Source organism: Candidatus Methylomirabilota bacterium (genome assembly GCA_035764725.1).
Taxonomy (GTDB): Bacteria; Methylomirabilota; Methylomirabilia; order Rokubacteriales; family CSP1-6; genus DASRWT01.
Map to the genome: position 1 here is coordinate 1 of DASTYT010000130.1, position 55,259 is coordinate 55,259.

58 protein-coding genes and 1 pseudogene (1 of these 59 running past the window's edge) are annotated in these 55,259 nt (G+C 70.8%); 32 read left to right on the forward strand and 27 right to left on the reverse strand.

The annotated features are described in order from the left end of the window. From VFX14_21490 to VFX14_21505, 4 genes and pseudogenes are all read right to left on the reverse strand, one after another. The coding region (locus VFX14_21490; GenBank protein HEU5192273.1) for a nucleotidyltransferase family protein at positions 1 to 713 on the reverse strand (713 nt) is incomplete at its 3' end. A gap of 43 nt (positions 714 to 756) precedes the next feature. Continuing rightward, positions 757 to 1,686 carry an HprK-related kinase A gene (locus VFX14_21495; GenBank protein ID HEU5192274.1) on the reverse strand — a complete coding sequence of 310 codons (930 nt, stop codon included), beginning with the start codon at positions 1,684 to 1,686 and terminating at the stop codon, positions 757 to 759. Beyond that, positions 1,683 to 1,904, reverse strand: a pseudogene (locus VFX14_21500) (HPr-rel-A system PqqD family peptide chaperone). The gene VFX14_21495 and the pseudogene VFX14_21500 overlap by 4 nt, the downstream one beginning before the upstream one ends. A gap of 96 nt (positions 1,905 to 2,000) precedes the next feature. Further along, positions 2,001 to 2,219 carry a hypothetical protein gene (locus VFX14_21505; GenBank protein HEU5192275.1) on the reverse strand — a complete coding sequence of 73 codons (219 nt, stop codon included), beginning with the start codon at positions 2,217 to 2,219 and terminating at the stop codon, positions 2,001 to 2,003. A gap of 319 nt (positions 2,220 to 2,538) precedes the next feature. Between VFX14_21505 and VFX14_21510 the strand changes: the two genes are divergently transcribed. Both VFX14_21510 and VFX14_21515 read left to right on the forward strand, forming a co-directional pair. Continuing rightward, a complete protein-coding gene (locus VFX14_21510; GenBank protein HEU5192276.1) occupies positions 2,539 to 3,531 on the forward strand; it encodes a TAXI family TRAP transporter solute-binding subunit in 993 nt (330 codons plus the stop codon). A gap of 127 nt (positions 3,532 to 3,658) precedes the next feature. Further along, positions 3,659 to 5,125 (forward strand): serine/threonine-protein kinase, encoded by a 1,467-nt coding sequence (locus VFX14_21515; GenBank protein ID HEU5192277.1) that lies wholly within the window; start codon positions 3,659 to 3,661, stop codon positions 5,123 to 5,125. A gap of 18 nt (positions 5,126 to 5,143) precedes the next feature. Here the strand turns inward: VFX14_21515 and VFX14_21520 are convergent, their stop codons facing one another. Then, the gene (locus tag VFX14_21520; GenBank protein ID HEU5192278.1) at positions 5,144 to 6,208 is read right to left on the reverse strand and encodes a hypothetical protein; all 1,065 of its coding nucleotides are present in this window, start codon (positions 6,206 to 6,208) and stop codon (positions 5,144 to 5,146) included. Positions 6,209 to 6,280: 72 nt separating this feature from the next. Here VFX14_21520 and VFX14_21525 point away from each other — a divergent pair, with 72 nt between their 5' ends. Then, positions 6,281 to 6,754, forward strand: coding sequence for a GatB/YqeY domain-containing protein (locus VFX14_21525; protein HEU5192279.1), 474 nt, complete (start codon positions 6,281 to 6,283; stop codon positions 6,752 to 6,754). Then, positions 6,754 to 8,043: a hydroxyacid-oxoacid transhydrogenase gene (locus tag VFX14_21530; GenBank protein HEU5192280.1), complete on the forward strand. Its 1,290-nt coding sequence runs from the start codon at positions 6,754 to 6,756 to the stop codon at positions 8,041 to 8,043. Before VFX14_21525 ends, VFX14_21530 begins: the two co-directional genes overlap by 1 nt. Positions 8,044 to 8,090: 47 nt before the next feature. Here the strand turns inward: VFX14_21530 and VFX14_21535 are convergent, their stop codons facing one another. The 5 genes from VFX14_21535 to VFX14_21555 all read right to left on the reverse strand — a co-directional run bounded on the left by VFX14_21535 (position 8,091) and on the right by VFX14_21555 (position 11,739). Continuing rightward, entirely contained in the window at positions 8,091 to 8,273 is a 183-nt protein-coding gene (locus VFX14_21535) for a hypothetical protein (GenBank protein HEU5192281.1), read from the reverse strand. Between the two features lie 13 nt (positions 8,274 to 8,286). Further along, positions 8,287 to 8,667: a hypothetical protein gene (locus tag VFX14_21540; GenBank protein ID HEU5192282.1), complete on the reverse strand. Its 381-nt coding sequence runs from the start codon at positions 8,665 to 8,667 to the stop codon at positions 8,287 to 8,289. A gap of 102 nt (positions 8,668 to 8,769) precedes the next feature. Further along, positions 8,770 to 9,732, reverse strand: a complete 963-nt coding sequence (locus tag VFX14_21545) for a methylated-DNA--[protein]-cysteine S-methyltransferase (GenBank protein HEU5192283.1) — start codon at positions 9,730 to 9,732, stop codon at positions 8,770 to 8,772. Continuing rightward, the gene (locus VFX14_21550; GenBank protein HEU5192284.1) at positions 9,729 to 10,265 is read right to left on the reverse strand and encodes an RNA polymerase sigma factor; all 537 of its coding nucleotides are present in this window, start codon (positions 10,263 to 10,265) and stop codon (positions 9,729 to 9,731) included. The genes VFX14_21545 and VFX14_21550 overlap by 4 nt, the downstream gene beginning before the upstream one ends. Positions 10,266 to 10,362: 97 nt before the next feature. Further along, the gene (locus VFX14_21555; protein ID HEU5192285.1) at positions 10,363 to 11,739 is read right to left on the reverse strand and encodes an FAD-dependent oxidoreductase; all 1,377 of its coding nucleotides are present in this window, start codon (positions 11,737 to 11,739) and stop codon (positions 10,363 to 10,365) included. A 72-nt stretch (positions 11,740 to 11,811) separates the two neighbouring features. On the opposite strand from VFX14_21555, the gene VFX14_21560 reads away from it, so the two are divergent. Then, the gene (locus tag VFX14_21560) at positions 11,812 to 12,690 is read left to right on the forward strand and encodes a neutral zinc metallopeptidase (protein ID HEU5192286.1); all 879 of its coding nucleotides are present in this window, start codon (positions 11,812 to 11,814) and stop codon (positions 12,688 to 12,690) included. Positions 12,691 to 12,730: 40 nt separating this feature from the next. Then, positions 12,731 to 13,657, forward strand: coding sequence for a TauD/TfdA family dioxygenase (locus tag VFX14_21565; protein ID HEU5192287.1), 927 nt, complete (start codon positions 12,731 to 12,733; stop codon positions 13,655 to 13,657). Here the strand turns inward: VFX14_21565 and VFX14_21570 are convergent. Further along, entirely contained in the window at positions 13,654 to 14,835 is a 1,182-nt protein-coding gene (locus VFX14_21570) for an FAD-dependent oxidoreductase (protein ID HEU5192288.1), read from the reverse strand. The genes VFX14_21565 and VFX14_21570 overlap by 4 nt on opposite strands. Positions 14,836 to 14,877: 42 nt before the next feature. Next, complete coding sequence (locus VFX14_21575) at positions 14,878 to 15,195, reverse strand: hypothetical protein (GenBank protein ID HEU5192289.1); 318 nt, start codon at positions 15,193 to 15,195, stop codon at positions 14,878 to 14,880. Positions 15,196 to 15,246: 51 nt separating this feature from the next. Here VFX14_21575 and VFX14_21580 point away from each other — a divergent pair, with 51 nt between their 5' ends. Beyond that, entirely contained in the window at positions 15,247 to 16,389 is a 1,143-nt protein-coding gene (locus VFX14_21580; protein HEU5192290.1) for an amidohydrolase family protein, read from the forward strand. A gap of 85 nt (positions 16,390 to 16,474) precedes the next feature. Here VFX14_21580 and VFX14_21585 read toward each other — a convergent pair whose 3' ends face one another. The 4 genes from VFX14_21585 to VFX14_21600 all read right to left on the reverse strand — a co-directional run bounded on the left by VFX14_21585 (position 16,475) and on the right by VFX14_21600 (position 20,489). Then, positions 16,475 to 16,912, reverse strand: a complete 438-nt coding sequence (locus VFX14_21585) for a CBS domain-containing protein (protein ID HEU5192291.1) — start codon at positions 16,910 to 16,912, stop codon at positions 16,475 to 16,477. A gap of 106 nt (positions 16,913 to 17,018) precedes the next feature. Further along, on the reverse strand, positions 17,019 to 18,116 hold the full coding sequence (locus VFX14_21590; protein ID HEU5192292.1) for a DUF5009 domain-containing protein: 1,098 nt from the start codon (positions 18,114 to 18,116) through the stop codon (positions 17,019 to 17,021). A 9-nt stretch (positions 18,117 to 18,125) separates the two neighbouring features. Further along, positions 18,126 to 19,145: a zinc-binding dehydrogenase gene (locus VFX14_21595; GenBank protein ID HEU5192293.1), complete on the reverse strand. Its 1,020-nt coding sequence runs from the start codon at positions 19,143 to 19,145 to the stop codon at positions 18,126 to 18,128. Between the two features lie 24 nt (positions 19,146 to 19,169). Then, a complete protein-coding gene (locus VFX14_21600) occupies positions 19,170 to 20,489 on the reverse strand; it encodes a Rieske 2Fe-2S domain-containing protein (protein ID HEU5192294.1) in 1,320 nt (439 codons plus the stop codon). A gap of 131 nt (positions 20,490 to 20,620) precedes the next feature. Between VFX14_21600 and VFX14_21605 the strand changes: the two genes are divergently transcribed. Next, entirely contained in the window at positions 20,621 to 20,803 is a 183-nt protein-coding gene (locus tag VFX14_21605; protein ID HEU5192295.1) for a hypothetical protein, read from the forward strand. Positions 20,804 to 20,855: 52 nt separating this feature from the next. Here the strand turns inward: VFX14_21605 and VFX14_21610 are convergent, their stop codons facing one another. Next, complete coding sequence (locus VFX14_21610) at positions 20,856 to 21,794, reverse strand: SDR family NAD(P)-dependent oxidoreductase (protein HEU5192296.1); 939 nt, start codon at positions 21,792 to 21,794, stop codon at positions 20,856 to 20,858. On the opposite strand from VFX14_21610, the gene VFX14_21615 reads away from it, so the two are divergent. Next, a complete protein-coding gene (locus tag VFX14_21615; protein ID HEU5192297.1) occupies positions 21,793 to 22,761 on the forward strand; it encodes a D-2-hydroxyacid dehydrogenase in 969 nt (322 codons plus the stop codon). The two genes, VFX14_21610 and VFX14_21615, sit on opposite strands and share 2 nt — an antisense overlap. Here the strand turns inward: VFX14_21615 and VFX14_21620 are convergent. Further along, positions 22,758 to 24,575, reverse strand: a complete 1,818-nt coding sequence (locus tag VFX14_21620; protein HEU5192298.1) for an ABC transporter ATP-binding protein/permease — start codon at positions 24,573 to 24,575, stop codon at positions 22,758 to 22,760. The genes VFX14_21615 and VFX14_21620 overlap by 4 nt on opposite strands. 161 nt (positions 24,576 to 24,736) lie before the next feature. On the opposite strand from VFX14_21620, the gene VFX14_21625 reads away from it, so the two are divergent. Next, on the forward strand, positions 24,737 to 25,537 hold the full coding sequence (locus tag VFX14_21625) for a hypothetical protein (GenBank protein ID HEU5192299.1): 801 nt from the start codon (positions 24,737 to 24,739) through the stop codon (positions 25,535 to 25,537). Beyond that, entirely contained in the window at positions 25,534 to 26,151 is a 618-nt protein-coding gene (locus tag VFX14_21630; GenBank protein ID HEU5192300.1) for a hypothetical protein, read from the forward strand. Before VFX14_21625 ends, VFX14_21630 begins: the two co-directional genes overlap by 4 nt. Before the next feature lie 22 nt (positions 26,152 to 26,173). Here the strand turns inward: VFX14_21630 and VFX14_21635 are convergent, their stop codons facing one another. From VFX14_21635 to VFX14_21645, 3 genes are all read right to left on the reverse strand, one after another. Then, positions 26,174 to 28,102 carry an ABC transporter ATP-binding protein gene (locus tag VFX14_21635; GenBank protein ID HEU5192301.1) on the reverse strand — a complete coding sequence of 643 codons (1,929 nt, stop codon included), beginning with the start codon at positions 28,100 to 28,102 and terminating at the stop codon, positions 26,174 to 26,176. A gap of 205 nt (positions 28,103 to 28,307) precedes the next feature. Next, positions 28,308 to 29,921: a DHA2 family efflux MFS transporter permease subunit gene (locus VFX14_21640; protein HEU5192302.1), complete on the reverse strand. Its 1,614-nt coding sequence runs from the start codon at positions 29,919 to 29,921 to the stop codon at positions 28,308 to 28,310. Continuing rightward, positions 29,918 to 31,033, reverse strand: a complete 1,116-nt coding sequence (locus tag VFX14_21645; protein ID HEU5192303.1) for a hypothetical protein — start codon at positions 31,031 to 31,033, stop codon at positions 29,918 to 29,920. The genes VFX14_21640 and VFX14_21645 overlap by 4 nt, the downstream gene beginning before the upstream one ends. 67 nt (positions 31,034 to 31,100) lie before the next feature. Between VFX14_21645 and VFX14_21650 the strand changes: the two genes are divergently transcribed. The 6 genes from VFX14_21650 to VFX14_21675 are packed head-to-tail and all read left to right on the forward strand — an operon-like array spanning position 31,101 to position 36,585. Then, the gene (locus VFX14_21650; GenBank protein HEU5192304.1) at positions 31,101 to 31,934 is read left to right on the forward strand and encodes a hypothetical protein; all 834 of its coding nucleotides are present in this window, start codon (positions 31,101 to 31,103) and stop codon (positions 31,932 to 31,934) included. After that, positions 31,931 to 32,146, forward strand: coding sequence for a hypothetical protein (locus VFX14_21655; protein ID HEU5192305.1), 216 nt, complete (start codon positions 31,931 to 31,933; stop codon positions 32,144 to 32,146). The genes VFX14_21650 and VFX14_21655 overlap by 4 nt, the downstream gene beginning before the upstream one ends. A gap of 3 nt (positions 32,147 to 32,149) precedes the next feature. Continuing rightward, a complete protein-coding gene (locus VFX14_21660) occupies positions 32,150 to 33,772 on the forward strand; it encodes an ABC transporter substrate-binding protein (protein HEU5192306.1) in 1,623 nt (540 codons plus the stop codon). 34 nt (positions 33,773 to 33,806) lie between these two features. Continuing rightward, positions 33,807 to 34,775, forward strand: coding sequence for an ABC transporter substrate-binding protein (locus tag VFX14_21665; protein ID HEU5192307.1), 969 nt, complete (start codon positions 33,807 to 33,809; stop codon positions 34,773 to 34,775). Next, positions 34,772 to 35,773 carry an alcohol dehydrogenase catalytic domain-containing protein gene (locus VFX14_21670; GenBank protein ID HEU5192308.1) on the forward strand — a complete coding sequence of 334 codons (1,002 nt, stop codon included), beginning with the start codon at positions 34,772 to 34,774 and terminating at the stop codon, positions 35,771 to 35,773. The genes VFX14_21665 and VFX14_21670 overlap by 4 nt, the downstream gene beginning before the upstream one ends. 29 nt (positions 35,774 to 35,802) lie before the next feature. Beyond that, on the forward strand, positions 35,803 to 36,585 hold the full coding sequence (locus VFX14_21675) for an SDR family NAD(P)-dependent oxidoreductase (GenBank protein HEU5192309.1): 783 nt from the start codon (positions 35,803 to 35,805) through the stop codon (positions 36,583 to 36,585). A 14-nt stretch (positions 36,586 to 36,599) separates the two neighbouring features. On the opposite strand, the gene VFX14_21680 is transcribed toward VFX14_21675, so the two are convergent. Beyond that, a complete protein-coding gene (locus VFX14_21680; protein HEU5192310.1) occupies positions 36,600 to 38,105 on the reverse strand; it encodes an amidohydrolase family protein in 1,506 nt (501 codons plus the stop codon). Between the two features lie 80 nt (positions 38,106 to 38,185). Between VFX14_21680 and VFX14_21685 the strand changes: the two genes are divergently transcribed. From VFX14_21685 to VFX14_21735, 11 genes are all read left to right on the forward strand, one after another. Continuing rightward, positions 38,186 to 38,998: an alpha/beta hydrolase gene (locus VFX14_21685; protein ID HEU5192311.1), complete on the forward strand. Its 813-nt coding sequence runs from the start codon at positions 38,186 to 38,188 to the stop codon at positions 38,996 to 38,998. An 11-nt stretch (positions 38,999 to 39,009) separates the two neighbouring features. After that, positions 39,010 to 39,897 carry an alpha/beta hydrolase gene (locus tag VFX14_21690; protein ID HEU5192312.1) on the forward strand — a complete coding sequence of 296 codons (888 nt, stop codon included), beginning with the start codon at positions 39,010 to 39,012 and terminating at the stop codon, positions 39,895 to 39,897. A gap of 119 nt (positions 39,898 to 40,016) precedes the next feature. Further along, a complete protein-coding gene (locus VFX14_21695) occupies positions 40,017 to 40,628 on the forward strand; it encodes a thioredoxin family protein (protein HEU5192313.1) in 612 nt (203 codons plus the stop codon). 10 nt (positions 40,629 to 40,638) lie between these two features. Further along, positions 40,639 to 41,703 carry a malate/lactate/ureidoglycolate dehydrogenase gene (locus VFX14_21700; GenBank protein ID HEU5192314.1) on the forward strand — a complete coding sequence of 355 codons (1,065 nt, stop codon included), beginning with the start codon at positions 40,639 to 40,641 and terminating at the stop codon, positions 41,701 to 41,703. 1 nt (position 41,704) lies between these two features. Continuing rightward, entirely contained in the window at positions 41,705 to 42,931 is a 1,227-nt protein-coding gene (locus tag VFX14_21705; GenBank protein ID HEU5192315.1) for a CoA transferase, read from the forward strand. Between the two features lie 113 nt (positions 42,932 to 43,044). Beyond that, positions 43,045 to 43,779, forward strand: a complete 735-nt coding sequence (locus VFX14_21710; GenBank protein ID HEU5192316.1) for a hypothetical protein — start codon at positions 43,045 to 43,047, stop codon at positions 43,777 to 43,779. A 3-nt stretch (positions 43,780 to 43,782) separates the two neighbouring features. After that, entirely contained in the window at positions 43,783 to 44,073 is a 291-nt protein-coding gene (locus VFX14_21715; protein HEU5192317.1) for a hypothetical protein, read from the forward strand. After that, entirely contained in the window at positions 44,073 to 44,837 is a 765-nt protein-coding gene (locus tag VFX14_21720; GenBank protein HEU5192318.1) for a hypothetical protein, read from the forward strand. The genes VFX14_21715 and VFX14_21720 overlap by 1 nt, the downstream gene beginning before the upstream one ends. Beyond that, a complete protein-coding gene (locus VFX14_21725) occupies positions 44,834 to 45,037 on the forward strand; it encodes a 4Fe-4S dicluster-binding protein (protein HEU5192319.1) in 204 nt (67 codons plus the stop codon). Before VFX14_21720 ends, VFX14_21725 begins: the two co-directional genes overlap by 4 nt. An 8-nt stretch (positions 45,038 to 45,045) precedes the next feature. After that, positions 45,046 to 47,727 carry an AMP-binding protein gene (locus VFX14_21730; protein HEU5192320.1) on the forward strand — a complete coding sequence of 894 codons (2,682 nt, stop codon included), beginning with the start codon at positions 45,046 to 45,048 and terminating at the stop codon, positions 47,725 to 47,727. Continuing rightward, positions 47,724 to 49,316 (forward strand): aromatic amino acid ammonia-lyase, encoded by a 1,593-nt coding sequence (locus VFX14_21735; GenBank protein HEU5192321.1) that lies wholly within the window; start codon positions 47,724 to 47,726, stop codon positions 49,314 to 49,316. The genes VFX14_21730 and VFX14_21735 overlap by 4 nt, the downstream gene beginning before the upstream one ends. Here the strand turns inward: VFX14_21735 and VFX14_21740 are convergent. Continuing rightward, positions 49,313 to 50,245 carry a fumarylacetoacetate hydrolase family protein gene (locus VFX14_21740; GenBank protein ID HEU5192322.1) on the reverse strand — a complete coding sequence of 311 codons (933 nt, stop codon included), beginning with the start codon at positions 50,243 to 50,245 and terminating at the stop codon, positions 49,313 to 49,315. The two genes, VFX14_21735 and VFX14_21740, sit on opposite strands and share 4 nt — an antisense overlap. Before the next feature lie 102 nt (positions 50,246 to 50,347). Between VFX14_21740 and VFX14_21745 the strand changes: the two genes are divergently transcribed. From VFX14_21745 to VFX14_21755, 3 genes are read left to right on the forward strand one after another with little or no spacing between them, the layout of a single operon-like run. Continuing rightward, positions 50,348 to 50,692, forward strand: a complete 345-nt coding sequence (locus tag VFX14_21745; GenBank protein ID HEU5192323.1) for a Lin0512 family protein — start codon at positions 50,348 to 50,350, stop codon at positions 50,690 to 50,692. Further along, positions 50,689 to 51,159 (forward strand): VOC family protein, encoded by a 471-nt coding sequence (locus VFX14_21750; protein HEU5192324.1) that lies wholly within the window; start codon positions 50,689 to 50,691, stop codon positions 51,157 to 51,159. The genes VFX14_21745 and VFX14_21750 overlap by 4 nt, the downstream gene beginning before the upstream one ends. A 52-nt stretch (positions 51,160 to 51,211) precedes the next feature. Next, on the forward strand, positions 51,212 to 51,772 hold the full coding sequence (locus VFX14_21755; GenBank protein ID HEU5192325.1) for a hypothetical protein: 561 nt from the start codon (positions 51,212 to 51,214) through the stop codon (positions 51,770 to 51,772). Between the two features lie 3 nt (positions 51,773 to 51,775). Here the strand turns inward: VFX14_21755 and VFX14_21760 are convergent, their stop codons facing one another. From VFX14_21760 to VFX14_21775, 4 genes are all read right to left on the reverse strand, one after another. Then, entirely contained in the window at positions 51,776 to 52,093 is a 318-nt protein-coding gene (locus tag VFX14_21760; protein ID HEU5192326.1) for a putative quinol monooxygenase, read from the reverse strand. 37 nt (positions 52,094 to 52,130) lie between these two features. Beyond that, positions 52,131 to 53,666, reverse strand: a complete 1,536-nt coding sequence (locus VFX14_21765) for an ABC transporter substrate-binding protein (protein ID HEU5192327.1) — start codon at positions 53,664 to 53,666, stop codon at positions 52,131 to 52,133. Beyond that, positions 53,663 to 54,724 carry a TauD/TfdA family dioxygenase gene (locus tag VFX14_21770; GenBank protein HEU5192328.1) on the reverse strand — a complete coding sequence of 354 codons (1,062 nt, stop codon included), beginning with the start codon at positions 54,722 to 54,724 and terminating at the stop codon, positions 53,663 to 53,665. Before VFX14_21770 ends, VFX14_21765 begins: the two co-directional genes overlap by 4 nt. 100 nt (positions 54,725 to 54,824) lie before the next feature. Continuing rightward, complete coding sequence (locus tag VFX14_21775; GenBank protein ID HEU5192329.1) at positions 54,825 to 55,079, reverse strand: hypothetical protein; 255 nt, start codon at positions 55,077 to 55,079, stop codon at positions 54,825 to 54,827. A 93-nt stretch (positions 55,080 to 55,172) separates the two neighbouring features. On the opposite strand from VFX14_21775, the gene VFX14_21780 reads away from it, so the two are divergent. After that, positions 55,173 to 55,259, forward strand: the start of a protein-coding gene (locus tag VFX14_21780) for a CoA transferase (GenBank protein ID HEU5192330.1). The gene runs 1,116 nt beyond the window's last position; only the first 87 of its 1,203 coding nucleotides appear in the window; the start codon lies at positions 55,173 to 55,175; the stop codon falls past the right edge of the window.

A 55,259-nucleotide genomic window follows, 5' to 3' on the forward strand; every position in this document is an offset into this window, starting at 1 on the left:
CGCACGAGCGCGTCGAGATCGCCGAGGTCGCGCAGCGACTTGTGGAGCTCTCCCGACATGAACAGGTGGCACGCGCAGTGGACCACCATGTCCTCGGGCGCGAGCACGCGGAGGGGCGAGCCCGGCAGCGGACGCGCGGCCGCCAGCAGCAGTCGCGCGTCTGGCCGAAGCCGGCCGGTGGGCGGCAGGATGTTGTGGTGCACATCGACCACGACCTGACGGTCCTTGTGCGCCATCGGCGGCAGCTCGTGCGACCACTCGCGATAGTAGCGGTCGTCGTACGCCGTGAGCAGGGTGGATCGCCAGCCCGCGCCCTGGAGCCTGGCCTCGACGTCGTCCAGCTGCTCCGCCGGAACCAGCAGGTCCACGTCGTTGAACTGGCGTCCGCGCGCCGCCGGCAGATCGGCGTGGAGATAGGCGGCCCCCTTGAGGAGCACGACGGGCAGCGGGGCGAGGACGCGGCGGAGCCGCGTGACCTCCCAGCGGATCAGGCGATGGTGCAGCTCGACATCGGTGCGCGCCGCTTCCAGCCGCGTGCGCACGCGTAACGGAGCTCCCGCCAGCACGCCGGCGTCGCGCGCGAGGGCCTCGAGCCGGGCCAGGAGACTGGCGTGGCGCGCCTGACGCAGGAGCACATCCCACTCCGCGGGGACGAGGCGCGCCATCGACGTGGGCTCGCGTAGCAGGCGCGCCAGGGAGGCGGCGTCCGTCACGGGAGCGGACGGGCTCGCGACCGGCTACGGCGACGCGGAAAGGTCAGGCGGTGGGCGTCGGAGGCGGCAGCGCGCCGAGGAGGCCCAGGGCATCGTCCAGGCTGGAGTACCTGAACTCGTAGGCGTCGCACTCGTCAATCATACGCGACAGCGCGCGGAAGCCCCGAATCCCCAGCGACGGGTAGTTGAACGAGCAGTCGGCGAGCCGAAAGAACGCGCGGGCCTTCGGGACGCGGGTGAGCGACGGCGCCGCCCCGGGGGCGAACACGGGGAACACGAGCCAGGCCGGCATCGCGGCCTCGTGCGCCTGCCGCACACTGTCCGCGGGCGGGCGGAGATGAGCCACCGTCCCTTTGTTGGTGTTCGGGACCGGCGTGCTCATGTGGGCATCGGGCGCCCATCGGCGTATCAGCTCGATGGAGGTGTTCTTCAGGCTGATCGGCCGGGGCCAGGGATCCAACGCGCCATCCCCGGGGCGGATCAGCGCGAACTCGTCCGAGAGGAGGCGCCACCCGCGCAGCGCCAGCCCCGCGCAGAGCGTGCTCTTCCCCGCGCCGGAGACACCGGGCAGCACGAGGGCACGGCCGTCCCGCTCCAGCACCGCGGCATGGATCATCACGTACTGGTTCGCGCGCGTCGCCGCACACCAGTTGATGCTCCACTCGAGCATCGGCACCGCCATGTCGAGGGGCAAGGGCTCGAAGGGGCGATCCTCGTCGAGGATCACCGTGGCCTGCCGGCGCCACCAGCGCCGCATCCCGAGCGGACCGGAAGGACTCAGCACCACCACGTGGAAGTCCGCCAGCCCGCCCCCTTCGTCCAGGGGATAGTCGCGGTACAGGCCGTGCACCTCGTCGACCAGGGCTGGGATGGGTGTCTCGATGCGCACGACGAAGGGGCCGGTGTCGAGGTCGAGCCCGCGACGCTCGAGGCGGGCGGCGAGGTCGCGGCGGTCGAGCTCCCCCAGCCTCACGCGGGAACCTCCTCGATCAGGCCGATCTCGCGGAATCGCTCGATCACCGCGCGCACATGCCCTTCGATTTCGGGGGCGGGGTCGGGCCCCAGGCGCGAGCCCACCCGTGCGACCAGGGAGGGCACGTCGGCGGGAAACTCCTCGAGCGCCTTCAGGATCTCGGCGGACAGGGCGTCGAGCAGATGCGTGTCGCCCGAGCCTTCATCGAAGACGACGAACTCATCGTCCCAGGACTTCCAGTGAAGGCGGGAGCCCTCGGAGAGCTCCCAGCGGACGGAGGCGGCGAGCGGCTCGGCTACGGCCCCTGGCTCCCGTTACTTTGTCCGGGCGGCAGCGGGCTGCTGCGACATGTTGTGGGACAGCGAGCTACTGTTGGTCTCGGGACCTGCGAAGGCGGCCCGCGCCTTGATCGACATGATGATGGGGGCGGCGGCAGCGGCTGCCTTCAGGACACGTCGCCGACTGGGCGACTGCGCGACGTCTTCCGCGCCTTTGCCCTGCGTCTCGTCCGGTCCTGGCTTGTTCTCGCTCATCGGTCGGGCTCCTCGGTCCTCATTGGGGATCGACCCCGGGATCGTGCCAGTTACACTACTCCCGCGGCATCCGGGATAAGTGCACGTTCCGTGCTCAGATTGGCTTTTGTTACTTTTCAACTACTTAAGGCCATGCACCGGCTGCACGCCCTACGAAAAGTCAAGCTTCCCGACACTTCCGCGTGGCAAATCTTCCCTAACGGCAGCGGGCCGGGGTAGGTCCTCAGGAGGCGCCAGCGAAGCTCTTCCCTTGCCCTCCCGATATCTGCTATTCCATACTCCTACTGCCCGGGTCAACTCCGCAGGGCTGGAGGACACCATGAACCGCCGCTGCACCATCGCACTGCTTGTTGCCCTTGTCCTGATCCTCACCGGGGTTGGCGTCGCGCGCGCGGCCGGCGAGCTCGGTCTGGCGACGGGAGGCGAGCGCGGCACGTACTACCAGTTCGGGCTCAATCTCCAGAAACTCGTCAAGGACAAGGGGATCGATCTCTCCGTCTACACGTCCAAGGGGTCGATCGAGAACGTCTACGCGGTCTACCAGAAGCCGAACACCCAGATGGGGATCGTGCAATCCGACGTCCTGGCCTTCGTGGCCCGCGTGCAGTCCGACCCAGTGCTCAAGCGGATCGCGAAGAAGACCAAGATGGTCTTCCCCCTCTACAACGAAGAAATCCACCTGCTCGGCCGGAAGGGGATCACGGACTTCGACGACCTGACGGACCGCCGGGTCGCTATCGGCCGCGAGGGTAGTGGCACCTATCTTACCGCGCGGCTGCTCTTCAAGGTGTCCGAGGTGCAGCCCAAGGAGATGGTGCTGATCGACACGGACGAGGCGCTCACCGCGCTCAAGGAAGGGCGCGTCGACGCGATGTTCTACGTGGCGGGCTACCCCGTGAAGCTGTTCAGCGAGGGCGTCAGCCAGGCCGACAACCTCGCGCTGGTCCCCATCACGAACAAGAGCATCACCGAGTTCTATCCGCGGTCCGAGATACCCGCCGGCACCTATCCCTGGCAGCCGCAGGCGCTCTCGACGGTCGCGGTCAAGGCGGTGCTCATCTCCTTCGACTTCCGCCGCCGCGACTGTGATCTGGTGGGGCAGTTCGCCCAGACGGTGTCCGCCAACCTGCCGTGGCTCGTGAAGAACGGCCATCCGAAGTGGAAGTCGGTGGATCTCGACGCGCCGCTGCGCGGCTGGGAGCAGTACGACTGCGTCGCGAAGTACCTCCGCAAGCCCGGGCAGCCCGCCGCCGCGAAGGCGACCGGCGGGAATCCGGTCATGGACGCCATCAAGGAGATGCTCAACGAGTGACAATGGCGACCTGACGCCGCGCCGGATCCGACTCGCGGATCTACGGTCGGCGGGCGCGCTCGGCCCCTTCCGGGCCGTCGCGACCCTGAACGCCTGGGGCACAGATTCATTGTTCCTGGCTGAGCGTATGACCGGGGGTGACCGCGTGGCCGTGCGCATGCTGGAAGGCGGCGGGAACGGCCGCGACGATTCCCTGCTCGAGTCGCTCCGCGAGCACGTGGTGCGGGTCGGCGCGCTGAGCGCGCGGTGCCCGGCGATCGCGTCCCTCCACGAATGTGGCCGCGCCGAGGGCGGCGGCATCTACCTGGCGCTCGAGCATCCCGAGGCGCCGACGCTGGCCGAGGTGCTCCAGCGCGAGGGGCAGCTCGATCCCAATCGTGCGGTGCGGCTCACTGTGCGCGTCGCCGAGGCGCTCGAGTCCGCGCACATGCTGGGGATCGCGCACGGCGGGCTCATGCCCCGGAACATCGTCCTGGGCGAGAACGAGTCGGTGAAGCTCACCGAGTTCGGCGTGGACTGGCTGCGTACGCGCGCCCGCGGCGCCGACGTCAACGGTGCGGGGGCCTCCCCTTATCTCGCCCCCGAGCAGCGGGCTTCGGGCGAGGCCTCCCCGCAGGCCGACGTCTACGCCGTCGGCGCCATCCTCTACGAGACCCTCGCCGGCCGGCCGCCGGAGCTGCAGTCGCCGTCGCGGCGCCGGGCCTCGATCCAGCCGCTCCGCAAGCTGCGTCCGGACGTCTCGCCCTCGCTCGAGCACGTCGTCACGCGCGCGCTCGAGCCCGATCCCGAACGCCGCTACCGAGACATGACCGATCTCTTCAACGAGCTCTGGAGCGAGATCAGCCCGTTCTCGGGCTCGAAGCCGGCCGGGCACGGTGCGCGAGTGCGTCGCGCGGACGGGAAGCGGACGCGTCTGATCGCGGTGGGAATCGTGGTCGGCGCCATCGCGGCCATCGCGCTCCTCAGCCGGCTGCTCGTGGCCGGGCCGCCCGCGCTCGTGTCGCCCGCGCGTCAGCCGGCGCCGCTGCCCGAGGTCGCCTCGCCCGCGCCGACGGCGCCGGCGCCTTCGATCGTGAGCGAGCCCGAACGTGTAGCCCCCGAGGCGCCGCCGCCCGCCGTGGCTACAACACCGCCCGCCATGGTCACGCCGCCGCCGCCCGTGGTCACGCCGCCGCCCGTGGTCACGCCGCCGCCCACCGTGGTCACGCCACCCCCCGTGGTCACGCCACCCCCCGTGGTCACGCCGCCGTCGCGCGTGGCTGCGCCAACGCCCGCGGTCACGCCGCCGCCCCCAGTGGTCGCGGCGCCGCGGCCCGAGGCGGTCCCGCCACCCCCGTCTTCACGCCCCGTGGCCCCGCGACCCACGCCGCCGGTGGCCCGCTCGGTCGTCGAGGCACCACGGCCGGCACCGCCTGCCTCTCAACAGGAGAAGCCGATCCGACCCGCGCCGCGCCCCGCGGAGACGCCGTCGCCCCCCGTCCCCGCCCCTGCCGTAGCGCTTCCCACCGCGCCTGCGGGTGCGCGTAACGCCGGCGAGGACGGTGGCGCCATCATCGACTGGCTCCTGAAGGAAAGCTCGAGCACGCGGCGCTAGCGCCCGCGCCCGCCGCGGTCAGCGCGCGCGGGTGTCCGCCTCGCGGATGAAGCGCTCGAAGGGGCCGGACACCCGCACCACCTCGTTCACCGGCCAGGCCCCGCGCGTCACCGTTACCATCAGCAGGTCGCCGGCGATGCCGGCGCGACGCGTCTCCGGGGTCACGGGAACGAAGGCGAGCGAGCGCGGAGCGTCGCCTTCGGCGAAGCGAGCGAAGTCGGCCTGCTGCCCGTCGGGCCCCAGCGCGAAGACGCGGCCGCCCTGGCGGTCGGCCACGAAGAGCCAGTCGCCGGGCCCGATGGTCATCCCGGCCGCCACCGGCCCCCGCAGGACCAGCACGCTCTGCCCGTCGGGCCGCATGCGCCAGAACTCACCCGGCCCTCGCTGCCACGGCGCTTCCGCCGAGCCGTCCGCCGCAATCCAGATGTCCTCGGCGCCTGCCGCGAGCAGTCGTGGGCGCGCCACCTGCACGACGCTCGTGTCGAGCACCGCGCCCTGGGCGTCGAGGCGCACCACCGTTCCCTGGACGCGATCGGCGACGAGAAGCGCCCCTCGCGCGTCCACCGCCACACCTTCCGGTTGCTTGAAGAGCGGCGCGGTGCCGCGTGGCGGGGTCCCCCCGGCCAGGAGCTCCGCGCGTCCGTCGACCAGGCGGTAGAGCACGCCCACCGCGCGATCGCGGTCGAACGTTGTCAGGAGGAGCTCGCGGCCCTCGCGGACGACACCGACCTGCGGGTTGGGAAGCGGAGGCCCGATCTGAAAGCGCGCCTCGCTCTGCGGCGTGAGGCGGGCGCCGCCGGGAGGAATGCGATACAGCCGCGTGAGGTCGTCGGTCTCGCCGCCGGAATACCGGCGGCCGCTGCGCGCCAGGTAGAGCACGCCATCCGCGTCGACCGTCAGCGTGGTGGTCGACGGAATGCCGGGCAACCCGCGCCACGTGTCGGTGGAGAAGCCCTCGCCGGTCACGTAGGTCTGCGCCGAAAAGCCGGGCGGCAGCGTGAACTCCGCGGCGGCGGCGGGAGCGACGAGCGCGAGCGCCGCGAGCAGGACGGACGTCAGAGCCGCGCGTGTGGGCGCTCGCATGGACGGATGAGACCATGTGGTCGCGGAGCACGCAAGACCCCGCCGCTCGGCGGGCCGGCGCAGGATGATAGGATGTCGCGCATGGGACTCGAGCAGCAGCTCACCGACACGCTGACCAAGGCCATCAAGGACAAGGACCTGCGCACCGCGGACGCCGTACGGATGCTCAAGACCAAGCTGCAGGAGCGGCGGACGGCCAAGGGCTTCTCGGGCACGGTGGACGACGCGCTCGTCCTGGACGTGATCGGGGCCTACCGCAAGCAGCTCCAGAAGGCGGTCGCGGAATACGACAAGCTCGGCGAGCGCGGAGCCGCCCAGGCCGCGCAGCTCCGCTTCGAGATCGAGCTCTGCGAGCGCTATCTGCCCCGCGGGATGGACGAAGGAGCCCTGCGCGCGCTGGTGGGGGAGCGCATCGCCGCCCTCGGCATCACCGATCCGAAGCAGGCGGGCCGCCTCGTCGGCGACGTGATGAAGAGCCACAAGGGCCAGGTCGAGGCCGGCGACGTGAAGCGGATCGCCGAGGAGCTCCTTGGAGGAGGCGCGTGATGAACGGAGTGACGCTGCCGACCGAGACCGTGTTCGTGATGGAGATGTCGCCGATCAAGTTCGGCCTGGGGGCGATGGACGAGATCGGTTTCGATGCCGCGCGCCTCGGACTCAGGAAGGCACTGGTCTTCACCGACCGCAACCTGGCCGCCGCGGGGCTCCCCGACCGCGTGCGCGCGCTCCTCGAGGAGCAGGGCATCAAAGCCGACGTCTACGACGGCGTCGAGGTGGAGCCGAGCGACCGGTCCATGGAGGACGCGGCGGAGTACGCGCGGACCAAGGAGTTCGACGGCCTCGTGGCGGTGGGCGGCGGTAGCACCATCGATACGTGCAAGGCCGCCAACCTCCTCACCTGCTACCCCGCGCCGCTGCTCGACTACATCAACAAGCCGGTCGGCAAGGGCGTGGCGGTGCCCGGCCCGCTCAAGCCGCTCATCGCGGTGCCGACCACCGCGGGCACGGGCAGCGAGACCACGGCGGTCGCGGTCACTCACGTCATCGACCAGAACGTGAAGGCGGGGGTGTCGCACCGGCTGCTCCGGCCCGCGCTGGGCGTGGTCGACCCCCTCAACACCGTGACCGCGCCCCCGGAGGTCACCGCGGCGGCGGGCGCGGACATCCTCACCCACGCCATCGAGTCCTACACGACGCGCCCGTACAACGCGCGCGCCAAGCATCATCCGCCCGACCGGCCCGCCTACATCGGCGCCAACCCGGCCAGCGACGTCTGGTGCGAGAAGGCGATCGATTACGTCGCCCGCTACCTGCGGCGCGCCGTGCTGAACGGGCTCGACCTGGAGGCGCGCGTCAACCTGGCGCTCGCCGCCAACTACGCGGGAATCGGCTTCGGGAACGCGGGCGTCCACATCCCGCACGCCCTCGCCTACCCGATCGCCGGGCTCGTGCGCGACTACGTGCCACCGGGCTATCGCACGCGTCACGCGATGGTGCCGCACGGTATGGCGGTGATCCTCACCGCGCCGTCCGCCTTCCGCTTCACGTACACGAGCGCGACGGAGCGCCATCTCCGCGCCGCCGAGCTGATGGGCGTGCCCGTGAGCGGGCTCTCCGAGGCCGAGCGGCGGGAGGCGCTGCCCCGGGCCCTGATCTCGCTCATGCGCGACACCGGCATCCCGAACGGGCTGAACGCGGTGGGCTACACCGAGCGCGACATCCCCGCGCTGGTGGAGGGCACGCTGAAGCAGCCGCGCCTGCTCGCGGGCGCGCCGCGCTCGGTAGGCTCGGCCGATCTGGAATGGATCCTGCGGGACTCGATGCGGCTCTGGTAGGGGAGAACGACCCCGGGCCGGCGCTGAGCGCCGACCCGGGACTGGCCCTAGCGGCCGAACTGGAGCTCGATCCAGCGCGGCGTCCGCGCCGGCTGGCTCGTCTTCGTGGCGCGCTCGTGCTCCGGCTCCGCCGTCGCCGCCTCGATCGCCGCGAGCCGCGCGGCCTCCGCGCGCCGCTCGCCCAGCCAGACCTCCACCAGTTTCTCGAGCACGTACGTGTTCACGTACATGGTCTCTCCTCGCTCAGCGCGCCGCCGCAGTGAGCGGCGTCACGAGCCGCGAACCGCGCGCCGACGTCGGCGCCGGCATGGGCGGCAGCAGGACGATCTCGAACGGCCGTGGACTCGCGTGCTCCATGGTGCGCTCCACGATCTGCACCAGCGGGCCAATCAGCGCCGGGCGTCCCGGCAACCGCAACCGCACGCACCAGCCTCCGCCCGGCCGGGCGGCGACCTCGGGCGCGGCCACCGCGCCCAGCTCGCGGTGGACGGCATCGGTCACCTGGATCTGCAGGGCCACGCGCCGCGCGCGGGCTCCGGCCCTCAGCTCCGCGAGCCACAGCAGCCCCACCACGAACCAGATCGGGCTCGTCGCGATCAACACCATCAACACCGTGGTCATCATGGCGCCCCCCTTTCCTCATTGGTGAGACACCGGGGGCCGCCAGGTGTGAAAGCGACGCGAATACGCGGGGCGGCTGCGGCGGGCGGCGACGGCGAAGAACGGTCAGGCGGGAAGCGGATGCAGATCCGGCCGGCACGACGTGCACGGGGCCAGGCCGGCGCCTTCCGCGCGGGCGCGGGAGGCGTACACGGTGAAGTTGCTGAGCGACTGCTGGCTGATCGTACCGCAGGTCGGGATGCAGTACTCGGTGTCGTCGAGGTGGCAGTAGTACACCGCGTCCCGATCCACGTGCGGACTCCGGCCGCCGCCCTTCAGGTGAATCCCCTCGAGCGAGAGGAGCTGCTGCTTGAGGCCGATCCGGTTTCCGGCATAGCCCACGAGGTCGCCGTCGCTTCCGACCACGCGATGGCAGGGCACCACGATGGGCAATGGATTGTGTCGCAACGCCTGGGCCACCGCCCGGCTCGCCTGCGGCGCGCCGAGCTCGTGCGCAATGCGCGCATATGACGCCACCGATCCAAACGGCAGGCGAAGCGTCACCTCGAGCACGCGACGCTGGAACTCGCTGCCGGCGAGGCGGAGATCCAGCGGCCAGTCGAGCCGCGTCCGCCGTCCCTGGAGATACTCCGTGAGGTCGCGGAACAGCCCCTCCGTGCGGGCGACATCCTCCACCGCCTCCGCGCCTCGCCGCGCGAGCTTGTTCCCCGCGCCACCGCGGCCCGAGATGTACTCGACCACCGACACGCCCTGCTCGGTGGCGCCGATGAGGATGGGACCCAGCGCCGACTCGAACACGCCGTAGCGCACGAGACGGGTCCGGAGATCGGCCAGTCGATGCTCCAGCTCCGCGCGCGCCAGTGTCGGCCCGGCTCCGGGCGCCGGCTCGCTGCGCAGCCCCGTCACCGCGCCCTCGATCTCCTGATAGCGCCCGAGCTCCTGCCGGCACTCCGAGCAGCCGGCGAGATGCGTGTCCACGCGCCGCGCCGCGGCGGGGCTCGCCTCCTCCATCGCCACCGCGATCAGGTCCGGCTCGACCTCACGGCACGTCAGGGTTTCGCGGCTCATGCGCTTGGCTCCCCTCTTCCCACCTGGGCGATGGCGAGGTCACCGAGCGCCCGGCGGACCTTGCGCAGCGCCTGGAACACGTGGGCGCGGGCACTCTCCGCGGAGCAATCGAGGCTCTGCCCGATCGCATCGTAGTCCAGCTCGTGGATCTTTCGCATGGTGAACGCCAGGCGCTGCTTCAATGGCAGCGCGATGACGATGGCGTCGATCTTCTTGCTTGCCTGCTCCAGCACCGCTTCTCCTTCCGGCCCCCCGCCGTCGCGCCGCTCGTCCCGCTGCCCGATGGCCTCGTGAGCCCGTCGGCGGCGCGCCTCCGACCTCCAGTGATTCCGGCAGAGATTGGTGGCGATGGCGAACAACCACGCGCGGACGTTCGCGTCCGGCGCGAGCCTTCCGTGCGCCCGATACGCGCGGAGGAACGTCTCCTGCGAGAGATCGTCCGCATCGCTCGGACGGCGGGTCACCCGCGCGAGGTACCGGTGTATCTCTCCGTGGTGGGCGGCCACCACGGCCTCGAACGCCTGATCTGCCATCACTCTACTCATGAGACCCCACGGGACCCGCGGCGTGAAATGGGCCTGCCGGGCCGTGAGCCATCGCCGTCAGATCAGCTGGTTATGTCCCGGTGGCTCAGAGCTGACCGGAGTCGCCCCAGGACGGCAGGAGGGCGCGGTAGGCGGGGTCCTGGTAGCGGTCCAGGTGAAACGCCTTCGCGTACGGGGGGAGCGGGCGGCCCACGATGTAGTCCGCGAGGAGGTCAGCGGCGCCGTTCGAGGCCATGAGACCGTAGCCCGAGAGGCCGCCGAGCACGTAGGCGCCGTCGAGCGCCAGGGGGCAGGCGAGGAAGCGGTTCTCCTCGGTCTTGGTGTAGTACCCACCGTCCACGAAGGTCCGGGGCAATCGGTCGGCGTAGCCCGCCATGGCCGGCAGCATGCGGGACAGGCCCCGGATCACGATCTCGGCGTAGGCCGGATCGAACTCGATGGGGAACTGCGGCTCGAGCGGCTCGATGTCGTACGTCCAGATGCCCAGCACGATGGGGCTGTCCGCCGGCCCCTCGGGCCGGCCATGCACGCCCGGGGGCAGCTCCTCGAGCAGCCGGCGGATGTCCGGCGCTTCCCCGAGCACTTCGCGCTCCTCGGCCGACCAGGGCAGGCGCACCGGATCCGTCCAGATCAGCATCGGCGCGTGTCGCGGCACCGCGCCCAGCGAGTCGGTGAACGCGACCTTGGCGTGCCGCTCGCAGAACACCGGCAGCTCCACGCCCACGAGGCGTCCGACCTCCCTCAGGAACGGCCCCGCGGCGACGACGAAGCGCGGCGTGGCGATGCCGACGGACCCGCCCGCGCTCGCGAGGCGCACCCCGCGCACCCGGCCCCCCGCCGTTTCCACCGACTCGACGCGCCCCTCGATCAGCCGGGCCCCCTTCTCCCGCGCGCGCTCCAGCAGGTACATGCCGAGCTGCTGTCCGCTGAACCAGCCGCAGCGGCGCGCGTGCAGCAGCGCCACCGTGTCCTCGGCGAGATACGGGAAGTGGCGCCGGATCGTGCCGGCGTCGGTGACGACGTCGGCGCCCACGGGCTCGCCCTCGAAGCCCTCCGCCGGAGCCGGCCGGTACTCCGCGCCCGGCGTGGCGTGCAGGCGCGCCACCCCCGCCCCGCGTCCGGCCGCCTCGCGGGCGGCGCGGACGAAGTCGGGCACGCGCGCGGGATCGGCGGTCGCGAAGAGATAGCCGCGCCGGTTCATGCGGAACACGTTGCCGCTCTCGCGCGCCAGCTCCTCGAGGAGATCGATGCTCCGGTTCATCAGCGCGACCATGTCGTCGCCGGGGCCGGGCCACCAGTTCCGGTAGGATTCGGTGGACTTATCGCTGGTGAGTGAGAGCGGGGGACGCTCGTCCACGATCACGACATTGGCCATCCCGCGGCGAACCGCCAGGTGATAGGCGGCCGCGATGCCCGCGATGCCGGCCCCGCAGATGACGACCTCGGCCGTGGATACGCCCATGACGGACCGATCCTACCGCACCGCGCCCCGGCGCGGGCGCCAGTGTATGCTCGTCCCGAGGGAGGGCTCCCGATGCGCTGGCGAGACATGCGGGGCAGCGGCAACATCGAGGACCGCGAGGGCCAGGGGCCGGCGCGCGGCGGTCTGGGCGGCGGCATGAAGCTCGGCGGCGCGGGCCTTCTCGCGGTGGTCGTCGTGAGCTTCCTGCTCGGGCTCAATCCGCTCGACGTCCTCACCGGGCTCCAGGGCGGCGGGCCGCCCCCGATGGACAGTCCCGCGCCGGGCCCGGCTCCGGGCGGCGCCCCGACGGGCGCGCCCGACCCGACCAAGGAGTTCGTGGCGCGCGTGCTGGGCGACACCGAGGACACCTGGCGCGCCATCTTCCAGAAGCAAGGCCGCGAGTACGAGGCGCCGCGCCTCGTCCTTTTCCGCGGCGCCGTCGAGTCCGCGTGCGGCCACGCCAGCGCCGCGGTCGGCCCCTTCTACTGCTCGGGCGATCAACGTGTTTATCTCGACCGCGCGTTCTTCGAGGAGCTGTCGCAGCGCTTCGGCGCGCCGGGCGAGTTCGCGCGCGCCTACGTGATCGCCCACGAGATCGGGCATCACGTCCAGAACCTCATCGGCGTCACCGAGAAGGTGGCGTCCCAGCGCGCGCGGGGGGGCCGCGGGAACGCGCTCTCGGTGGCGATGGAGCTCCAGGCCGACTGCCTTGCCGGGGTGTGGGGGCACTACGCCAAGCGGCGAAACCTGCTGGACCCGGGCGACGTGGAGGCCGGGCTCCAGGCGGCCGCCGCCATCGGCGACGACCGCATCCAGCAGCAGTCACGCGGCTACGTGTCCCCCGAGTCCTTCACCCACGGCAGCTCCGAGCAGCGGGTGCGCTGGTTTCGCACGGGGCTGGACTCGGGCGAGGTGCGCCAGTGCGACACCTTCGCGGCAGCCCGGCGCTGATGGGCGGGCGCTGGAGTATGATCCCGCCAGGGAGGAACCCATGGCGATCTCCGCCGCGCCCCTGACCATCACGCCCCTGCATCCCTGCCTCGGCGCTCGCGTCGAGGGGGTAGATCTCTCGCGGCCCCTCCCCTCGGAGACGTTCCGGCGTGTCGCCGACGCCTTCGACGAGCACTCGGTGCTGGTCTTCCACGACCAGCGGCTCACGGACGCGCAGCAGAAGGCCTTCAGCGAGCAGTGGGGACCGCTCGAGACGACGCTGGTGTCTCCGGGCAAGGAAGGCCGGCTGGATCCCAAGCTCGTGGATCTTTCCAACGTCGACCCGGACCACGGCAGCGCGCTCATGGACTGGAGCGACCGGCGGATGATGTATCAGTCCGGCAATCAGCTCTGGCACACGGACAGCTCCTTCAAGCCAATCCCCGCGCATTCGTCCGCATTGTCCGGCCGGGAGATTCCGCCGGTGGGCGGCGAGACCGAGTTCGCGAGCATGCGTGTCGCCTACACCGCGCTCTCCCCGGTGGAGCAGGCGCGGCTCGAGGGCAAGGTGGTCGTGCATAGCATCATCTACTCGCGGAGCCTCATCGCGAAGGACCTGTTCGACCCCGAGCAGGCCCGGGCGCTGCCCGCGGTGCGCCATGCTCTGGTGCGCGCCAATCCCGCCCACGGCCGCAAGGCCTTCTACATCGGCTCGCACGCCTGGTTCATCGAGGGCATGCCGTACGCGGAGAGCCGGCGGCTCCTGGACGATCTCCTCGCGCTGACCACGGCGCCCGAGCGTGTCTATCGGCACGTGTGGCGGCAGTGGGACCTCGTCATGTGGGACAACCGCTGCGTGCTCCATCGCGGTCGCCCCTGGGACTCGGCGCGCTACCCGCGGATCATGCGCCGCACGACCGTGGCCGGCGATGGTCCCACCGCCGACCCGCCGCTCGCCGATCCCGCGAGCCTGCCCGCCCTCGACTAGCCGTCGAGGTGGGGATCGCGGGCGCCCGCCTGCGCGCCAAAGCGCGTGATCGCAAACGCCGCCACGTCCGTCGTCACCGGCTTGCCGAGCATCTGATCGGCGACGATGCGCCCGCAGAGCGGCCCCAGAGTGAGGCCGGTGGGGCCATGGCCGGTATTGAGGAACACGCCGCGCACGTCCGGCACCGGGCCCAGCACGGGGAGCGTGTCCACCGTGAACGGACGGAGACCCACGCGGATCTCGCGGATCTCCGCGCGCGCCAGCCCCGGCGCCACGCGCAGGGCCTCGTCGAGGACTTCTCGAACTCCCGCGGCCGTCGTCCGCGGGACGAAGCCCGACCCGCTCTCGCGCGTGGCGCCGGCCACCACCCGGCTGTCAGGCCACGGGACGAGATAGTGATGGTGGAAGGCATTGACCATCGGCCACTCCGACGTGTCGGTGCCTCCCAGGCCGAGGTGGATGATCTGGCCACGCTGCGGCGCCACGGGGATGGCGACGCCGAGCTGCCGCGCGAAGGCGTCCGACCACGCGCCGCCCGCGATGGCCACCACGCCCGCGCCGATCGTCTGCCCGCTCACCGTCACGCCCGTCACCGCGTCGCCCTCGAGCACGAGCCCCTCGACGCTGCCCTCGCGCACCGCGAGGCCGCGCGATTCCGCGGCGGCGCGGAGCGCCCGGTTGAGCAGCCGCCCGTCCACCCGCGCGGCGTCGCGCGAGTAGATCGCGCCGTGGACCGTGGCGAGCGGGGGAAAGAGCTCGCGCGCCTCCGCGGGCGAGATCTCGCGGAGCGCGTCGGGCCGCGGCCGGCCGGCCCGGCGCTGGCGCTCGAACACGATGCGCCGCGCCTGCACAAAGGTCTCGACCTCGTCGTCCGACACTGCGACCACGAGCTTGCCGCACCGTGCGTAGCCCGGATCGCCTGACTGCTCGCTTCGCAGCCGCTCCACCAGCGTCGGGTAGTACTCGACCGACTCCATGGCGAGGAAGTACCAGGCTTCGGGATCGCGGCTGTTGGTCTCTGGCGAGAGGATCCCGGCGCCCGCGTCGGTGGCGCGCCCCACGTCGGCGCGGTCCACGAGCAGCGTGCGGGCGCCTCCCGTCACCAGGTGATACGCGGTGGCCGCGCCGAGGAGCCCGCCGCCCACGACCACCGCGTCGAACGTCTCGATCACTCGCATGACGGCAGCGTAGGAGCGGGAGCGCTCCGCGTCAAGCCGCGCTCAGCGACGCATCGGCTGGTCTTCGGGAGCGCGGCGCGCGCCGTCCCGCCGCGCCTCGTCCTCGCTCGTGTAGCAGCGCGTCGGGCTCGCCTCCTCATAGAAGCGTCCGCCGGGCCGGTAGTAGACGAGCCCCGACTCTTCGGTGAGATAGCCCTTGATGGGATGCGAGGCGGGACACGCCCACGGCGTGACGGGCAGCACGCCTGCCCGCTCGTCGCTCCGCGCGGGGTCTGCCGCCAGCGCCAGGGTCATGACGGCAAGGAGGGCCGCCGCCAATCCCCTGCCCTTCCGGCCGGTCGCGCGGTATAGTCCCGGCATGTGCAGTGCTCGCGACGTCATGCCGAGCTCGCGTGACCCTGAGGAGACCCTATGAACTACACGCGTATCTCCGCCGATTGCCACCTCGACCTCCCCTGGATGCCGCCGGACCTCTTCACCTCGAACGCCTCCGCGGCCCTCAAGGATCGCATGCCCTTCACGAAGGATGGACCGGACGGGCCCTTCTGGACCTGCCGGAACGGCCAGTCGTTCGGATTGGTGAATGGCGTGGGCCCGGCCGGCCAGAAGTTCGTCCCCGGCATGCACCACCGCGTGGACGTGATGGCGAAGACCGGCCTCTACGACGACGGCAAGAAGGGCATCCGGCGGGTGAGCGATCCCCAGCTCCGCATCAAGGACATGGATCGCGACGGCGTCGACGCCGAGGTGATGTACGGGATCCTGGGCGCCGCCACCCGGCTCAACGACCACGAGGCCGCCAACGAGATGTTCCGCATCTACAACGACTGGCTCGTGGACTTCTGCCGCCACTACCCGGCGCGCGAGATCGGACTGGCCTGCCTGCCCTACGGCGACATCCCGGCCGCAGTGCAGGAGATCCACCGGGTCGCCAAGCTGGGGCTGCGGGGGCTGGAGCTCTCGTGCTCCTGGGACATGGAGCCGATGTGGCATCCCGCGTGGGAGCCCATCTGGAAGGCCGTGAATGAGGTGAACCTCCCGCTCCACTTCCACACCTTCCCCTCGCTGCCGCCGGGCAAGCTCGACTCCCAGACCGGGCTCACCCGGCGCGCGGCCTTCTTCACGGTCGTCTCGGGCTTCCAGATGAACCTGGTGAACATCCTCGCCGCCGTCATCGGCGCCGCCGTGCTCGAGCGCTATCCCAACGTGCGCATCGCCTTCGGCGAGAGCGGTATCGGCTGGATCCCCTACGCCCTCGATCGCATGGACTTCGAGTGGGAGGACCGCTTCCACGACCTCGGCCTCACGATGCGCCCCAGCGACTACTGGAAGCGCCAGTGCAAGGCGACGTTCCAGTTCGACCGCATCGGCACCAAGCTGATCGAGGACATGGGCGTCGAGACCCTCATGTGGGGCTCGGACTATCCCCACGGTGACGGCGTCTGGCCCGAGTCCACCCGCTACATCGACGAGCAGTTCGGGCACCTGCCCCCGGACGTGACGCGCAAGATCACCTGCGAGAACGCGGGGAAGTTCTACGGCCTGATCCGGTAACCGATCCGCGCCCGGCGGGGCACGCGAACGTTTCTGGACGGGGCTCGGCGGGCTCCACGCGTTCACCTGGAGACACGCCCGACGCTCAATGACTCACGATCAGGTTCTCTCGCAGGATGTTCGCCTCCAGCTCGAGCTCGTCGAGTCGGCTCTTGACCAGGTCGCCGATGCTGACGAGGCCGCAGAGCCGGTCGCCGTCGACCACCGGAAGATGACGCACACGGTGGCGCGTCATGCGTGCCATCACCGCGGTCACCCGATCCTCCGGCGCGCACGTGAGTACCGGGCTCGTCATCACCCGGGACACCGGCATCGCGAGCAGGTGCTCGCCATGCTCGATCAGCCCTCTAACGATGTCGCGCTCCGAGACGATTCCGAGGATGCGCGTGCGGTCCTCGCTCAAAACCACCAAGGCTCCGATGCCCCGGCCCTTGAGGGTCCAGACGACGGAGTAGAGGGTCGTCTCGGGCGTGGTCGACTCGACATGGCTTCCCTTGGCGCTCAGGATGGCGGCGACGGTCATCGCGAGCCTCCCCTTCTTGCTCTCTCTTGAACCGTAGACCCGTGTCCGGAGATGGTCAAGGCCGAGCCGAACGGCGGCATGCGACACGAGCACGCGACGGCGCGAGCTAGACGCGAATTCTGACGCCAGCGCGGAGGAGCGCCCACATGATGGCCCACCAGAGGGCCAGATAGGTGAGCGCGTAGGCGAGCGAGGCGTTCACGGGCGAGGCCCACGGCGCGAACACGTGGGTGAAGAGCCATGCCTGCAGGAGCCGCGGCGGCTCCCCCACGTGGATCAGGACGAAGAGCTTCGCCATCAGCGTCGAGAGGAAGTAGAGCGCCAGCGCGTTGACGCCGAACACCACGAAGGGCGCGCCCCAGCGTCGGACGCCCCTGACATCGATCAGCCAGTAGCAGAACGCCAGCACGACCAGCGCCCAGCCCGCGGTGAAGACCACGTAGGAGCTGGTCCACAAGGACTTGTTGATGGGGAAGACGAGACCCGAGAGCCAACCGACGGCGAGCCCGACGACACCCGCCCACGCGAGCCCCCGCGCCAGCACCGCGGGGGCGCGACCGCTGAGGAGCCACTCGCCAGTGAGCACACCCGCGAGCGCCGTCGCCGCCGCGGGCACCGTGCTGAGTATGCCTTCCGGGTCGAACACCTTCGCCACGCGCCACATGTGCGCCGAGCCGAGCACGGCGCGGTCGAGATAGGCCGCGAGGTTCCACTCCTTGCCGAGGTCGCCCGCGCCGTGGCCCGGCACCGGCACCAGCATCATGAGGGCCCAGTAGCCGAGCAGCAGCGCGGCCGCCCAGACGGCCTGGCCCCGCCACCCCGTCGCCAGATAGATGAGCGCGGCGACGAGATAGCAGACCGCGATGCGCTGGAGCACGCCCGGGATGCGAAGCGTCGCCCACTGGAACCACGGGAAGCCGTTCAGCACGATGCCGAGGGCGAAGATCAGGAGCGCGCGGCGCAGCACGCGCGGTAGGGCGGCGTCGGCGCCACCACCGGCGCGGCCGGCCAGCGAGAACGGGATGGCCACGCCCACGATGAAGACGAAGAACGGGAAGATCAGGTCGGTAGGTGTCCAGCCGTGCCAGTCGGCGTGGCGAAGGGGGGCGTAGATCACGCTCCAGGTGCCGGGATTGTTCACCAGCACCATCCCCGCCACGGTGATCCCGCGAAACACGTCGAGGGAGACGAGGCGCCCCGTCACCCTCCTACGTTAACTCATGGCCAGCACAATCTTGCCGAACTGTCCCGCCTCCTCCATCCGGCGGTGGGCCTGGGGCGCCTCCGCGAGGGGGAACACGCGGTCGACCACCGGCCGGAGCCCTCCGGCGTCGTAGAGGCGCAGCATGGCCTCGAACTCGCGCGGGCTCCCCATGGTGGTGCCCAGCACCGTGATCTGCTTCCAGAACACCGCGCGCGGGGCGAAGTCCTTCACCACCCCGGCGGTGGCGCCATAGGTCGCGATGCGACCTCCCGGCTTCAGGATGTCGAGGGCCCGCGCGAAGGTCTCCCCGCCCACGCTATCGATGACGACATCGGGGCCCTGGCCGCCCGCCAGCGCCACGATCTCGCGGGCCCAGTCCTGCGTGCGGTAGTTGGCGCCGCCCGCCGCGCCCAGCTCGCGCGCGCGGGCGAGCTTGGCGTCGCTGCCCGACGTGACGAGCACCCGCGCCTTGAGCTGCGCGGCGATCTGGAGCGCGAAGGTCGACACCCCGCCGCCGATTCCCGTCACGAGCACGGTCTCGCCGGCCCGCACGCGCGCCCGGCTCACCACCGCGCGGTATGCGGTGAGCGCGGCGAGCGGAATCGCCGCCGCCTCATCGAACGAGAGCCGCGCGGGCTTGGCGAAGACGTTGGTGGCGGGAATGCGAATGGCCTCCGCGTAGGTTCCGTCGTCAGGCAGGCCGAGGATGCGGAAGCTCGGGCCCGGCGCCTCCTCGCCTTCGCCCCAGTCGAGGCTCGGATTGATGACGACCGCGCGCCCGATCAGGCCCCGGTCCAGCCCGCGCCCCACCGCCGTCACCTCGCCCGCGCCGTCCGAGCCCAGGATGACGGGCTTGGCGAAACCCCCCGCATAGGCGCCGGTACCGCTGCGGATCCACACGTCTCGGTGGTTCAGCGCGGCCGCCTTGAGGCGCACGATCACCTCACCGGCCCCCGGGGTGGGATCGGGCACGTCTTCGAGCTTCAGGCGGTCGGCGGATCCGGGCTCACGCAGGACAACGGCGCGCATGGCAGGCCTCCTCGCGTCCGGCGCTCAGGCGAGGAGCCGACGGCCCGGCCGCACCATCATCCGGGTCATGGCTCCGCCCATCCAGGAGACGCCGGGCGGCAGCACGATCGACGTCGAGCGGACGAGATAGGCCTCGGCGTCCCGTCCCGGCGCGGGAGCGTCGCGCTCGCGAAGCGCGCGGGCGGCGGTCATCAGGCGCTTGCGCACCTCAATGATCGCGGTGTCGCTGGTGCCGAGGCGCTCGCGCGAGCGGTCGACGATCGCCCCCTGGCTCTCCTGGATGGCCTGATCCTGCACGCCGAAGCCCGGGATGCCGCAGTACATGCGCGTGCGATGCGACTCCCAGTCCATGTGATAGTCATTGGCGCGGTTGGCCGCCGTGCGCACGTCGCCGTAGGGCTCGGACGTCGCCGGGGCGTAGTCGCACACGTGCGCGCCGCCTCCGGAGGCGTGTACGGCGATCTCCTCGGCGGTGAGCGGGCGCTCGGTGTGCCAGGTCACCATCCAGTTCACCACGCGCGTGTCGTCCATCGGCACCCAGATGTGCGACTGCACGATGGGGTCGTCGATGTCGGCGGGCGGCATGGTGTGGAACGGAAGAAGGTACTGGGTGATGCGCCAGTACCAGCCCTGGGGATGCGCGCGGCGCGCCCCGATCACCACCCCATAGTCGGTGTCGGCCACCTCGAAGCGCGGGGCGCGATCGCCCGTCTCCACCGCCGCGCCCACGCCGAAGCTCGCGCGATCCATCGCCTGCGTCACCGCCGCGTCGTCGTGGCGAACGGGGGCATGAAGAAAAGAGATGTGGCTGGAGTCGATGCCGCCCTCCATGGCCTGGAACCAGTTGCACTCCTGAACCCGCTTGGAGATGAACGTGTGGCTCTGCGGGAGAAGCGTCCACTCGAGCTCGGGCAGCGCGGGCCGCGTGTCCGCCGGCCCCATGTAGGCCCAGATCACGCCGCCCTTGTCCACGCACGGATAGGCGTCGTGGCAGACCTTGGCGGCGAAGGCCGACTCCGGCGGCTCGCTGGGCATGTCCACGCACTGGCCGTCGAGGCCGAACTTCCAGCCGTGGTAGGGGCAGCGCATGCCGCCCGGCTCGTTCCGGCCGAAGTAGAGTGAGGCGCCGCGGTGGGGACAGAACTCGCCGACCAGGCCGGGCATGCCCTCGGGAGTGCGGTGGACGATGAGGCGCTCCCCGAGGAGGGCCACCCGTTTCACCCGACCGCCCGCCTCGACCTCGTCGGACCGCACCACGGGAATCCAGTAGCGCCGGAGCAGCGCTCCCATCGCGGTGCCCGGCCCGACCCGCGTCAGCAGCTCGTTGTCTTCCCGGCTCAGCATGGTGGTCTCCTCCGGCGGGGCAAGGGTAGCACGCGCCTGCGGCGTCGGTTTCACTCCCGTGGTCGCGCCGAACTCCTGTATACTACGCTCACGTGCACCGGTCACCCTCGAAGCCGTTCCGCTGTGACGTCGTGTCTGAGGACGTGACGGTATCGCTCCGCCGCCGCCGGTCGCTCCTCGGCAAGGGCGACCTCTACGTGCAGTGCAGCGAGGTGGACTGCCAGTACGTCGACACCAACGAGCCGCCATGCCCGCTGAAGCTCGATCTCTTCGCTGCCGAGATCGCCGCGCGGGAGCGCGAGCGCCAGGAGTAGAGCGGGACGACGCGCCCCGCGGGGGCCACCCCGCGGACGGTCACCTGGGCCCTCAGTCGAGCGTCACCGCCCCGGCGGCGGCTGCCGCTTCCCAAGGCAGACGCGGGATCTGGGTGGCAAGCTTTCCGCCGCTCACGTCGATGAGGGTGCCGGTGATGTAGCCGGCCAGATCCGAGGCGAGGAAGCATACCAGGGTCGCCACCTCGCGCGCCTCCCCCCAGCGCCGGATCGTCAGCGTATCGAGGAGCCGCCGCTGATGCGCAGGAGGCGCCTCCGCGAAGTGATTCATCTCGGTGGGGATCATGCCCGGCGCGTAGCAGTTCACGGTGATGTTCCACGGCCCGAGCTCGCCCGCGAGCACCCGGGTGAAGTAGTGCACGCCCGCCTTGGACGCGGCGTAGGCGGCGCCGCCGGCGATGGGCAGGATGGCGGCGAACGACGCGGCATTGATGATGCGGCCGCTCCGCTGCCGCTTCATCACCGGGATGACGGCACGGCACGTGAGGAACGTGCCCTTGCAGTTGACGTCCTGGTTGAGATCCCAGGTCTCCTCGCTGAGCTCCTCGACCAACCCGCCCGGCGCCACGCCGGCATTGTTCACCAGCACGTCGAGGCGACCCTCCTCGGCGACCACCGCCGCCACCACCTCCGCGATCCGCGCGGCGTCGCGCACATCGCACCGATGCGCGCGACCGCGCCAGCCCGCCGCCATCCAGTCCGCGTCGACCGCCTCCAGATAGTCCGGGCGCAGGTCGGTGACATGCGTGATGGCGCCCTCGGCGGCGAGGGTGCCGGCGATCTCGCGACCGATGCCACGGCCCGCGCCGGTGACGAGGGCGACCTTGCCTCGAAGATCGATCTGCACGATGGAGTCCTCCCCCGCCGGCGATCCGGCGGCCCAGGCATGAGCTGCGGCGTCGCGCGCGGCGCGCCGCCCGCATCGTAGCATCCGGCGTCGCGACGGCTCGCCGGTGTAGAATGCCGCCGCCATGCCGCCCACCCTTCTGGTGCTCCCGCCCGTCTCGCCGACCGCGCGGGGCTGGGCCACGCGCCTCGCCGCCGCCCTGCCCGCCCTCCGCGTAGTGGTCGCGGAGGACGAGGCCGCCGCCGCCGCGGCCATGGGCGACGCCGAGGCGGCCTTCGGTACGATCTCTCCCACGCTCCTCCGCCGGGCCGCGCGGCTGCGCTGGCTGCAGGCGCCTCAGGCCGCGCCGCCTGCCGGCTACTACTTCGGCGAGCTCATCGCCCACCCGGTGGTCGTCACCAATTTCCGGGAGATCTACAACGATCACATCGCGGCGCACATCATGGCCTTCGTGCTCGCGTTCGCCCGCGGCCTCCATCACTATCTACCTCAGCAGCTGCGCCGCGAGTGGCGGCCTCACCCCCTCGACTCGGGCGTCGTGCACCTGCCCGAGGCCACCGCGCTCATCGTGGGCGTGGGCGGCATCGGGGCGGAGACGGCCCGGCTCGCCGCGGAATTCGGCATGCAGGTGATGGGGGTGGACGCGCGCCGCCGGGACGCCCCGCCGGGCGTGCGGAAGCTCGACGGCCCGGACGCGCTCGACTCGCTCCTGCCCCTCGCCGACTTCGTGATCCTGACCGTCCCGCACACGCCGGAGACCGAGGGGTTCATGCACCGCGCGCGCTTTCAGCGCATGAAGCGCAGCGGCTTCTTCATCAACATCGGGCGGGGCCTGACCACCCGGCTCGACGATCTGGTGGCGGCGCTCCGCGCGGGCGAGATCGCGGGGGCGGCGCTGGACGTGTTCGAGCAGGAGCCCCTGCCCGCCGATCACCCGCTGTGGACCATGCCGGGAGTGCTGATGACGCCGCACACCGCGGGCTACGGCCCCTATCTCGACGACCGGCGCTTCGAGATCCTGCTCGACAACAGCCGGCGATTCCTCGCCGGCCAGCCGCTCCGCAACGTCGTCGACAAGACGCGCTGGTTCTAGTGCCGGCTCCGGCGCGCCTCCGCGCGCTCGGGCGAGACCGGCGGGGCCGGCGCCTCCACGATGGCCGCGGTGCCGTCGGCACGGGGCTGCACCACGAGGCGGCGCGCGTGGAAGGCCCCCAGCGTTCCCCGGTGGCCGACGCTGAACATCATGGTGCCCGGCAGCCGCTCGCGCATCAGGGCGTAGAGGCGCGCCTCGTTGGCCTCGTCGAGCGCCGAGGTCGCCTCGTCGAGGAAGAGCCACTCCGGCCGCTGCACCAGCGCCCGCGCGAACGCGATGCGCTGCTGCTCACCGGGCGAGAGCTGCTGCGCCCAGTGCCCCTCCTCGTCGAGGCGGCTGGCGAGCCCGGGAAGCCCCACCGCCTCCAGCGCCTCGCGCAGGATCTTGTCGTCCATGCCGCCGCCCGCCCCCGGGTACGCGATCACCTCACGGAGCGACCCGATGGGGAGATAGGGCCGCTGGGGCAGGAACAGCACGCGCGCGTCCGGCGCAATTCGGATCTCCCCGTGGCCAAACGGCCAGATCCCGGCGATGGCGCGGATCAGCGTGCTCTTGCCCGACCCCGACGCGCCGCTCAGAAGCACCGACTCGCCCCGCGCGAGCGACAGGTTGATGTGCTCGATGAGGGGATGGCCGTCGGGCCGGTCGATCTTCACGCCCTCCACGGTCAGGCGCGCGGGGCGCCCTTCGGTGACGCGCACGCCGGTGTCGCCCGCGTGCCAGCGCACCGCCTCGAGCGTGCGGTCGAAGCCGGCGAGCCGCTCCACCACCGCGCACCAGGCCGCGATCTCCTTGTACGACTGCACGAAGAAGCTGAGCGCGTCCTGCACCTGCTGGAAGGCCTGGCTGGTCTGCATGAGCCCGCCCAGCCCCAGCTCCCCGCGGAAGTAGCGCGGGGCCGCCACGATCGACGGCACGATCCACGCGCCGAGGCCGTAGCCGGACGTGAAGTACGTCATGCGCTTTTGCCGCCGCATGATCCCCCACCAGTTCGACACCACGTCCTCGAAGCGCTGGCGGAAGGTCCGGAGCTCGTCCGACTCGCCGCGATAGAGGGCGACGCCCTCCGTGTTCTCGCGGAAGCGGACCAGGCTGAACCGGAAATTGGCCTCGTAGCGCTGCCGGTCGTAGTTCAGGCGGACGAGGGGACGGCCGAGCAGGTCGGTGAACCACGTGCCGCCAACCGCGTAGAGCACCGCGACCCACACCATGTAACCGGGCACGTGAATCGTGGACCCGCCCACGGACATGGCGAAGGTGCCGGAAAGGCCCCACAGGATCGCCACGAATGTCACCAGGGTCACGACGGCGCGCAGGCCGCCGGTGAAGAGCCCGAGGGTGTGGGCGGCGAGCAGCCCCACGTCCTCGGCGATCCGCTGATCGGGATTGTCGGTCCCGCGCGCCATGAGCTGCATCCGGTAGTAGGCGCGGTCGGCGAGATAGGCGTTCAAGTAGCGATTGGTCAGCCACCGGCGCCACCGGATCTCGAGCATCTGGTTCAGGTACGTCTGGTAGACGGCGAGGAAGATGAAGATGCAGATCAGCCAGGTGACCCGGAAGAGCTGGGCGCGGAACGCGACGATGTTCTTGTCCTGGAGCGCGCTGTAGAAGGCGTTGTTCCACTGGTTGAGCAGAACGGCGAGGTACACCATGCCGAGCGTCAGCAGGACGACGGCGAGGAGCAGGCCCCAGGCGGCCCAGCGGTCGTCGGAGAACCAGTACGGGCGGATCAAGGCCCACGCGCGGGGGAGGGTCCGGCGGAGGCTGACGCGCTGGGGCGGCGGGTCCGGGACGGGATTAGCCACGAAAGGCATGCGCTTGAAACCCTCCGTGGCAAGATCCATAGTGAGATGTCACGATGTGATCTTACAGGACTCGGCTCCGACAACGGCGATCGGACCGTCGCGGGGGCCGATTTCGCGGGGGACTTGTGGCATACCTATCGTTGCTGCGGATCCAGCGACGGAGGCTAGCGATGCGCACGCATAGCGTTCCCCTCCTGGCCCTCTTGCTCATGGTCGCCGGGTGCGCACCGTCGCTGATGCCGCCTTCCCAGGCGGCGGCGGTCAGGCATCGTGACCGCGCGCTCGCCGCCCGCGCCGACGCCATCCACGCGACCATCAAGGACTCGGGGCGGACGGGCGCGCTCGCCTACCTCGACGGCGGCGACGGACAGCTGGTCGTGCTGCCCGGAGACAGTCCCACCGACGCGTGGGCTCGCTTCACCGCCTCGCCCGATAGCGCGAAGTCCCGGGGCACGATGCCGGCCGTCCTCACCTACGTGCACCGGGCGGACATTCCTGCTCCGCCCGAGGCGATCAGCCTGAGCGCGCTCGAGCAACAGCAGGCGCTGCGGGTCTCGGTGGCCTCGCTGCAGACCGAGCTGGCGGGCACCCACCGGAACATCGAGGACCGCCTGGGCGCGGTGGGGCGCGAGCTGCGCGAGACCATCGAGACGAGCCGGCGCGAGGCCGACGCCGCCCAGGCCGCCGCGCGGGCCGACGTGCAGCGCGCCCTCGGCGCCTTCGCCGACGACCTGAACAGCGTGCGCCGGCTCCTGCTCCAGACCGCCCAGCTCGGGTGGCTCAATCACGAGCTCGCGGTGGAAAACGCCGGCGGCGTTCGCAAGGTGGCCACGGCCAGCCAGGAGCTCGCGGCGAGCTCGGCGCGGCTCGAGGACACGATGCGCCAGCTCTCGGACACCCTGGCCGGCCAGCTCAAGGAGCTGGCGGCCCGCCTCGACAACATCCAGGGCAAGGTCACGAGCCTGAAGTGAGGCGTCTGTCCCTCGCGTTCGCGCTGCTCCCCCTGCTTGCGGCCCGTCCCGCCCCCGCCGGCGAGTGGGAGACCCTGCGCGACAACTACGACGGGGCGCTGAAGACGTATGCCCGGCGGATCGCGGAGATCGAGGCGCGGGAGCGCGCGATCCAGGATCCCACCAAGCGGGCCGACAAGCTCACGCGCGACCGGATCGCGAGCCTCGACCCCTCGCTGAAGAGCGGTCCCCGTCCCCGCAGCCTCGCCGAGGCGACCGACCGGGCCGCGGCGGACCCGAGGGCCCTGCCCGAGGTCTCCCGCCTCCTCGGCGAATATCTCGACGGCGCGGGCGCGGAGTGGCAGGCCGACGGCGCGGAGCGGCGCAAGATGCGGGATGCCCTCGCGGCCCTGCAGAAGAGCCTTGACCGCGCGGGCGCCAGCCTCGACCGGGTCACCGAGGTCGCGGCCGCCACCAAGCGGCGCGTGCCCCAATCGGGAGTGCCCGCGAAGATCGCGCACATGGAGGCGGAGGCGAAGGCCCGGGCGACGTGGCAGCAGGAGCAAGCCACGCGCGATCGCGAGCGCAAGGAGCGGGAGCGTCAGGCGGGGGAGCGCGAGCGGGGCGTGCGCTGATCGCGCGCTCGCCGAGCGCGCCTTAGAGCTGCAGCTGGCCGCCGACGACCCGGGCGTAGTAACCCTGCTGCGCGAGCAGGTCGTCGGGCGATCCCATCTCGGTCAGCCGGCCGCCATCCACGACGAGCACCTTGTCCACCCGGCGAATCGTCGTCAGGCGGTGCGCCACCATCAGGGTGGTGCGACCCCGCATCAGCGCGAACAGGCTCGCCACCACCTGCGCCTCGCTCTCCACGTCGAGCGCGCTCGTGGGCTCGTCCATCAGGAGGATGGGGGCGTCCTTGAGGAAGGCGCGCGCGAGGTTGATGCGCTGCTTCTCGCCGACGGAGAGGCGCGCGCCGCCGTCCCCGACGACCGTCTGGTACTGCTGCGGGAGCTTTTCGATCATCACGTCGGCGCGGGCGGCGTGCGCGGCGGCCTCGATCTCCGTCATCGTCGCGTTCGGCTTCCCGTAGGAGATGTTCTCCGCCACCGTCGTGGGAAGGATGATCGGCTCCTGGAGCACCAGGGCGATCTGGGCGCGGAGGTCTTCCAGGCGGAGGTCGCGGAGATCCACGCCCTCGAGCTGCACGGCGCCGCCCACGGGATCGAAGAACCGCGGCAGCAGGTTCAGCAGGGTGGTCTTGCCCGCGCCGCTCGGACCGATGATGGCGACGGACGTGCCCGCCAGCAGCTTGAAACTCACGTGCTGCAGCACCGGCCGCTTGCTGTCGTAGGAGAACGACACGTCGTCGTAGGTGACGTTGCCGTACACGGGCAGCGGCCGGCGAAGCCCGCCCGCGGACGCGCCCCCGTCGGCGTGGAACGAGTGCTCCGTGAACATGTGCTCCGCGGACGGGGGCATCTCGTCGGCCCCGTCGGCGTCCCGCCCCAGCACCACCGGCCGCGCGTCCGCGCGGCTCTTCACTTCCTCCGGGGTGTCCAGGATCTCGAAGACCCGCCGCGTGCTCGCGCGCGCGCTCGACAGCGTGGCCCCCATCTGGGAGAGCTGATGGAGGGGCTCGAAGAGCTGCGCGACGTAGGCCAGGAAGACGAGCAGCTCGCCGACGGTCAACGACGAGCTCAGGACCTGCCGGGCCCCCACCCAGGTCACGCCCAGCGTGCACGCGCTCAGGATCACGGAGATCGAGCCCCAGTAGACGACCTCCAGGCCCTGCTGCGCCATCTTGTGCTGGCGCGCTTCCTCGGTCTGGGCGGTGAAGCGCTCGTGCTCGTGGTGCTCACGCGCATGGCTCTGGATGAGCGGCAGCGCGGTGATGCCCTGATGGATCAGCGAGTACACCTTGCCCTCCGCCTGCTGGGCGGCGGTGCCGCGCATCCGCATGGCGCGACCGAATACCTTGATGGAGAGGATCAACACGGGCACCGCGACCAGCGCCACCGCGGTGAGCTGCAGGTTCAGCCTTGCCATCGCCACCGCCATGAAGACGAGTGTGCCGGTGGCGCTGACGAAGATCAGCAGGCCCTGGAGGAACAGGGTCTGGAAGGCGCAGGTGTCCGTGCCCGCGCGGAAAATGATGTCGCCGGCCTCGGTGCCATGATGGTAGCGCAGGGACAGCCGCTGCAGCCAGCCGAAGACGTCGTCGCGCACGCGACGCAGCCCGCGGAGGCCCACGTTGATGGAGAGGTACACGTGGCCGGCGCACGCGGCGGCGTGCACCAGGTGCAGCCCCAGCGCCAGGCCGACCAGCGCGGTGATGAGGGCCGGCGCGCTCCAGTCGTGCATCGTCGAAGGCAGCCATGCCGGATAGGGCTTGCTGCCCAGGACGCTGTCGACCAGGATGGCGAGAGGCCAAGGCTTGAGCAGGTTGAGACCGATGCTCAGCAGCAGCAGGCCCAGCGTCAGGCCGACGCGGCCGGCATCGGGCCGGAAGTAGCCGAGCGCCCGGAGCAGTTGCCGGAAGCGCCCCGATGCGGTGGTTACGTCGCGGGATTGCCCTGGAGTGTCCATGTTCCTGAAATGCCCCAGGCAGCAAGGCACGTGCCATGGGGTCGACGGGAAGACAGGTCGGCCGGAATGCACCCGGAGCAACGGATTTCCGGGATCTGAAATCCGGCAGGGTCCGGTCGGGAGGGTCTCATCGAGTAAATCCTACACGAACCGGTATGTAGGGCCGCCGAAGATCCAAGACGGCTCTCCGCCCGACCTATCGAGCCTATTCCGCGTGCAGTGGCGCCGGCGCATCGTCCTCCCGGGGGCCTCCCTTCGGCGCGTCGATCCGCACGCGCCGAAGGAGCGGCAACAGCCCCAGCGTTCCGCAGAAGAGGAGGAAGAGCAACCAGAAATCGTCGGCGAAGGCCAGGAGCTCCGCCTGCCGTGTGACTTCCCGATAGAGGGTGCCCAGCGCCTGCCGCTCCGCCGTGAAGGCATCCGCGCCGCGGTCGGAGAAGTGGCGGGCCCAGGCGCGAAGGCGATCGGCGGTCTCGGGATCCCAGACGTTGACGTGGCCCACCAGGGTGGCTTGATGCTCCTGGCTTCGCCGGGCGAGGAGCGCGGTCATCACGGACACCCCGATGGCGCCCCCCAGGTTCCGCACCACGTTCAGCGCCGCAGTGGCGTTGCCCATTTTCTCGCGCGCGATGGTGGCGAGCGCGATGGTGTTGAGCGGCACGAAGATGAAGCCGACGCCCGCGCCCTGGACGAACCGCGGCCAGGCGAGCGCCCAGTAATCCATGCTGAGCGTCACCTCGGACATCACGTACACCGCGTAGGCGTTGAGCACGCAGCCGAGCGCGAGGAGCCAGCGCTGGTCTATTCTCGTGATCAAGCGGCCGGCGACGAGCAGCGAGACGAGGTTGCCGACGCCGCCGGGGGCAAGGACGAGGCCGGACGTCCACGCATCGTAGCCCAGCACCCGCTGCGTGAACAGGGCGAGCATCACCATGCTGGAGAAAAAGCCCATCATAACGACCAACATGATCAGACTCGACGCCGCGAAGTTGCGGTCGGCGTAGACGGTGAGGTCGAGGATGGGCTCGTCGGCGATCAGCTCGCGGATGAGGAAGCCGATCAGGGTGGCCGTGGCCAGCAGCGCGAGGAAGATGATCACCGACGACTCGAACCACTCGTTGCGCTCACCCTGGTCGAGGAAGAGCTGCAGGGACAGGAAGCCCACTGCCATCAGCACGAGCCCCCAGATGTCGATGCGGCCGGGCCGCCGGAGATAGGGCGGATCGAAGAGCACCGCGCTGGCGGCGAGGAAGCCCACGAGCCCGATGGGCACGTTGATGTAGAAGATCCAGCGCCAGGACCAGTTGTCGGAGATCCACCCGCCGAGCGTCGGCCCGAAGATCGGCGCCATCATGATCCCCACGCCCCACGCAGCCATGGCGGTGCCGCGCTGCCGGAGCGGGAAGATCTCCCACATGATGGCCTGCGACAGCGGCATGAGCGGGCCGCCGCCGATGCCCTGGATCATACGGGCGACCAGCAGCACCCAGATGTTGGGCGCAAGGCCGCACAGCACCGACGCCAGGGTGAAGGTGACCGTGCACGCGAGGAAGAAGCGCTTCCGCCCGATGACCCCGGCGAGCCATCCGGTGGCGGGCAGGATCACGGCGTTGGCGGCGAGGTACGAGGTGAGCACCCACGACACCTCGTCGACCCCCGCGGACAGCGAGCCCTGGATGTGCGGGAGGGCTACGTTCGTGACGGTGACGTCGAGCACCTGCATGACCGTCACCAGCATGACCGAGCCGGTGATGGCCCACTTCCGCGCCGAGCCGACGCCCGACTCGCCGATCGGCAGCGCGGCGGCGGCGGTGCTCACACGCGCTCGAGAATGTGCAGGCCCCGCCCCCGGTCGATGAGGTAGATCAGCCCGCGCTCGTCCACGCACACGTCGTTGCTCGATACCCGCGTAGAGCCCTCCGGGACCGGCGGGAGGAAGTGCGCCACCTCGCGGGGGGCGTGCGGGCGCGCGATGTCCACGATGCGCAGCCCGTGGGCGAACCACGCCACCGGGATCTCGGTGCCCGTCACGCGCTCGCTGGGCTGATGGCACCCGGTGAACTCGGGCTGCGGCTCACCGTCCACGCCCTCGACCTGGAAGCTCGCGAACGGCGTGGGACGCCGCTCGTCGGTGATGTCCACGAGCCAGAGGAACGACGGCGGGCCCGGCTCGAGCTTGGCCACATCCTCGTCGGCCACCACGAGCACGCGGCGGCCCTGGAGGGGAAAGGGCACCGGCAGGGCGGTGTGCGTCGGGGTGATGAAGGGCGGGCTCCAGTCGAGGCCGGAGACGAACCGCGGCTTCGCCATGTCCGCGATGTCGAGGATCACGAAGCCCCCGTGCCAGTAGCTCACGTACAGCCGATCGTCGAGGCGGATCGGATGATGGCAGCGGTGCTGGCGTCCCGACCACGTGGGCGTCTCGCCGCCGCCGGTCCACTGCCCCGGCATCCACCATCGCCCGACCTCCTGGGGTCGCCTCGGATCGGCGAGGTCGAGGATCATCACGATGTTCCCGACGTAACCCTCCAGCTCCGGGGAGATGTAGGCGTAGCGGCCGTCGAAGGTGAAGCGATGCACGCCGAGCCCGCCGCAGCGCCAGAACGCGAGCTCGCGCGGGCGCGCGGGATCGGAGAGGTCGAAGACGAGGAGGCCGCCCGCCTCCTTGCGCGCGTCGCCGCCGTGGCCCTCGCGATTCACCAGCATGAGGCGGTTCGCGGCGCGAACCTTGTGCGAATGCGTGCCCGGCGGCACCTCGAGGCTGGCGAGGAGGCGCGGCGAGGCCGGATCGCGCACGTCTACCACGGAGGTCCCATGGGGCGCTTTCATGTGCGCGATGCACGCGACGGCGCCGTCCACCACCACCTGCCCGCCGCCCGGGCAGTCGAAGTACGCGACCTGCCGCAGCCCCCGGGCGCTCGCGCCGCTCACGCCCGGCATTATATACGCGCCGCCACCTTGACACCCGCGCGTCGCGGTGCTGAAGTCGGACCCACGCATGGCCGAGATCGTCGCCGCCGCGCTCACCGCCCACGCGCCCCTGATCACCGGCCGCCCCGACGTGTCTCGGCCCGAGCAGCGCGACCGCCTCTACGCCGGCTTCCACGAGCTGCGCCGCCGCCTCGCCGCGGCCCGGCCCGAGCTGCTGGTCCTCTTTGTGAACGATCACCTGCAGAACTTCGCCTACAACAACCTCCCCGCCTTCTGTGTCGGGCTGGCCGAGCGATACGAGGCGCCGAGCCCGGGCGGGGCGGCCCTCATGCGCCTCACCCCGCGCACCTTGCGGGGCCGGCCCGACTGGGCGATGGCGCTGCTGGAAGCCGGCCTCGCCTCGGGGATCGATTTCGCATATTCGTACGATATCGAGAGCTGGGACGAGATGTCGGTGCCGCTGCACTTCCTCCTGCCCGACGGCGAGACGCCCGTGGTGACCATATATACGAACTGTGCGGCGCCGCCGCTGCCCGCGCCGCGGCGCTGCCGCGAGGTCGGCGCCTTCGTGGGCGACTTCATCCGCGCGCGGCCCGGCCGCGAGCGCATCGCGCTCATCGGCACCGGCGGGCTCTCGCACTGGGTGGGCACGCCCGAGACGGGACGGATCAATCCCGAGTGGGATCACTGGGTGCTGGACCAGATCACGCGCGGCGACCTCGATCCCCTGGCCCGCCTGACCTGGGACGGGATTGAACGTGACGGGGGCAACGGCGGCCAGGAGGTCCGCAACTGGATCGGGCTGCTCGGCGCCGTCCCCGGCTGGAAGGGCGAGGTCCTCGCCTACGAGCCGGTGGCCGAGTGGATCACCGGCTGCGCCACCGTCTGGGTCCACCCGTGATCAAGGTCTCGTACCCGCTCAACCGGCTCCTCACCGCGGTCGCCCGCCAGCACCAGATGAAGGAGAGCCTCACCGACGAGGAGATGGCCGGCCACGATCTTTCCGCCGACGAGCGCGCTGCCCTCCGGACCGGCGACATCCGGGCGCTCTACGAGCTGGGCGCCAACCCGTATCTCATCCGGCGCGTGTTCCGCCGCCGCTTCACCATCTGACCCATGACCCGATCCCGCTCCGCAGTGGCTGCCGTCACCGTGTGCCTGACCCTCGTCACCGCCGCCGTCCTCGGGAGCCTCCTCGCCGCCGAGGGCCAGACCCCCAAGCGGGGCGGCGTGCTCCAGTCCGTGCTGATCGAGGATCCGCCGGGGCTGCTCGTGCACGAGTCGGCCACCGTGTCCAATGTCTGGCCCATGTCGCCGTGCTACTCGAACCTGGTCTTCTTCCACCCGCAGAAGCCCCTCGAGAGTGCGGACACCGTGATCCCCGAGCTGGCGGAGAAGTGGTCCTGGCAGGACAATTACCGGAACCTCGTCTTCTTCCTCCGCAAGAACGTGCGCTGGCACGACGGCAAGCCCTTCACCTCGCGCGACGTCAAGTACACGTTCGACGTGGCGCGGGAGGCGCCGGACGCGCCCGCAAAGTTTCGCCTCAGCGCCAGGAAAGACTGGTGGGCCAACGTCGAGGCCGTCGAGGCCCCTGAGCCGCATACCGTGGTCTTCCGGCTCAAGCGGCCGCAGCCCTCGCTGCTGCTCATGCTGGCCTCCGGCTACTCGCCGGTGTATCCCGCTCACGTTCCGCTGGGCGAGCTCCGCCAGAAGTGCGTGGGCACGGGCCCGTTCAAGTTCAAGGAGTGGCAGCGCGGCCAGTCGGTGGAGCTCGAGCGGAACCCCGACTACTTCATTCCCGAGCGCCCCTATCTCGACGGCATCAAGTACACCGTCATCTCCGAGCGCGGGACGCGGCTCGCCGCGCTCCAGGCCGGGCGGCTCGATGCCTTCGTCCCCCTCGAGATGACCAAGGCCATGGCGGACGCCGCGAAGAAGAGCGCGCCCAATCTCGTGATCAGCGAGGTGGGGCAGAACGGCAGCGACAACGTGATCCTCAACGTCAAGCGCGCGCCCTTCGACAATCCGGCGGTCCGGCGCGCCGTCAGCCTCGCCATGGACCGGCAGGGCTACGTGCAGAGCGTGCGGCACGGGGGGGCGGTGGTCGGCGTGGGGCTCATGCCGAAGCCGCTGGGGATCTGGGGGCTCAGCGACCCCGAGCTGCGCACGCTGCCGGGCTATCGCGGCAGCGCGGTGGACAAGGTCGAGGCGAAGCGCTTGCTCGCCTCCGCGGGCTTCGGCCCCGGCGGCAAGCCGGTGAAGGTGGAGCTCTCCACGCGCACGCTCTCCATCTATCTGGACGTCGCGTCGTTCGTGGCCGATCAGCTCCATCAGATCGGGATCGAAGCCACCGTGAAGCAGATGGACTCCGCGGCGTGGTTCCCCGCCCTGGCCCGGCGCGACTATCAGATCGGCGGCAACCTCACCGCGGGCGGCTTCGACGATCCCGACGCGTACTTCTTCGAAAACTACAAGTGCGGGTCGTCGCGCAACTACAGCGACTACTGCAACGAGGAGGTCGATCGCCTGATCGACCAACAGTCGCAGGAGCTGGACCGGGCCAAGCGGCTCAAGCTCGTGCTGGAGATCCAGCGCCGCCTCGAGGCCGACGTCGCCCGCCCCATGCTCGGCTGGCGCAAGGAGTACTTCGCGCACTATCCCCACGTGAAGAACCTCGTCCCGCACAACGCCCTCTACAACTACGGGCGGATGCAGGACGTGTGGCTGGACCGGTGAGCGCGCTGAGTCCGGGCGCCGCGAGCGGGGCGCCGTGAAGCGCCGACACTTTCTCGTCGGCGCGGGGGCGGCGGTGGGGTGGCCGGCGGGGGCCGCGGCGCAATCGGCGCCCCCGCGGCCGCATGTCGGCGTGCTCGTCGCGGAGTCGGCGCCCCACCCCTTCACCGAGGCGTTCCGGGCAGGCATGCGCGAGCTCGGCTACGTGGAGGGGCGCACCGTGACCATCACGTGGCGATACGCCGACGGCCTGCTCGAGCGGGCCGTCGAGCAGGCGGCCGAGCTCGTGCGGCTCAAGGTCCGCGTGATCGCCGCGCACCACACGCCGGCGGTCAAGGCGTCGATGAGCGTCGGCGGCGGGGTCCCGATCGTGATGGCGCCGGCGGGAGCCCCCGTTCAAGCGGGTCTCGTGAAGAGCCTCGCTCAGCCCGGCGGCAACGTGACGGGGCTGTCGTCCATGGAAGCGGAGCTCGGGACCAAGCGTCTGCAGCTGCTCGTCGAGATCATTCCCGGCCTCAAGCGCGTGGCGCTGCTCGGCGCCCGCACCGACCCCTTCACGAAGCCTTTCGTCGGTGATTTCCGGGACGCGGCCAACCGCATGGGGCTTCAGCTCCAGCCCGTCCTGATCGACGGCGTCTCCGACTTCGACAACGCGTTCGCCGAGATGGCCAAGGCGGGCGCGCAGGCGGTGGTGATCCAGCCCTTGTTCCAGCCGCACAGCGCGCACGTCCTGGAGCTCGCCGGGCGGCACCGCCTCGCGGTGATGTCGAGCTACCGCGACATCACACAGGCCGGGGGCTTGCTTTCTTACTCCGCCGATCATGCCGCTTACTTCCGCCGAGCGGCCAACTTCGTCGACAAGATCCTCAAGGGCGCGAAGCCTGCGGACCTTCCCGTCGAGCAACCGGACAAGTTCGAGCTCGTGGTCAACCTCAAAGCCGCCAAGGTCCTCGGGCTGAACGTGCCTCCGTCCGTGCTCGCGGGGGCCGACGAGATCATTCAGTGAAGCTGGCGACGTGGCGCGGCGGCAGTCGCTTCACGCTGGACGAGGCGCCGGACCCGGTGGCCGGGCCGGGCGAGGTGCTGGTAGACGTGCAGGCCGCGGGTATCTGCGGCACCGACATCCACGCCACCCAGGGGCTCTTCCCGTGGCAGCCGCCCCTGGTGATGGGCCACGAGTACTCCGGGGTGATCCGCGCCGTGGGGCGCGGGGTGAGCGCGCGGCTGATCGGACGTCCCGTGGCCTGCGAGCCCTCGCAGGGTTGTGGCGCGTGCCCAGCCTGCGCGGCCGGCCGCGTCTCCCAGTGCCCGCGCGCCCGGCGCATCGGCGGCTTCGCGGAGCGGGTGGCGCTGCCCGTGATCTGCGTGCACCCACTGCCCCGCGGCCTCGATCCCGTCACCGCCGCGCTCACCGAGCCGGCGGCCTGCTGCCTGGCCGGGCTCGAGATGTTCCGGATGCCGCGAGGCGCCACCGTGGTCGTGATCGGCGGCGGCATCATGGGACTTCTCACGATGGCGCTCGCAAAGCGCCGCGGCGCCAGGCGTTTGATCCTCTCCGACCCGATCGAGGAGCGGCGAGCCATCGCACGCCGCCTGGGCGCGGGGATCGTCGTGGATCCGACTAGGGAGCGCCTCGCCGACCGCGTGAAAGCGGTCACCAAGGGCGTGGGCGCCGATGTCGTCTGCGAGGCGGTGGGCAAGCCCGAGCTGGTGGCCGAGGCCCTCACCCTGGTCAAGACCACCGGCATCCTCCAGCTGGTCGGCGTCAACCCGAAGGGCGCCAAGCTTCCCATCGACCTCTATGACGTCCACTACCGGGAAGTTCGTATCCACGGAGCCTACGGCCGCGGCACCGCCTTTCGCCGCGCGCTGGCCGCGCTGCCGCGGCTGCGCGCCCGCAGCCTGATCACCGCGCGCTTCCCGCTCGCTCGCATCGAGGAGGCGTTCGCCCATGCGGCGGCCGGGCGCGGCGCCAAGACCGTCATCACGCCGGGCGCGGGCTAGCGTCCGGACATCATCCAGGAGGGCTCGTCATGGAGCAGGAGCTGGCCTCTCGTGTCGCCATCGTCACCGGCGCGGGCCGCGGCATCGGCCGCGCGACCGCGCTCGAGCTGGCCCGCCTCGGGGCCGACATCGCCGTGGCGGAGCTGGACCGCGTCACGGCCGATCGCACTGCGAGCGAGTTGAAGGGGCTCGGCCGCCGCGCCCTCGTCCTGCCCACCGACGTGACCTCGCCTGCCGCGCTGGCCGGCATGGTCGAGCGCACCAAGGGCGAGCTGGGCCGCATCGACATCCTCGTCAACAACGCCGGCATCTACCGGGCGGCGGCCACGCTCGAGGTCACCGAGGAGCACTGGGACTCGGTGCTCGACATCAACGCCAAGGCGGTGTTCTTCGCGAGCCAGGCCGTGCTCCCAGTGATGATCGCGCAGAAGCGCGGCGTCATCGTGAACCTGGCCTCGCTGGCGGGCAAGATCGGGAGCAAGACCAATTTGCCCTACAACGCGAGCAAGGCCGCGGTGGTGAGCATGACCAAGAGCCTCGCCCTGGCGCACGCCGCCGACGGCATCCGGGTGAACTGTGTGTGCCCGGGCTTCGTCGAGACCGACATGTGGGCCAAGGTCGCCAAGGAGCAGGGCGCGCTCCTCGGGATGAGCGCCGAGGAGTTCACGCGCCAGCGCGCGGCGTCCGTGCCGCTGGGACGGATGGAGAAGCCCGAGGACGTGGCGAGCGTCATCGGCTTCCTCTGCTCCGACCGATCGGGCTACATGACCGGTCAGGCCCTCAACGTCACCGGCGGCGTCATCATGCACTGAGCCCCGGCGCGCGCTCACGCGCGCGAGGGCACGACGTAGCCGTAGCGGAGATTCGAGCGCCCTTCGCCGCGCGCCTCGTATTCGGCCTTGAGGCCGGTCAGGCGGTCGCGGGGGCCGCCAAGCTCGGCCGCCTTGTTGAAGCCGTAAAGCCGCGCCGCGTTCTCCCCGAGGATGGCCCGCTTCACGGGGCCGTCGGCGGGCCCCAGCGGCGCCCAGCCGTAGCGCGTCTGCATGTCCTCGGGAATCTCGAGCCGCCGCAACCCCTCGATCTGCCACTGCGGCGCGCCCGTCCACACCGCGTCGGTGCCCCAGATCACATGGTCCGCGCCCATGCCGCGCACGAGCATGCCCATGAGGGCCGCGGTGACGCGCGGCTGGGCCACGGTGGTCTGCGCGAAGAGCTGGCCGAGATCCGCGTAGACGTTCTTGACGCCGTACTTCGCCGGGATCTCCGCAAGGTCGGTGACCCAGTCCACGCGCCCCTCCCGCTCGAACTGGGCGAGTGCGTCCGCGGGATTGCCCCCGCCGGGAAAGCGGTAGCCGCCGTGATAGATGATGAAGTTGAGCCCCGGCCAGTCGCGCGCCGCCTTGCCCACGTCGCGCACGTCGCAGTAGGGCCGGAGATGGGGGAAGCGCATCTCCACCGACGGCGGGAACAGCCCCTTGTGCACGCACACGTTCACGAGCCCGGCCTTCTGCATCTTCTCGTAAGCCGGGTACACGAGCTTCTCGTCGTCCATGCGCCAAGGGTGCCTGCTGAGATCCTTGTTGGTGTTGTCGCCGATGGTATAGCCCTTGAAGGAGTCGGGCTTGAGGTCGGCGATGGCGCGGTCCATCTCCTCGAGCCAGCCCGGATAGCCCGGCGTGAAGATGGCGTGGCTCATCATCCGCCGCGCGCCGAGCCGGGCGTTGACCTTGTCGCGCGCGGCCGCCGCCATGTCATTGGTGAGGAACCAGTCCTGGGGCACTTCCGACGGCGCGCCCGAGAGCAGCGCGACCTTGGTGTCAGAGTCCAGGAAGATCTCCTTGAAGTAGTTGTCGGCCTTCAGATCCTCGAGCGTCTGGGGCTTGCCCGCGAGGGCCGGGTTCCACCCCGCGCGGCCCACCGCTTCCCGCTGGCGCACGAAGCCCTCGAGCCGCGTGTCGTCGCGGAGGAAGTGCGTGTGCGTGTCCATGACGAACTGACCGGCGAGCGCCTTCGCGCGGGCCACGGCGGCGTCCGAGTCGGCGGCCTCGGCACGGCTCGCGTCGAAGAGCCGCCCGTACACCTCGTTCATCGCGACGAACGCGGCAGCCATGCCGCTCGCCGTCTGGAAGAAGCGCCGCCGCGTGATCCCGCGTCGCCGCGCCTCGGTGTCGGCAATCTCCACGACGCGCGCCTCGACCTGCCGCTGCGCGGGGCTCTGCGGCGAGGGATAGTACTCGTCGCTCGAGACGACCTGGGTGGGCACGGGGCCGGGGAAGGCCGCGGTCTCGGCAGGGTGAAGGGACGCCAGCTCCTCGTCGCTCAGCAGTCGCATGGGCTCGTCCTCCTCCTCGCGCGCTGGCGAGTCTAGCACGGCGTCTTGAACTCATCCTCCCGGCCCGCTACTCTGCCTCCATGAATCCACTGCGGCCCGCCGATCGCTACGTCGTCGCCAACGGCCTCCGCCTCCACTGCCTCGACTGGGGCGGCGACGGCCCCCCGCTCCTCCTGCTCCACGGCTTCACGGGCCACGCGCATGCCTGGGACACGCTGTCGATCGCGCTCCAGCCGCACTTCCACGTGTATGCCCTCGATCAGCGGGGCCACGGGGAGAGCGACCCCGCGGAGGTGTACAACCCGGTCGTCGCCTTCGACGACATCAACGGCGTCCTCGCCGAGCTCGGCCTCACCACGCTCACCGTGATCGGCCTCTCCATGGGCGGGCGCAACGCGATGTACTTCGCCTCGAAGCGCCCGGAGGCGGTGCGGCGCCTCGTGATCGTGGACATCGGCCCCGAGATCAGCAAGAAGATGTCGCAGGCGCCGCCCGGACCGCCCGAGCCCGAGACCTGGGACTCGATCGAGCAGGCCGCGCAGCATCTCCTCCGCGGCAATGCCTATCCCGGCATCCACTACTACCGCTGGGTCGCCTCCCACAGTCTCAAGGCCCGGCCGGACGGGCGCCTGGTGTGGCAGTGGCATCCGAGCATCAAGGAGCGCCGCACCCAATCGGACATCGACTGGTGGGCCCTGCTCAAAACGATCTCGGCGCCCACCCTCGTGCTGCGCGGCGCCGAGAGCCCGATCCTGGACCGCGACGTGGCCGAGCGCATGGCCGCCACGCTGCCCGACGGCCGCTTCGCGGAGATTCCGCGTGCCGTCCACACGCTGCACGAGGACAATCCGGACGCCGTGCTCGCCGCCCTGCGCGCGTTCCTCGCGTTCTGAGCGCGCCCTCCGTGCACGCCGCGCGCGCGCCGGGCCCGACGTCGCACACGTATTTCTCCCAGCGGCTGCGCCTGCACTACGTGAACTGGGGCAATCCCGGCGGGCGGCCGCTGCTCCTCGTCCACGGCGGGCGCGATCACTGCCGGAACTGGGACTGGACCGCCGCGGCCTTCCGCGACGAGTGGCACGTGATCGCGCCCGATCTCCGCGGGCACGGCGATAGCCAGTGGTCGCCCGACGGCAGCTACACCATGGCCGGCTACGTCTACGATCTCGCCCAGCTCATCCATCAGCAGCGCCTGGCCCCCGTGACGATCATCGCCCACTCCCTCGGCGGCGCCATCGCGCTCCGCTACGCGGGCATCTATCCGGAGACGGTGGCGCGGCTGGTGGCCATCGAGGGCCTCGGGCCGCCGCCCGGCGCCATCGCCGCGCTGCGCGACGTGCCCATCGAGACGCGCATGGACAAGTGGATTCAGGAGCAGCGCGGCCTGGCCGGCCGCCTGCCCCGCCGCTATCCGTCCATCGAGGACGCCTTCCGCCGCATGCAGGAGGAGAACCCGCACCTCACCGCCGCGCAGGCGCGTCATCTCACCGAGCACGGCGTGAACCAGAACGAGGACGGGACCTATAGCTGGAAGTTCGACAACTACGTGCGCGCGTGGTTCCCCTACGACATGCGCGGCCAGGACATCCAGCGTCTGTGGAGCCGCATCACCTGCCCCACTCTGCTCCTCTACGGCAAGGAGAGCCGCTCCGGTGATCCGGCCGCGGACGGCCGCGCGCGCCACTTTCCCCACGCGCGGGTGGTCGGCATCGACGGCGCGGGCCACTGGCTCCATCACGACCGACTGGACGTCTTCCTCCAGACGGTGCGCGACTTCCTGAGCGAGCGCTGACGCGAGCCCCGACCGGGCGCGGCGGGCCCTCCCCTTCGCCCGCGACCTGCGGTATGCTGGGCGACGGTTTCCGGAGCCCTTCACTCAACCCCTCACCTCCGACTCAAGGAGATCCGGTCATGGCACAGCTCACTGTTCCCCTCGATGCCGCCCGCTTCGGGAAGGGTCTTCCCTGGAAGGACTACATGGCCCAGATGGGCGACACGCGGGCCCGCACCGAGGACAACTACGCGAAGGCGACGCTCACCGACGAGGAGCGCTCGTTCTTCAAGAACCCGGCGCTCGGCAAGGTGAAGTACGCCCTCATGCTCGCCGAGAACTGGTGCGGCGACGTGCACCGCAACTCGCCCCTTCTCGCTCACATCTGCGAGGCCATGCCGAACTGCGAGATGCGGGTGTTCTTCCGCGATCAGAACCTCGACATCACCGACCTCTACCTCAACAACGGCTACCGCTCGATCCCGGTCATCGTCTTCTTCGATCAGAACTGGAACGAGATCGGCCACTGGATCGAGCGTGCGAGCGCGGCCACCCAGAAGATGATGGCGCTCCGCGCCAAGACGGTGGACGTGGCGCCGGCCGATCAGCAGGAGGCGGCGACGGCGGAGTTCCGGAAGCAGTACCAGGCGTTGCACGAAGGTCCCAACAGCCCCTGGCGCGAGGCGGTGAAGGAAGTGCGCCAGGTGCTGGCGACCCGGCTCGGGCTCCTGCCCCCGGACGCCAAGAAGTAGGTCGCGCACGATGCGGGCGACGGCCGAGACACTGCGCCGGCTCACCAGCGCGATGCTGCGCGCCGGCGGCAGCGGCGGCGAGGAAGCGGAGCTGGTGGCGGATCATCTCGTGCAGGCCAATCTCGCCGGGCACGACAGCCACGGGGTCGGCATGATGCCGACCTACGTCCGCAACCTCAAGGCCGGTCTGGTCGTCCCGAACACGCGGGCCAAGGTCGTGAAGGACGACGGGCCCATCGTCATGCTGGATGGAGGACGCGGCTACGGGCGATGCGTGGGCGGGGAGCTGATGACCGCCGCCATCGCCCGGTGCCGTCAGACGGGCGTCGCGGTGGGGACGCTCGCCAACGCGCATCACGTGGGACGGGTCGGCGCCTACGGCGAGCTCGCCGTCGGCGCCGGCCTCGTCTCGCTGCACTTCGTCAACGTCAGTGACCACCGCGCCCTCGTGGCCCCGTTCCGGGGCAGCGACGGGCGCTTCTCGACCAATCCCATCTGCATCGCCCTCCCCGCCACCGAGCGGCAGCCCCCAGTGCTCCTCGACATGGCGACCAGCGAGATCGCGATGGGGAAGGTACGCGTCGCGAAGAACGAGGGAAAGCTCGTCGCCGAGGGCGCCCTCATCGACGCCGCCGGCCGCCCCACCCGCGACCCTAACGTCATGTACGGGGAGCCGTCGGGATCGCTCCGCCCCTTCGGCGAGCACAAGGGCTATGCGCTCGCCGTCGTCACCGAGCTCCTCGCCACCGCGCTCACCGGCGGGCCCAGTATCCAGCCCGACAACGCGCGGCTGGGCGGCATCGTCAACAACATGCTCTGCGTGCTTCTCGATCCGGCGCGCCTCGCGGGCCTCGAGTGGTTCCGCCGCGAGCTCGACGGCTTCGTGAGCTACGTGAAGGCGTCCCCGCCCGCGGCCGCCGCCGCCGTGCTCGTGCCCGGCGATCCCGAGCGCCAAGCCCGGGCCGAGCGCGGCCGCGACGGGATTGACGTCGACGCGACGACGTGGGAGGAGATCCTTGCCGCGGGCGAGGCGGTGGGCCTGCCCCGCGCGCAGGCCGAGGCGCTCGTCGCCTGAGGTGAGCGCCCCGCCCCGCCCGGCCGACGAGCTGCCCCTCACCGGCTACACCGTCCTCGACCTCACGCGCGTGCTCGCCGGGCCTTACTGCACGCGCATCCTCGCCGACATGGGCGCGCGGGTCATCAAGATCGAGCGGCCGGTCGAGGGCGACGACATGCGGCGCAACTACATGCAGCTCGAGCCCGGGCGCACCGACCAGTCGAGCTACTTCACGCGCGTCAACGCCGGGAAGGAGAGCGTGGCCGTGGACATGGCCAAGCCCGAGGGCCGGGCGGTGATCCACGACCTCGCGCGGCGCGCCGATGTCTTCGTGGAGAACTTCATGCCGGGCGTGTCGGCCAAGCTCGGCTGCGACGAGCCGACGCTGCGCGCGCTCCGGCCCGACCTCGTGTACTGCTCGATCTCCGGCTTCGGCCAGACCGGACCGTGGCGCGCGCGCCCGGCCTTCGCCCACATCATCAACGCCGCCTCGGGCCTCATGCACCTCGAGCAGGGCGACGAGCCAGCGCCCCGCGCCTCGAACCTCCAGGCGGCTGACGTGCTCGCCGGCACCCACGCGGTCGGCGCCATCGTGGGCGCGCTGCTCCGTCGCGGCCGCACCGGTCGGGGCGCCCACCTCGACGTCTCGATGCTGGAGGCGCTGATCAGCGCCGACAGCGTCACCTACGCGGCCGTGCTCAACGGGGGCGAGGAGGCGGGCAATCCACGGCCGGGCATGGTGGTGGCGCCCATCGGCGCGCGCTGCCTCGCCATGCAGTTCGTGGGGTCGGGCGAGCTCTGGCCGCGGCTGCTCGCGCTCATGGGGCGCCCCGAGCTGGGCAAGGATCCGCGCTTCGACACGGCGGACCAGCGCCGCGCCAACTGGCGGGTACTCCGCGAGATCGTGGTGACCTGGCTGCAAGCGACCTACCCGAGCGTGGAGGCGGCCCTGGCCGCGCTGGCGGATGCGCGCATTCCTTGCGCGCCGGTGCTCCGGCCCGCCGACCTCGTGGCGGAGCCGCACCTGGCCGAGCGGGGCTTCTTCCCCTCCGTCCCGCATCCCGCCCGCGGATCCGTGCGCATCACCTCGACCCCCTACCATCTCGATCATCGGCCCATGGAGCCGCGCGGGGGGGCCGCGTACCGCGTGGGCGAGCACACCCGTGACGTGCTGGTGCGCGACCTCGGCTATAGCGCCGCGCGCATCGAGGCGCTGCGGCAGGCGCGCATCGTCGACATTCCCTGATTCCTCCCCGACATTTCCCCGTCATTTCCCGCGCCCAAAGCGCGGTTTAACTCGACCTATGGGATAGACTGAGCGGGCGGAGGTTCCTGTCCGCAGACCCCATGGGAGGCCACGTGGACAAGCAGGCGGACGGCACGATGTTGGCCGCCGACCTGCGCACCCTCGCCGAGGCCGATGCGCGCCGCACTCCCATGGATGCGCTGCTCGAGGCGGCGGGCCGGGGCGAGTGGGACGACGACCGCGGCTTCCGGCTGCTCGGCCGGCTCTGGACGCTCAAGCGCGCGATGTACTACGTCTACGGGGCCTGGGCGATGGGCCTCAACGTCAACGAGTTCCCGCCCGCGGTGGCCTACCTCTTCGGCAAGCAAATCTACGACGACTCCACGCACGAGATGCAGTACGTGGACGAGATCCTGCGCCGCGGCTGGGCGCCCACCCAGCGCGTCGCGTTCGCCCATCCCTACTGCGCCTTTGTCCCCGCCACGCGGCTCGCCTACTTCGTCTTCGCCCTCCGCGCGCTCACGAACTACCGGCAGAACATCCGCATCGCCGCCTTCAACCTCGGCGCCAAGGTGATCGAGCTCACCTGGCTCGAGCGGCTCGGCCGCGACTGGCCGGATCCCACCCTGCGCGCGCTCTTCGCCGGCCAGGTCGCGGAGACGCGCAGTCACGTGCTGATGGGCCGCTTGATCGTCGAGCGCTGTGTGGGGAGCGCGGTGGACGAGGGGCTCGCCCGCATCGATCACGGCGTGGTGCGCCAGAACTATCTCTTCGCCCTCGACGAGATCGCCGCCGTCACCCTGGGCCTGGCCGAGGTCAAGGGTGAAGTCTCGGTGCCCAAGGACTAGGGCGTGCCCCCCGCGAGCATCCCCATCCGGGTCGACCACGAGGCGTGCACCGAGTGCCGCATGTGCTACGTGGTTTGCCGCGAGATCGACCTGAACGCGGTGTACGTGGCGCCCGAGCCGCGCCATCGTTTCGAGATCGACCCCGCCCGCTGCCTCTACCCCGGCTGCACCGCGTGCCTCATGTACTGTCCCGCACCCGGCTCCATCGTGGAAGCGGCGAGCGGACGCTCGCTGGTGCCCCCGCCGCCCGACGTGTGGACGTCCGACCGGCGCGTGCCGCGGGGGATCGCGTGATGCCGCGGCCCAATCACCCGCTCGTGCAGCAGTTCATGGACGCGTGGGTCACGCCCACCGGCTTCGCCGGTCCCGGCGTCGAGTTCCGCATGCGGATGACCGCGCGCTGCCTGCCGATCTGGAACGGCGCGACGGCGCGGGCGGTGAAGGGCGGCGAGGCCGACCGCCACCTGACTGGCGACGACTGGAAGATGGAGCGCGCGCTCGCCGGTTACGCGCTGGAAGGGCCGCAGATGTCCATCAAGCAGATGTCCACCCAGCTCCTCTCCGTGCCCATGGATCAGCAGGCGCGCTACATCGATCTCCAGCGCATGCGCGCGCGCCAGATCTGGGACGAGGTCAAGCACGGCCAGCTCAACGCCGACGTGCTCCTCCGCGGCGGCCGCATCAAGAGGGAAGACGAGCTGATGGCGAGCGTGGAGGCCAACGCGCAGGACAACCTCGCCTACTTCGGCCTCACCTCCATGTTCGCGCATCTCCATCCCCTCGCCCGCGCCGCCCAGAACTACTTCGTGGAGGCCATCGCCTGCCTCGGCATCACCGCCACGCTCGCGGCCGTCGACGATCCGCTCATCCGCCACCAGATGAAGAGCCAGCAGGCGGAGGAGCTCATGCACTTCATGGAGGGCAAGTACCAGCTCGACGCCTACTGCCTCACCGCCGAGGAGCAGCGCCCGGTGGAGGAGGCCTTCGACTTCCTCCTCAAGCCCTGGGCCACCACCATGAACCCGGCCTTCGGGGCGCGGCGCGAGGGCGGCGCGTGAAGGTCCGCATCGACGACGACCACTGCATCGCCTGCGGGCTCTGCCGCGAGGCCTGTCCCGAGGGTGCGGTGCATCCGCGCATGCAGGATATCCACCACCGGTTCGAAGTGTTGTCGCACGAGTGCACAGGCTGCGCGGTGTGCCTCCCGTACTGCCCGGTGCCTCCCGCGCTCGTGCAGTACGACATCGCCACCCCCTGAGCGGGATCATGGCCGGCGCGTTTTCCGCCTCCGAGGTCGAGGGATCCGTCCCCGCCCGGTTTGCGCGCGTCGCCGCCGCGCGTGGCGATGCCCTCGCCATCGTGGGTGATGACCGGCGCCTCACGTATCGCGAGTTGGACCGGCGCTCGGACGCGGTGGCCAGGGCCATCCTGGGAGCGGGCGGCGCGGACGACCTCCCGATAGCGGTGCACGCCGACGTGCCCGCCGCGACCATCCTCGCCATGCTCGCCACCTGGAAGGCAGGCCGCTTCTGCGTGCCTCTCGATCCGACCCTGCCGCCGGCGCGACTCGAGGCGATCCTGCGCGACGCGGAAGCATCGCTCGTCGTCACCGACGGGGCGCCGTCCTTCGACGTCGGCGCGCGGCCCGTGATCCGGCTGGAGGCCCTCGACCTCGATGCCGGGGTCCCGCCGCTCCGCCCCGAGGTCGGCGCCGACGCGCTCGCGTGCCTTCTCTACACGTCCGGCTCCACCGGCGAGCCCAAGGGCGTCGTGCGCACCCATCGCAACCTGCTCCACCGCGCGCGCTGCGCGGTGGGTTCCCTCGGCATCGGCCCCGACGATCGCGTGAGCGCGCTGCATTCCCCGGCCTTTGGCGCGGGGCTCCGCGACGTGCTCGCCGCGCTCCTGGGCGGCGCGACCCTTCTGCCATTCGACGTGCGGCGGGCGGGCATGGCCGCGCTCGCCGAGTGGATCGAGCGCGAGGCCATCACCGTGCTCTGCGCCGTGGTCACCACGCTCCGCCACTTCCTGGGCAGCCTGGACACCCAGCGACGCTTTCCTTCGATCCGAATCGTTCGCCTGGGCAGCGAGGCGCTGTTCCGCGAGGACGTTGAGCGGCTCCGGGCGCGCCTCGCCCCCGGCTGTGTGCTGGTGGCGGGCTACGGCGCCAGCGAGGCCAGCGGCATCGTCGAATACCGCATCGGTCCCGACACCGCGCTCGCGCCGGGCCGCGTGCCGGCGGGCTATCCGCTCGAGGGCGTGGAGATCCTCATCCTCGGCGAGGACGGAGCTCCGCGGGCCGCCGGGGAGAGCGGGGAGATCGCCGTGCGCAGCCGCTATCTCTCGCCGGGCTACTGGCGGCGTCCCGACCGCACGCGCGCCACGTTCTCGGGCGATGCGACGGGCAACGCCCCACGCGTCTACCGCACCGGCGACCTCGGGCGGCTCGCCCCCGACGGCTGCCTCGAGCTGATCGGCCGTCTCGATCACCAGGTGAAAGTCCGCGGTTATCTCGTGCACCCCGACGAGATCGAGCGGCACCTGCTCGAGCACGAGGAGATCCGCCAGGCGGCGGTGGCGGGGCAAGAGGACGCCTCCGGCAACACGCGGATTGTCGCCTATGTGGTGCCGGCGGGAGACAGCGCGCCCACACCCGCGGCCCTCCGGGCATTCCTCGGCGCGCGCCTGCCAGAGTACATGATGCCCGCAATGTTCGTACACCTGGCGACCCTACCCGTCACCCCTAGTGGCAAGGTCGATCGCGCCGCCCTGCCTCCCGCGGAGGCCGCCGGCCGGCCCGGATTCGTCCACCTCCGCAATCCCCTTGAGCATCAGATCGCGAGCATCTGGGAGGCTCTGCTCGGCGTTCGTCCCATCGGCGCGACCGATGACTTCTTCGAGCTCGGCGGCAGCTCGCTCCACGCCGCCGCCTTCGTCGCTTCGCTCGAGCGCGTCTGCGGCCGGGTCATCCCACCGTCGGCGCTGCTGGAGGCGAGCACCGTCGGTGCCCTGGCAGCCGCTCTCCTCGCGAACCGCGCTTGGCTGCGCAAGCCGCTCCTCACTCTGCGCGCGCGGGGGAAGCGGCTCCCGTTCTTCTACCTTCACGGCGACTACAACGGCGGGGGCCTCTACTGTCACGCCCTCGCGCGTGGCCTGGATCCCGAGCGTCCGTTCTACGTGCTCCATCCCCACGGAATCGATGGGCGTGCCGTGCCCTCGACTATCGAGGAGATGGCGGTGGACCGGCTCGCGATTCTCCGCGCCGCCCGGCCCCATGGGCCGTATCTGCTGGGCGGCTACTGCAACGGCGCCTTCGTCGCGCTCGAGATGGCGCGGCGGCTTCGCGCCGAGGGCGAGTGGGTCGGAGTCACCATCCTCGTCGAGTCGCAGGCGCCGACCGGCGCGCAGGTTGCACTCCAGCGCGTCGTGGATCGCGTCGGCACGCTGCGCGGCTTCTCGGACGGGTCGCGCAGGCGGATCGCCGCGCGCGTCGATCACCTGTCGGACCGGATCACGCGGTGGAGCCAGTACTACGGAGGTCGGGTGCGCGAGCTCCGGGTGTCGTCATGGACCCAGAAGGCCGCCCTCGCCCGGCGTGCGCTCGCCAGTTGGGCGCGCGGCATCGTGCGACGGCTGGGCCTCGTCCGCGCGTCCGAACGTCCACCAGCCCCGGCGCAGCCAACCCTCGGCCGCCGCCATGTCTACCGCGCCACGCTGCGGCGCTACGCACCCCCGCCGTTCGACGGGCGCACCGTGTTACTGCGTGCGGAGGGTGAGCCCGCGCACCGGCACGATCTCGGCTGGTCGCGCCTGATCCCGAAGGTCGAGGTCGGCGTCATTCCCGGAGAGCACCTGACCTGTATCACCCGACACGTGGACGCATTCGCCGTGCGCCTCGAGGCGATCCTCAAGACCGCGGACACCGCATCGCAAGGAGAGAAGCCATGACGTCGTCTATCACGATCGACGGCGGGTCCCTCACCGTGGAGGCCGTCGAGGCGGTCGCACGCCACGGCGCCCGCGTGGACCTCCACGGCGGCCGCGACGTCAACGATCGCATCGCGCGCTCCTACCTGCTCAATCAGCAGCTGATGGGGCGCGGCATGCCGATTTACGGCGTGACGACCGGGCTCGGCGACTCCGTCGACCGCCACATCGGCCTCGACCGGGCGGCGCGCCTCCAGGGCAATCTCATCGCGTACCTCGGCTGCGGCGTGGGCGAGTACATGCCGGTCGAGGAGTGCCGCGCCATGCTGCTGGCCCGCGTGAACTGCCTCGCCAAGGGCTATTCCGCCGTGCGCCCCGCCTTGATCGATCGCCTGATCGATCTGCTCAACCGCGACGTCATCCCGTGCATCCCGGCCATGGGCTCGGTGGGCGCGAGCGGCGATCTCATCCCGGCCTCCTACATCGCTGCGGTCGTGATGGGCAAGCGAGATGTCTATCACGGCGGGCGCGTGCGCCCGACCGCGGAGGTCTACGCGGAAGCCGGGCTCGCGCCGATGACGCTCGAGCCCAAGGAAGGCCTCGCGATGGTCAACGGCACCAACTTCATGACCGCGGTGGGCGCGCTCGCGCTGCAGGACGCGCACCGCCTCGCCGTGATCGCGGACGCCTGCACCGCCCTGGCCACCGAGGCCCTCACCGGCATCACGGGGCCCTTCGACCCGTTCCTCCACGACACCGCCAAGCCGCATCCCGGGCAGGTCGCCTCCGCCGCGCGCACCCTGCGCCTCCTTCGCGGCAGCCGACTCGCGCGCGACTACACGGAGCTGGTGCACGAGCTGGGCACGCTGGACAAGGGCTATCGCCGGCTGGAGGCCAAGATCCAGGACAAGTACTCGATCCGCTGCGCCCCGCAGTGCGTGGGGGCCCTCCACGACGTCGTGACCTGGACGCGGCAGATCCTCTCCATCGAGCTCAACTCGAGCAATGACAACCCGCTCTACGACCTCGAGGCGGGCACGGTGCGGAGCGGCGGCAACTTCTCGGGCTTCCACGTCGCTCTCGCGATGGACACGCTGAAGACGGCGGTGGCGAGCGTGGCCGATCTGCTCGACCGGCAGTTCGAGCTGCTGAACGACGAGAAGTACAACATGGGGCTGGGGATGTGCTGCACCAACCCGCTCCCCGACGATCATCCCGAGGCGGGCACACATCACGGCTTCAAGGGTATGCAGCTCGCCATCTCCGCGCTGACCGCGGAGGCCCTCAACGCCTGCACGCCGATGACCGTGTTCAGCCGCTCCACCGCGTGTCACAACCAGGACAAGGTCTCGATGGGCGCGACGGCGGCGCGGCAGGCGCGGGAGGTGGTGGACCTCACGCAGCGCGTGGCGGCGATCCACCTCCTGATCCTCTGTCAGGCCGCGGATCTCCGCGGGGCGGACCGCCTCGGCGAGGGCACTCGCCGTGTCTACGAGGCGGTGCGCAAGGTCTCCCCCTTCGTGGACTTCGACCGGGAGCTGCGGCCGGACATCGGGCGCGTCGTCGAGCTGATGTGCTCGGGCGTCCTGGTCGACGCCATCGAGGCCTAGCCGGTCTTCGAATACTTCCCGCTGAGCTGGGGCGTGGTCCCTTCCTCGCCCTTGTTCTGCCGGTCGAGCCGCGTCTCGCGGGACCACGTGCGCTTGAGATCGTCGCGCACGCCGAAGCGCAGGCGGCCCAGCCCCTCGGTCTCCAGCTCGATGCGGTCTCCGTCCTGGAAGCCCGAAAGCCCCCGGTGATTGGTGCCGGTGGCGAGGAGGTCGCCGGGCTCCAGGGCGTGAATGGAGGTCACCCACTCCACGCAGCGCGGGATCGTGTGGGCCATGTCGCTCGTGTTGAAGTTCTGCATGAGCGTGCCGTTGACCCAGAGCCGCACCTGGAGCTTGTGCGGGTCGGCGATCTCGTCCGCGGTCACGATGTAGGGGCCGATGGGCGCGAAGGTGTCCCGGCTCTTCATCTGGTAGAACGTGTTCCCGGCCGGGGGCAGGCCGCGCGCGGAGCCGTCGATGAAGTTCACGTAGCCGAACACATGGCGCATGGCGTCCGCCGCGCGCACCTTGGACGCGCGCGCCCCCATCACCAGCGCCACCTCGGCTTCGCCTTCGAAGATCGTGGCGGGCACGTCGGGCAAGATCATGGTGTCGCCGACCCCGATGATCGCCCCGGGGGATTTCAAGAAGGCGTTGATGGGCGCGGGCTCGCTGCGCGTGCCGTCCTCCATGTAGTTCACCGCCATGCAGGCGATGGTGCCGGGGCTCGGCAGCGGCGGCCGGAGGCGCACCTGGCCGAGGGGCACGCCCTTGCCCGCGTCGGCGGCGGCCTGGAGCCGGCCGCGATACTCGTCGAAGCGCGTGATGAGGCCGCGGATCAGGTCCTGGGCCTGAAGGCGCGGGATGTCGCGCGTGAGGTCGGTCACATCCACCACGATGTCGCCCTTGAGCACGCCCAGCCGCCACTCGTCGAAGAAGAGGATCTTCACGCGGGCCTCCTTTGGAATGCTGCCTGGGTTGAGGCCCCCCGACTATACACCCCGGGCCGTCCCCCGTTGACAGGGGCGGCGCCATCGGGAACCATGGCCAGCATGAGCCCCAAAGCGATGGTCCTCGAGTTCGGGATGGGTGTGGACGTGCATGGCAACGATGTGACCAAGGCCGCGTGCCGCGGCGTCTCGGACGCCATCCGGCACTCGAGCCTTCCCCTGTTCCAGGACGTGCGCGCCCGCGGGGGCCGGATGCTCGTGGACGTCACGGTGGGTGTGCCCGATCCGGACAAGGTGGACGTCGAGCGGGTGCGTCGCGAGCTTCCGCACGGCGAGGTCACCGTGCACCCGGTGGCGGGCGGCCTCCGCGTACCCGGCGCCGACACCCTCATCGCGTGCGTCGCCATCACGGTGAGCGTGGACGACGGGAAGGGAGTCATGCCGTGACGACCACCGCCGTCGGCATCGGACTCAAGCGTCTTCAGCACCTCGTGCTCTGGGTGTCGAACGTCGAGCGCAGCGTCCGCTTCTACTGCGACCTCCTCGGCTTCGAGGTCAAGCATCGTCGTCCCCACGCCGCGTTCCTGAAGATTCCCGGCACCCCCGACGACCATCACCTGGGCCTGTTCGAGCAGCCGGGCGTGGCGCCGCCCCACGAGGGCGTCGCGCGGATGTACCACGCCGCCTGGGAGGTGGGCGCGCTCACCGACCTCGTCACCGCGCAGCGGCGACTGGTCGAGGCGGGCGCGCTGGTGGGATCGTCGGATCACGGCGTGAGCCTCTCGCTCTACGCCAAGGACCCGGATGGGCTCGAGTTCGAGATCTTCTGGACACGCCCGGACGGCGTGCCCACGCCGACGCGCGCGCTCGACCTGGCCGGAGAGCTGGCGCGCCGGGGCCTCAAGGCGCCCTGAGCGCGCATCCTCTGCTATCATCGGCGACGGAGCCTCGACAAAGGAGACCGCCATGGCCGTGAGCACGACCTACTCCCTCGAGCAGTTCCTCGCCGACACGCGCGCGACCATCCGGGCCAAGGGTGTCCCCTCCGGCCTCGCCGAGATCCGGGGCCATCTCGAGAAGCTCCTGCACAACCCGGAACTCCTCACGACCCATCTCGGGAACCCGGTCCCCTACACCGAGCGCGCCACCATCGCCCACGACCCCGAGACCGACATCCACGTGCTCGTGCACGGACGGGAGAAGGCCGGCAAGTCCTCGGTACACGACCACGGGCCGTGCTGGGTGATCTACGGGAACTACCGGAACCCCACGCGCATGCGCCGGTGGCGCCGGCTGGACGACGGTAGCCGGCCCGGCCACGCGCGGGTGGAGCTCCAGCGGGAGTTCCTCAACGAGCCCGGGCACGCCGCGGTGTTCGCGGTGGGCGACATCCACTCCATCGAGTTCGGCGACGACACCATCTTCATCCGCGTCACCGGCGGCGACGTCGAGACCAAGGAGACCCTGCGCTTCGACCCCGACAAGCAGACCGTCGAGGTCGCGAACCGCGCGCTCGGGCAGCGCTAGGCCCTAGACCTTGCCCCAGTAGGCGCGCGCCGACGGGAAGACCGTCGCGCAGCGCGTGGGCTCGGTGGGCCCGTCGAGGGTGTCCGCGGCGGCACGCCACGTCGCGTAGTGCGGCATGGTCCGGTGCGCCTCCAGCGCGGCCTGGTCCTTGTAGACCTCGAGGAAGTAGTAGACGTTCGGATCCTTCTCGTCCTGCAGCACATTGAAGCGCAGACATCCCGGCTCGTCCCGCTCCGAGCCCAGCGCGTCCACCTCGATGGCGTCGAGGAACTTCTTCCGCTGATCCGGCTTGATTCGCACCTTCACCCACATCGCGAGCATGGCGGCTCCTTGTCGGTCGGGTCGACTGCCGCGGGGTCTATTTCCTGAGGCGCACCTCTTCGAGGGGCGCCGACCACGGGTACGGGTTGATCAGCATCAGCGCGGGCTCGGCCACCCGCGTGCTCATGGCGCTGGGCCAGATGTACTCGTAGATCGGCGCGAAACGCACGCGCTCGGCCAGCTCGCGCTGGATCCGGTGGAGCAGCGCCTCGCGCTTCTTCCGGTCGGTCTCGCGCGCCTGCTGGGCGTAGAGGGCCTCGATGTCCGGCCACGCCCCGTAGGTATACGACCCCTCCGCCGGCACCGTCTCGGAGAGCCGCGACGCCGCGTTCCCGTAGACCGCGTTGATGCACACGCACACCCCCTTGAGCTTCTTGGAGGCGAGCGCGGTGTAGAAGGCGGCCCGCTCCATGGTGCGCACGCGGGTCTTGATGCCGATCGCGGCGAGGTAGTTGGTCACCGTCTCCCCGAGGGAGGTGTAGGGGGGCCAGGGATAGAGGTCGCCCGCGTCGAAGCCGTTCGGGTAGCCGGCCTCGGCAAGGAGCTGCTTGGCCCGCTGGACGTTGTAGGGCGGCGCCTCAAGGGGCAGGGCGAAGTCGAAGCCCTTGGGCACCACATTGCCGGTGGGGGTGGAGGCGCCCACCGTCTCCACGTCGCTGAGCCCGCGGCGGTCGATGGCGAGGCTGGCGGCCTGCCGGACGCGCTTGTCGGCCCAGGGCGACTTCGGGTCCCACATGTCGAAGAAGTCGAGGTAGACGGTCCCGATGCCGCCGGAGAAGACCAGCTTCAGATTGGGGTCGCGCTTCACCTCGTCGGCCACGGGCGTGTCGATGAGATAGGCGAGGTCGACCTCGCCCCGCTTCAACATCGCCATGCGCGTGGTCGCGTCGGGCACACTCTTGTAGACGAGGCGCTTTACCGCCGGCATCTTCCGCCAGTAGCCCTCGTAGGCCTCCATCACCAGATCGACGCCCGGCGTGAAGCTCACGAACTTGTAGGGCCCGAGCCCGACCGGCGCTTTCTTGAAGCCGTCCGGCCCCACCTGCTCCATGTACTTCTTCGGCACCACCCAGCCGGCGCCGGAGGCGAACGTGCCGTAGAACGTCATGAAGTCGGGCCAGGGCTCCACGAGCACGAAGCGGATCCGGTGGGGATCCACGATCACCACGTCCTTGACCTTCTCATGGAGCAGCTTGCCCTTGGCCCGGTGGAAGGAGAACTTCACGTCCTCCGCGGTGAAGGGATCGCCATTGTGGAACTTCACGCCCTGGCGGAGCTTGAACTCGTAGGTCTTCTGGTCCCCGCTCACCGTCCACGATTCGGCCAGGCTCGGGGCGAACTGATTGCCCGGCATGGGCTTCACGAGCGCGTCGTGGAGCGCATAGAGGATCCAGAAGGGCGTGATCACGCCCACCACCTCGCCGGGGTCGAACCACATCGGCGACACGTTCACGTAGAGCGCCCAGCGCATCTCGCCCTCCGGCTTGCCCTGCGCGCCCGCCCCCGCCGGCCAGCCCGCGAGGCCGACCGCGAGCGCGGCGGCGAGCGCGACCGCCCGCGCCGCGCGCCTCATACCTGGTCGATCCCGCCGCGCAGCGCGCCGGCCTCGATGCGGCCCCACAGCACCTCGAAGCCGGGCGGCAACGCCCGGCTGTTCGGCATCGAGAGCCAGAGCCGATAGAGCAGACGGTCCTGGCGCGAGGCCGGGTCGTCCTCATAGGCGGTGCGGGCGTGATAGGTCACGTGGCTGTTGAGGAGCTGTAGATCGCCGGGGATCAGCGTCATCTCGTAGCAGAGCTCCTCGGCCAGCTCGGCCAGGAGGTCGAGCGCCTCGTCCTGCGCGGCGGTGAGCTTCGGGACGCCGGGCAGCCGCTGCGCGGCCTCGACGAACGTGCGCGAGTACTGGCTGGTGAAGCGCCCGTCGCGGATGCCCCAGACGGGCAGCGCGTAGGTGCGGCGCTCGCCGCCCGCCTCCTCGCCCTCGCGGCTGCGGTGATAGTCCTGGAGCAGCAGGGCGACGAGCTCGGGTCGCCGGGCCAGCATCGCGTCGTGGATCGCCACCGAGCTGACCACCTTGCTCTTGCCGCCCGTCCGGGCCTGGCGCACGCAGAGCAGCGCCACCACGTCGGTGCGATCCGTGTGGAAGCGCAGCGGACCAGACGACCGCGCCTTATATCTTGAAGTGGGCGGCGCGTCCGCGGTGCGCCCCGGCATGGCCGGCTGGGCGACGTTTCCGTACACGCGCAGCTCGTCGCGCACCTCGCCGATCAGCTCGCCACGCGAGTTCTGGTACCGCGCGCTGCCCAGATGCGCGCCGAGTCCGAAGTAGAGCGCGCGCAGCCCCTCTTCGTCGTAGCGCTCGACCGGGAGGCCGCGGAGCAGCGCCACGCCCCGGCCGTCCTCCAGCTCGCGCTGCACCGCCGCGAGCATGCGGCCGAAGCCCGGCAGCGGGAAGTCGCCACGGGTGATGTCGCGCCAAACGAGGCCGCGGCGCCTGACGCCCTCGACCGCCGCGTGCAGCTCCGCCACCGCCTCGGCGGGGACAGGCCAGATCCAGTCGGTGCTGCGGCTCAGCTCTTCGCCCTTCCAGGCGGCGGGACCGCCGAGGGGCCGCGCGATGGTGATGGCCATGGGACGAGACCTCCGCTGTGGGATCCGGATGGAGACGGGCGCGGCCAGCCGCTGCCAGGGCGCAGGATGGCACCGTTGGCAGGGCGTCGTCAATGGATGGTCAGGCGGAGGACGAAGCGGCGAGGGCGGCCCGGGCGGCGGTGATCTCGTCGCCGACCGCCTCGGCCCCGGGGAAGTCGCGGTGCGCCTTCCCGTACCAGTAGCGCGCGTTGTCCAGGTCACCCTCGAGGGTGTGCACGATGCCGTGCAACCACGCCGCGAGCGTGGATTCGTGCTTCTGGACGATCGTGTGCGCCTGCTGCCAGTCCCCCGCGGCGAGATGGTCCACCACGCGCGCGAGCGCCGCATCCGCCATGGGCCGATTCTACCGCGACGCGGCCGGGCGCGCCGCGTTTGCCATTGCCGGATGAATGGGCGAAGATCGCCTCGTCATGAAAGGAGACCGCCGGTGACCGACTCTCGTCCTGCTCCGGGTGTGCTCGCGGGCGTGCGCGTCCTCGACTTCGGCCGTTACATCGCGGGGCCCTACTGTGCG

Bases quoted from the DNA above. Each gene is read 5' to 3' on its own strand.
- VFX14_21505 (HEU5192275.1), bottom strand. From the start codon at position 2,219: ATGAGCGAGAACAAGCCAGGACCGGACGAGACGCAGGGCAAAGGCGCG.
- VFX14_21510 (HEU5192276.1), top strand. From the start codon at position 2,539: ATGAACCGCCGCTGCACCATCGCACTGCTTGTTGCCCTTGTCCTGATC.
- VFX14_21515 (HEU5192277.1), top strand. From the start codon at position 3,659: ATGACCGGGGGTGACCGCGTGGCCGTGCGCATGCTGGAAGGCGGCGGG.
- VFX14_21520 (HEU5192278.1), bottom strand. From the start codon at position 6,208: ATGCGAGCGCCCACACGCGCGGCTCTGACGTCCGTCCTGCTCGCGGCG.
- VFX14_21525 (HEU5192279.1), top strand. From the start codon at position 6,281: ATGTCGCGCATGGGACTCGAGCAGCAGCTCACCGACACGCTGACCAAG.
- VFX14_21530 (HEU5192280.1), top strand. From the start codon at position 6,754: ATGAACGGAGTGACGCTGCCGACCGAGACCGTGTTCGTGATGGAGATG.
- VFX14_21535 (HEU5192281.1), bottom strand. From the start codon at position 8,273: ATGTACGTGAACACGTACGTGCTCGAGAAACTGGTGGAGGTCTGGCTG.
- VFX14_21540 (HEU5192282.1), bottom strand. From the start codon at position 8,667: ATGATGACCACGGTGTTGATGGTGTTGATCGCGACGAGCCCGATCTGG.
- VFX14_21545 (HEU5192283.1), bottom strand. From the start codon at position 9,732: ATGAGCCGCGAAACCCTGACGTGCCGTGAGGTCGAGCCGGACCTGATC.
- VFX14_21550 (HEU5192284.1), bottom strand. From the start codon at position 10,265: ATGGCAGATCAGGCGTTCGAGGCCGTGGTGGCCGCCCACCACGGAGAG.
- VFX14_21555 (HEU5192285.1), bottom strand. From the start codon at position 11,739: ATGGGCGTATCCACGGCCGAGGTCGTCATCTGCGGGGCCGGCATCGCG.
- VFX14_21560 (HEU5192286.1), top strand. From the start codon at position 11,812: ATGCGCTGGCGAGACATGCGGGGCAGCGGCAACATCGAGGACCGCGAG.
- VFX14_21565 (HEU5192287.1), top strand. From the start codon at position 12,731: ATGGCGATCTCCGCCGCGCCCCTGACCATCACGCCCCTGCATCCCTGC.
- VFX14_21570 (HEU5192288.1), bottom strand. From the start codon at position 14,835: ATGCGAGTGATCGAGACGTTCGACGCGGTGGTCGTGGGCGGCGGGCTC.
- VFX14_21575 (HEU5192289.1), bottom strand. From the start codon at position 15,195: ATGCCGGGACTATACCGCGCGACCGGCCGGAAGGGCAGGGGATTGGCG.
- VFX14_21580 (HEU5192290.1), top strand. From the start codon at position 15,247: ATGAACTACACGCGTATCTCCGCCGATTGCCACCTCGACCTCCCCTGG.
- VFX14_21585 (HEU5192291.1), bottom strand. From the start codon at position 16,912: ATGACCGTCGCCGCCATCCTGAGCGCCAAGGGAAGCCATGTCGAGTCG.
- VFX14_21595 (HEU5192293.1), bottom strand. From the start codon at position 19,145: ATGCGCGCCGTTGTCCTGCGTGAGCCCGGATCCGCCGACCGCCTGAAG.
- VFX14_21600 (HEU5192294.1), bottom strand. From the start codon at position 20,489: ATGCTGAGCCGGGAAGACAACGAGCTGCTGACGCGGGTCGGGCCGGGC.
- VFX14_21615 (HEU5192297.1), top strand. From the start codon at position 21,793: ATGCCGCCCACCCTTCTGGTGCTCCCGCCCGTCTCGCCGACCGCGCGG.
- VFX14_21610 (HEU5192296.1), bottom strand. From the start codon at position 21,794: ATGGCGGCGGCATTCTACACCGGCGAGCCGTCGCGACGCCGGATGCTA.
- VFX14_21620 (HEU5192298.1), bottom strand. From the start codon at position 24,575: ATGCCTTTCGTGGCTAATCCCGTCCCGGACCCGCCGCCCCAGCGCGTC.
- VFX14_21625 (HEU5192299.1), top strand. From the start codon at position 24,737: ATGCGCACGCATAGCGTTCCCCTCCTGGCCCTCTTGCTCATGGTCGCC.
- VFX14_21635 (HEU5192301.1), bottom strand. From the start codon at position 28,102: ATGGACACTCCAGGGCAATCCCGCGACGTAACCACCGCATCGGGGCGC.
- VFX14_21650 (HEU5192304.1), top strand. From the start codon at position 31,101: ATGGCCGAGATCGTCGCCGCCGCGCTCACCGCCCACGCGCCCCTGATC.
- VFX14_21660 (HEU5192306.1), top strand. From the start codon at position 32,150: ATGACCCGATCCCGCTCCGCAGTGGCTGCCGTCACCGTGTGCCTGACC.
- VFX14_21675 (HEU5192309.1), top strand. From the start codon at position 35,803: ATGGAGCAGGAGCTGGCCTCTCGTGTCGCCATCGTCACCGGCGCGGGC.
- VFX14_21680 (HEU5192310.1), bottom strand. From the start codon at position 38,105: ATGCGACTGCTGAGCGACGAGGAGCTGGCGTCCCTTCACCCTGCCGAG.
- VFX14_21685 (HEU5192311.1), top strand. From the start codon at position 38,186: ATGAATCCACTGCGGCCCGCCGATCGCTACGTCGTCGCCAACGGCCTC.
- VFX14_21695 (HEU5192313.1), top strand. From the start codon at position 40,017: ATGGCACAGCTCACTGTTCCCCTCGATGCCGCCCGCTTCGGGAAGGGT.
- VFX14_21700 (HEU5192314.1), top strand. From the start codon at position 40,639: ATGCGGGCGACGGCCGAGACACTGCGCCGGCTCACCAGCGCGATGCTG.
- VFX14_21720 (HEU5192318.1), top strand. From the start codon at position 44,073: ATGCCGCGGCCCAATCACCCGCTCGTGCAGCAGTTCATGGACGCGTGG.
- VFX14_21730 (HEU5192320.1), top strand. From the start codon at position 45,046: ATGGCCGGCGCGTTTTCCGCCTCCGAGGTCGAGGGATCCGTCCCCGCC.
- VFX14_21735 (HEU5192321.1), top strand. From the start codon at position 47,724: ATGACGTCGTCTATCACGATCGACGGCGGGTCCCTCACCGTGGAGGCC.
- VFX14_21745 (HEU5192323.1), top strand. From the start codon at position 50,348: ATGAGCCCCAAAGCGATGGTCCTCGAGTTCGGGATGGGTGTGGACGTG.
- VFX14_21755 (HEU5192325.1), top strand. From the start codon at position 51,212: ATGGCCGTGAGCACGACCTACTCCCTCGAGCAGTTCCTCGCCGACACG.
- VFX14_21760 (HEU5192326.1), bottom strand. From the start codon at position 52,093: ATGCTCGCGATGTGGGTGAAGGTGCGAATCAAGCCGGATCAGCGGAAG.
- VFX14_21765 (HEU5192327.1), bottom strand. From the start codon at position 53,666: ATGAGGCGCGCGGCGCGGGCGGTCGCGCTCGCCGCCGCGCTCGCGGTC.
- VFX14_21770 (HEU5192328.1), bottom strand. From the start codon at position 54,724: ATGGCCATCACCATCGCGCGGCCCCTCGGCGGTCCCGCCGCCTGGAAG.
- VFX14_21775 (HEU5192329.1), bottom strand. From the start codon at position 55,079: ATGGCGGATGCGGCGCTCGCGCGCGTGGTGGACCATCTCGCCGCGGGG.